This is a genomic window from Bacillus sp. ME78 (genome assembly GCF_903970865.1).
Classification (GTDB): Bacteria; Bacillota; Bacilli; order Bacillales; family Bacillaceae_G; genus Bacillus_A; species Bacillus_A cereus.
The window spans coordinates 57,672-114,397 of record NZ_CAJCKK010000003.1 but is presented as its reverse complement, the minus strand read 5'-3'; the positions used below and the strand labels follow the sequence as shown (position 1 = coordinate 114,397).

The following is a 56,726-nucleotide window of genomic DNA, read 5'->3' as shown; positions in this document are numbered from 1 at the left end:
TGAAGTATATATTAAGTGCTTTAGATCATGAGAATATTTTATGGGTTCCTATCTCATTAGAAGAAATATTGCGTGTTGCTGGAGCGGTAAAATTAACGAAAAGTGAAGGGGTATTCTCTGCAAAAAATCTAGGCGGAAAAGGTGCACATAGTGACGATTTACTGTTAATCGGAGTAGAAATGCAAGATGATAAATTATCAGTGCATTACTATCCAGTGGAAGTGAAAATCGGCTTAAATCAAGACAGTGCTATTGCAAAAGCAAAAGAGCAAATTAATGCTACTAAGCAACTATTTGATACGCAACTTTCTAAAACAAGTGAAGATGGTTTACATGTATTTAAACATAAATTTTTCCGAAACTTCTTTGTGCAGTTACTGCTAGCGAATGCAGAGAAATTTATTGCAAATAACATTTGGCCAGAAAAATCTTATGAGAAAATTGAAGAACTAAAGAAAAGATTATTAAATGATGAGTATGAAATGAGCGGACATTTGGATGATAAAATCGGAAAAGGAGCAATTTTATCATTCAAAAAGGAACAAGCATGGAGATCTGTTAAAATTGAAGAAGATATTTTATTAGTGGAATTAACCGAAGAGGATGGATATGAAGGAGTAGTCGAAGAAATTGAGGCACTCAAAATGAAAATCCATTCTGGTGGAACTGATATTAATCCAGATAGATTATTGAATAAGAATCATGACCCCAATCAAGAGTTAAAAGGTTCTAGCAATAAAGTAGTTTCAACTGTACCTCCTTCTCAAGAAGTAGTAGAAGAAAAAGAAACAAAAGAATTAAAGGACATCCGCGTTTTGTTAGGGACAGTAGAGGGATCGACTCAAGAAATATATTGGGAATTCGGAAACCCAGAGTTAGCAAATAGACATATTTTAATCTCGGGTAAATCAGGGCAAGGTAAGAGTTATTTCATTCAATGTCTGCTTCTTGAACTGGCGCAAAATGGAATTTCTAGTATGATATTTGACTATACAGATGGATTTAAGAATTCTAAGTTAGAACCGGAATTTAAAGAGAAACTGCAAGATAATGTTGAACAATTCCTAGTAGCAAAAGACAAATTCCCAATAAATCCATTTAGAAGAAATCAAAAAGAATTGGATGAAGGAATTTATATCGATGAAGATAATACAGATGTTGCTGAAAGAATTAAAAGTGTATTTTCTGCTGTATATAAAGATTTAGGTATCCAGCAACAAAACGCTATATATGAAGCGGTAATGCGTGGTTTAGATAAATATGGCGAGGATATGAATTTAAATTACTTATTAGCAGAGTTGGAAGAAGATACTTCAGGACCGGCTAAAACAGCAAGGTCACAAATTAAGCCATTTATTGATAAGAATCCATTTAATCATAATGCTGTATATAATTGGGGAGATATACTGAACCAAAAAGGTAAAGTGTTTATTGTACAATTAACAGGCTTTAATAGAGATGTACAGCTTATGATTACAGAGTTTATCTTGTGGGATATTTGGAACTACCAATTGCATCACGGAGATAAAAATAAACCATTCCCAGTTATATTAGATGAAGCGCAAAATCTGGATCATAGAGAAAAATCACCGAGTGCCAAAATTTTAACTGAAGGAAGAAAATTTGGTTGGTCAGGTTGGTATGCAACACAATCATTAAAAGGGCAATTTACAACAGATGAAATTTCACGACTACAGAATTCAAGTCAAAAAGTGTATTTCATGCCACCAGAAAATGAGATTAGTGCCATTGCATCAAACCTTGCTCAAGATTCAGCTATGCGAAAAGAATGGGAAAAGCGACTTGCAACATTGAAGAAAGGCCAATGTATCACTTCGGGACCAATGTTACAGAAGGATGGTACGTTGAAGTCGGGGAGTCCTGTGATTATTAATATTAGTGCGTTGCAGGATAGATTGAAGTAATAATTTAATAGTGATATGTAAGTTTTAGAAAACCACCTTGAACGGTATATTTGTTTGAGGTGGTTTTTGTATTGTTAATCATGTTGAAAGCTAGAAATAATAGGAGGTCCTCCTTGCCAAGGCTTTTAAAATTTTTAAGTGACTTTCATAGAGAGTAAGGTGAGGGGAATTCGTGACTAGATAAATTCTTAGTATTTAAAGAGTCTGTATACGGTTGATCTTTTAATTTAGCGGAGATACAATAGGTGAATCATAAAAATGAAAGGGGGAAGAGGGGGGGATTTTATGATTCTTTTGAATAGTATCTCAATCTTATTTCTCTTCTATTGGTGTGTTGTGAATCAACATATTGTTGTTAAATGGAACGCTATTTTTAAGAAATTTAATGAAAATGTAGTGTTTGGGATATTTATTACATGTATGTTATTTTGGTTGGAGTATTTATTTCAAATGTTTTTTGATAGATAATCAGTTTTTTATCAGGTAAATAGACACAATGGAGTATGTAAGATATTTCATTGTGTCTATCTTTTCAGAACTAATTATAGTTTCTTTCTTGCACCTCCCCCAACGTCACCCCCTAACCTAAAGAAGATAAATCAAAAAGGGGGGACAAAACCAACCATGAAAACCACCACAAAAGAAAAAAGAAACACCATCATCATGCTACTACTCTCAGCCATAATAGGAATCTTTTCACCACTTCTCATGTACATCACGCTGGCATGGAAAAACGAAGTGTACAAATATCATTGCCGAAAGGCGTTCAACTTTCATTTGTTAATCTTTCTTCTATTTAATATTAGTACGCGTATTAGTGATGTTTTGTTTTGGATTTATCTTTGAGGTAGTTCAAGTGATCATTGTTGCGTGGAAAGTAATACGTGATGAACCGTATCGTTATTTCATTCGAATTCCGTTATTTAAAGAAGATAAGTACGCGTTGGAAGGAGAATAGGTGATGAAACAAGAAGTGGAGGTAAAGGGAAAGCAATTTTTTGTTATGGTTGCAGTGTTGTTTATTGCGATTTATATTGTTTTACGAAAAAGAATGTATGAGTACTTTTATGATGGTATTAGTGAGTATGAAAATCGTTATAGAAGGAATATTCCTTTTTTATTGCTTGTTATAGGTTTATTTCAATATTGTCGGCAGAATGAGATGAGTTTTTCTCGTATGCTTCAGTATGTGAGAGAGAAGTTAGCGGAGTAGGTGATGTTATGGCGTGGATGATTAGTGAGTTTGCAAGTATTGGGGATGTTACGGTGCGGACGCTTCGTTATTATGACAAGATTAATTTATTAAAGCCAAGCGATTATACTGAGGGAGGTCATCGGTTATATACAAAAGATGATTTGTATGTGCTACAGCAAATTCAATCGTTTAAGCATCTCGGTTTTTCGCTTGGGGAAATTCAAAATATTATATTACAGCGGAATGTAGAGACTGAAGATTTTTTAAGACAAATGCATTTTCAAAGGGAATTGCTTTTGGCAGAGCAAGAAAGAATTGCGAAGGTGCTTTCGCATATGGATGAGATGACGAAGAAGTTTCAAAAGGAAGAACGAGTGGATGTCGCTTTGTTTTCTTCGTTTTTGCAAACCTTCATATGGGAGAAAGAAAATAAAGAATGGTTAGAGGAACACTTTTCAACGGAGAGTATTCAAGCGTTTTATAATAATAAGGAATTAAAAGAAAAGTTTGATCGGCGTTTTATGGATGTGATAGGGAAGTTGAAAAAGTATAAGGAAGAAGAGAAGGATCCGAGTCATCATGACGTTCAAGTTACTTTGAAGGAATTTTTCAATTTAATAGAAGGAGTAACGAACTATCTTGATATAACTCAAAGTGATATAGAGGATATAATCCAAAAATCAGACCTTCCACTATCCGAATTCCCGGCTCTCTTCACAACCAAAGAAGAAAACTATATAAAAGAAGCAATCCAGCAGTTTAACAACTAGTTAAACTGCTTTTCCATTATAATAGAAGAAAAACCAAACGGAGGAAAAATCCCATGCCAACCTACAACAAACTAATTAGAAATAAAATCCCACAAATAATAAAATCCAACGGAAAAACATCCACAACAAGAATCCTAAACGAAGATGAATACATAGAGGAACTCTGCAAGAAAACACAAGAGGAACTAACCGAATACCTAGAAGCAGACACAAAAGAACATAAACTCGAAGAACTATCCGACCTACTAGAACTAATAAACGCTCTAGCCGAACACGAAGGGACAACACTAGAAGAAATCAACAACATCCGTAAAAAGAAAGCAGAAGAACGAGGCGGCTTTTCGGATCGAGTCTTCCTAATCGAAGTAACTGATAACTAGCCCCTCCTAAGCCCTTTACAAGCCCCTACCAAGTAATAAATAACTAAGAAAAAACATAACAAAACAAAAACAACAACAAACACCGTAGTAGTAGTCAAAAAAAATTTAAAATAACACGCCAAAAACCCGGCCCTCCTTCCTATATATAGTACAAAGAGGAAATTTTCATTTTTGAATTAGGACGGGAGGAATTAGGATGGCGGTGTATCGTAATGTGCAGGTGAATTTTTGGCAGGATGATTTTGTTTTGGATTTGACGCCGGAGGAGCGGTACTTTTATGTGTATTTGTTAACTTGTTCGAAGACGACGCAGTGTGGGATTTTTCCTTTTCCGAAGCGGTTAGCTGAGATGGAGACAGGTTATAATCGGGAGACTGTTGATAAGCTTGTGCAGCGCTTTGTTGATTATGGGAAGATTCTGTATGATGCGGATACGCGAGAGTTATTCGTTTTAAATTGGCTTCGTTATAATCCTGTGACGAATATGAATGTGGAGAAGTGTGTACTTCGTGAGCTGAAGGGTGTGAAGAATAAGGAGTTTGTACATATGTTTCTTCAGAAGTGCGTTGAGGAAGAGATGAATGTTCCGATGCTTTTAGCGCATTTCGGTATGCCGAGTGATTTGGCTGTGGATGATGTTGAGCCAGTTTGTGAGGAGACAGAGGAAGAAGAGGTTATAGAGGAGGAAACGGGGAGTCGTGTGTTTTCTTTTTATGAGCAACATTTCGGTAGTTTGTCTCCGCATACTGTAGAGGAACTGAGTGCGTGGATGGAAGATTTGTCAGAGGAGCTTGTGCTGAAGGCTCTTCAAATTGCGTTTGAGAATAATAAGCGGACGGTTGCTTATGTGAAAGGGATTTTGAGAGGTTGGCATGGGAAAGGATTTACGAAAGTGTGTGAAGTTGAGGCGGATACAGCTAAGTTTCGGAAAAAGGAGTCGTCTGTTAGTACGGGGGAGACGGAGGAGTTTTTGGCGAGGTGTGAGGAGTGGGAGAAAAATGCGCCGTCTGAGGAAGAGTTGCAGCGCTTTTTAGCGGAGCGCGGGTGGCGTCCATGAGTATTCAAAATGTGGAGGCGGAAAAGACGGTGTTAGGTTCTCTATTACTTGATGGAGAGCTTATTAAGGAGTGCCGTTTGACAGAGCAGTATTTTTCGATGCCAGTACATAAGTCTATATTTCAGTTAATGCGAAAGATGGAAGGAGAGGGGCAACCGATTGATCTTGTGACGTTCATTTCTAGGGTAGATCCGAAGTTTTTAGAGGGGATCGGGGGAATGGAGTATTTTATAGGGTTAATGGATGGTGTGCCTACTACTAGAAACTTCTCATATTATGAGGGGCTTGTTCGAGGTGCCTGGAAAATGTATCAGGCTGGTGTTCTCGGGCACAAGATGGGAGAGCGTCTTATTGCGGAGAAGAGTGAGAAAGTTATCGGTGAGACGATTACGGCACTTTGTGAGTTAGAGGAAAAAGACTCTGTATGTGAGTTTGATTTGAAGGATGCGTTAGTTGATTTGTATGAGGAGCTTCATCAAGATGTGAAAGAGATTACTGGTATTGAGACTGGTTATACATCGTTAAATAAGATGACGTGCGGATTGCAGGAAGGTGATTTTGTCGTTCTTGGTGCGCGTCCTTCTATGGGAAAGACTGCGTTTGCGCTTAATGTTGGACTGCATGCGGCGAAGTCTGGAGCGGCGGTTGGATTGTTTTCATTAGAGATGAGTAGTAAGCAATTGTTGAAAAGGATGGCATCTTGCGTGGGCGAAGTGTCAGGAGGTAGGCTAAAAAATCCGAAGCATCGTTTTGCGATGGAAGATTGGGAGAAGGTAAGTAAGGCGTTTGCGGAGATTGGTGAGTTGCCATTTGAGATTTACGACAATGCAGGCGTTACGGTGCAAGATATTTGGATGCAAACTCGTAAGTTAAAGAGGAAACACGGTGATAAAAAGCTTTTAGTCATTGTAGATTATTTGCAGCTTATTACAGGCGATTCGAAGCATAAGGGCAATCGATTTCAAGAGATCAGTGAGATTTCTCGTAAGCTTAAGTTATTAGCGCGTGAATTAAATGTTTGTGTAGTAGCGTTATCACAGTTATCTCGTTCGGTAGAAGCACGGCAAGATAAGCGTCCGCTTTTATCTGATTTAAGAGAGACGGGACAAATTGAGCAAGATGCGGATGTCATTATGCTTATGTATCGTGAGGATTATTACGATAAGGAAACGAAGCAGAAGGAGATGACGGAGATTCATGTGGCGAAGCATCGAAACGGACCTGTTGGTAGTTTTAAGCTGAGGTTTTTGAAGGAGTTTGGGCGGTTTGTGGAGAGGGAGAAGTAGTGAGAGGAAGGTGTTTTGAAAATAGCATGTGCATGTGAACCAAAGTTGTAACGCTAATTTTATAAGTTATATAATGAAGAAAATGGTAACTAATAGTTAAGGGGGATTAGCTATTGGCAGGGAATGATATTTCTTATCATAATAAAGATATTCTGATGAAGTTTTTAAGTGAATGTTATAGGGATAAAGGGCTTGAAGCATATGGGTTAAAAGGTTATCCAAGAATAAAAGAATTGTTGCTAAATGAATTTTCGAGAGTTCGTACAGATCAAAGGCGCTTAGATACTTTATTTGAAATGGAAGATGGTTCAATTTTAATGTTAGAGTATGAAAGTAATACCCGTTTCCTCGAAAACCATTTGAAGTATATGGATTATGCGAATCAAATTATGTATCGTTACTATAATAAGAGGAAAGAGTTACCGGATATTCGAATCGTAGTTATTTATACAAGTGAGGTAATGAATCCTATAGAAGAAATAGATGTATGTAGTATACGTTTAAATTCTAAAGCGGTTTTACTAAATGAATACAATGGTGATGCCATTCTTCAAAAGATTATTAGAAAAATGGAAGAAGGAAAATCTTTGACGGATGAAGAAACCATGAAATTAATACTTGTACCACTTATGCATAGTAGAGAGAAAAGACAAATTTTAATTGAAAAAACGATAGAAGTAGCAAAGTGTATCTCCGATGAGCAAGAACAAATTCAAGTTATTGCTGGGATTCTTGTAGCTACAGATAAATTTATTGATGAAGACTACGCGAAAAAGGTAAAGGAGTGGTTACGGATGACAAAAGTAGGTCGTTTATATGAGCAAGAGAAGCAAGAAGAAATTGATAAAGCACTTTCGGCAGCTGGAATGCTCTTTAAAGGAATGAGTGTAGAAGAAATAGCTAAAAAATTAGATGTAACAATTGAAAAGGTAAAAGAGTGGGAGAAGCGTTTATCTCATTAATCGCCGGGGGAATGGCAGCGTTTGTATAAATTTATATAAAAATAGCCGACTGTTTACTATATAATAGTCGGCTATTTTTATATGGAGAAGTTATTAGGTTTAATACGTAAATTTTTGATTTGCTCTTGAATATGTTCCTCATTTCCCCATAAAGAAAGATCTTCTCTCTGCAGTAATCCATTGCTGCAAGTCATCTTGGCTACGTCGGACAAGTCGATTTACTAAAACATCATGCCATACATAATCCTCTAATAGGTATATATGAACGGGGTCATCTGTATAAAAAGCAATATTACGCTCTTCAAGTGATGGTCCATAAATCATCTCTTTAGAATCTATCGATACAATAAACCAATGTTCTGTAGACAAGGTTTCTGTATAAGGTGTTATGCGATGGGCTTCTAGATTTTTAATGGGATTTTCAACATGTAGGGTAATACCTTGTATTGTAACTTTATCAGCTACTTCAGATAGATCTTCTTTTAACGCTTCATACATCTCATCCCACATTGAAATGACAATACGTCGTTCTGCTTTTTTTATTAATGCCTGACAATAGCTAATGATTGTTTGATTGTCTTTTAAAGTAATCACTCGATTATCTGTTTTTTCTTCGGAAGTTTCTAGTTTCTTTAATGAATCACTAATTCCTTCATAAGTAGACTGCCATTCTGTTTGCGCCTTCTGTAAAAAGATTTCAACAGGTAGAGGTGAATAGCGAGTGGTGTCATTTATTTCTTCCTTCATGACAATGCCTTTTTCTACAAGGTTACCTAAAATCTCATAAATTCGCGCTCTTGGGACACCCGAATCCTTACTCACTTGGTAGGCTGTGACAGGCCCTTGTTTAACAAGAGATACATAAGATTTAGCTTCATATTCATTGAAACCAATTTTTTTAAGCTGTTGCACTATGTAGTCCACTTTTTTCGTCCTCCGATGTTTGCTTTTATCCCGCTTTAACGGGCAGTAAGACTCCCACCTCAAAATTCAGCGGAAGCAAAGAAGTTAGGTGGGGGTCGGGCTGCCCGTAAAAGCCCGATTGGTTCAACTAATAATCAGTGGCCCCACTGATTAAAGTTTCACTTTATATTTCAACGTTACAATAACTGTTTACATTTAGCAAATTATTAGTTACTATTCGAATAGTGACTAAAGGGGAGGTTAATAGTATGGATTTTTATTTAGACCCATCTGTATTAATGATTTTGATTGTTTTTGGATTTGTAGCTGCATTTATTGATTCAGTTGTAGGTGGTGGTGGACTCATTGCTTTACCAGCTTTATTATTTACAGGACTGAATCCAGCAAGTGCAGTAGCCACAAATAAGCTAGCATCGACAATGGGAAGTGCAACTAGTAATATTGTGTTTTATCGTTCTGGTAATCTTGATTTGAAATCGGCTTTTAAATTATTTCCAATCACTTTTATAGGCTCTATAGTAGGTGCATGGACCGTTCATTTAATGAACCCAGAAGTACTGAAGCCATTGATGTTGATCATGCTCGGGGCAGTCGCTATTTATACGATATTTAAAAAGGATTGGGGTAGTATTTCTACTCATAAGAAATTATCTAGTCGACACGTCATTATTTTTACTTTCTTTGTTTTTGCTATTGGTTTTTATGATGGATTTCTAGGTCCTGGAACAGGCTCGTTTTTAATGTTTTCTCTTTTATTTATTGGATATGATTTTTTAAAAGCAGCAGGTAATGCGAAGTTTCTTAATTTAGGAAGTAATGTTGGTGCATTGTTGATATTTATGTATGTAGGGCAAGTAAACTATGCGTATGGTTTTATAATGGGGATTGCTCAAATTGCTGGAGGGATCGTTGGCTCCAAATTTGCTATAAAAAAAGGAAGCGGGTATGTTCGTGCTCTTTTCATTACAGTAACTTGTTTATTGTTAGCGAAAAATCTGTATGACTATGTGCAGTAAGTAATGTAGAAAAGGTTAACTATGCAGGCTACATAAATATAATAATTCTCTGTAACATTTTTTAGATGCTACCTTATTCAAAGATAGCATCTAAAAAAATTAAGGTAAGAGGGTGAAAATAATACAAACGAATATTTTCGGGGTATGTTTATGTACTTTAGCGAAATAACTATTCCATATTTTTCTTATAATTAGGCCGCAATACACTTTTAAAATCCACCTCAGCAATCAAAACACTTACTAATATAAGCGTCGCGCCTAAGTATCCTTTCCCAGTAAGTGTTTCACCTGTGAAAACGAAAGCGAAGCCTGCGGAAAAGACAGGTTCTAATGAGAAGATAAGTCCGGTATGTGTAGGCGTCGTGTATTGCTGGGCGATAACTTGCACGATGAATGCCACTGCGGTGCAAAATATGCTTAAGGCTAAGATGATTAGCCATGAGTTGGTTGTGCTAGGCAGTTTTGGCGTTTCTATAATAAATGAAAAAATAAGACTAAATAGGCCGACGAAACCTAGTTGCACTACTCCAAGTGCAATGGAATTCACATGTTTCGTTACGCTTCCAGTAATGATGACGTGGATCGCATAAAACAGGGCAGACAGTATGCAAAATATATCGCCGTTACCGATTTTGAATTCGCTAGTTAATGTTAATAAGCCGATTCCTATTATCGTTAACACAATTCCTACTATAACTTTCTTTTCTGGAATGTGTTTTAAAAATATAGCTGATAATATCGGAATGAAAATGACTGTGAGACATAGTAGGAAACCGGCATTAGAAACACTCGTATACTTTGTACCGAAAGTCGCGAAAATGTAAACGATAAATAAGACAGAAGCAAGTATAAATGCATATTTTACAGTTTTAAAATCGATCTTAAATAAATGTTTGTAAAATATTAAACCTGATAAAAGAAAAGCGATAATAAATCGTAATGCGATTAAATTATATTCTTCTATGCCATCAAGTCCAAGCTTTGTAAGTAGGATGGATGCACCCCAAAAGAATGTAACTAGTAGTAGTCCTAAATCCGCTTTTAATTGTAGTTTCATTTTTATTCCCTCGTTATGTATAAAATTTATAATCCCATACCCCTATCCTCATTTTTTATTTTAATATTAATTCTGAATATTTGTAACTTAAATTTATCGACGTTTTATTCCATCAAAAAAGGCTGTTTATAAAACAGCCTTTTTTGATGGTGAAGTTATTCCTCTCCAAACTGAAAAATATCCCGATTAATGAGTTGGTGGAGATACCTATCCATTTCAGCAGCAGAAACTTTTCTTTCACTTTTAAACCACCATGCGCTTAATGAGGTGATTGCCCCTGAATAAAATTCAATGATTAAATCATTGGGCATCGTATGATTTTTGTGCAGTTGATTTAACGCTTCTATTTCTTGTTTTCTCGTTTCGTGACTTAAATGCTGTGTTCGGTTAATAAATTGTTCATCAGACATTTGCGTTTCTAATATTTTACCGATTTCTTCATGGTGTAGAAATTGTTCCATTACTTGAAATGGTTTACTTAATCGATCTGAAACCGGTATTTCAGCAATCATCTTGCCGTATCGTTTAAATCCAAATGCTAATAAAGCATCTTTATCTTGGAAGTGTTTATAAAAGGTTGTTCGGTGTACCATTGCGCGGTCACATATTTGGTTAATCGTGATCGTACTATATTTCTGTTTTGATTGCGTCATTAATTCAAATAAGGAATCCCACAGTAATTTATGTGTACGTCTAATACGTAAATCAAGTTGTTTTTCATTATCATTCATCTACAATTCTCCTTTTTTGTAGATTAAATATACAGTGGCTGAAAATTGATTCTCCCTTTTTAATCTACATATGTATATTATATTACATGTGTTCTGGTGTATTTAAAGTTTTTTAAGTAAGAAACAGGAGGAGAATCTGTAAATGAATATGACAACTAAGAGCCCTGCAAGTGGCAAAGTTGATACTTCTAATTTGAAACATACCCCCATTTTAATTGCATTACTTTTAGGTGCAATGGTTGCATTATTAAATGAAACATTACTTGGAAATGCGTTAACGGTATTAATGAAAGAATTTGACGTAACGGCTTCAACGATTCAATGGCTTTCTACAGCATACATGTTAGTAGTTGGGGTTTTAGTTCCAATTACAGCATTACTTCAGCAATGGCTCACAACGAGACAAATGTTTTTGATCGCTATGGTAACGTTTTTAGTCGGTACATTAATTGCGGGATTCGCACCGACATTTTCCGTTTTATTAATTGGCCGTATCGTCCAAGCTGTAGCGACGGGGTTAATTACACCGTTATTAATGAATACGATTTTAATCATTTGTCCACCTGAAAAACGTGGTGCGACAATGGGATTAATCGCACTCGTGATGATGGCAGCTCCGGCAATTGGCCCTACATTATCTGGAGTAATTGTGGATTCATTAAATTGGCGCTGGTTATTCTATATTGTTATTCCTATCGTGATCATTTCCATTATGATTGGGATGAAGTACATTCAAAATGTTTCAGAGTTAACAAGGCCAAAAGTAGATTACCCATCTATCCTTTTATCGACATTAGGATTTGGCGGGCTTGTGTATAGCTTTAGTGCATCGGGTGATTTAGGATGGTCCGATGCAAAAGTGTATGGCACTTTAATTGTTGGGCTTATCTCATTATGTATTTTTGCCGTTCGACAATTGAAAATTGAGAATCCAATTTTAGAATTACGAGCATTTAAAGTTCCGATGTTTACATTATCAGTTGGATTAATTGTCATTGTGATGATGTCGCTATTTTCAACGATGACTTTATTACCGATGTTCCTGCAAACCGTTTTACTCGTTACAGCTTTTAAATCAGGAATTATCATGCTTCCGGGAAGTGTTATTAGCGCCATAATGGGACCAATCGCAGGTAAACTATTTGATAAATTTAGTCCGAAAGTTATTATCGTTCCCGGCATTGTCTTAGTAGGAATTGCAATGTTCTTATTTAAAGGCATTACTCCTGATACATCAATGTTACAAATTATTGTCATGCATAGCGTATTAATGGTTGGACTCATGTTTGTCATGACAGCACAAACATACGGTTTAAATCAATTAACACCAGATTTATATCCGCACGGAACAGCACTATTTAGTACGTTGCAACAAGTAGCTGGTGCAATTGGTACAGCTATCTTTATTTCGAAAATGTCTTCAGGAACAACTAGCTATATGGAGAGCTCCGCAAATCCACTGGATCCAGTAGAGAAGTTAAACGGTTTAACGTCAGGGTTCCAAGGTGCATTTGCACTTGGGTTAATCTTTATTATTGTTGCATTTATCGTATCGTTATTCTTAAAAGAAGAGAAAGAAGGAGTAAAGGCAGCGAGGGTTTTACAGAACGAACATTAAGGTTTATATAAAAAAGACATCTTTCCCTAGAAAAGATGTCTTTTTTATATTTTTTTCGTAACACTTGTTTTGGGTGTCTTCATACATAAGAATTGGTATGTACAATAATTATCCTTTTTGAGAATAACGATGCAAAGCCGTACTAATAACTAATAGTTCACCAGATGATTTAGTGACATCGTATATAGATCCTATTATGAGAATAGGCATAGTCATGATTATGAAGTTATTATATTTTTATTAAACGATTTACACGTTTTTTATAGTAACAATTAGAGACTCTTCAATAAAAAGGAATTTAATATGGTATTCTTTAGTTAAGATATTTAAATGAAGACAGGGGAAATGAAGATGGACAAGAAGCTAACGTATTGGCTAGCATCTATTATAGGGGGAGTAGTACTTGCAACTGGTATGACTTATGGAATGTTACAGTTTGCTGAAGTCCCGCTTGAGAGTGAGGACCATGTTTTTGCAGAGGTTAATAAAGAAGACACACTATCGAATGAAGCAGAAGTGAAAGGCTCAAATGCACAACTTCACATTACAGTAACTTCTACTGAAGAAGAAGTGATTTCAGCTATGCATAGCATGACTCATCAAAAAGTAAAAGCGTGTGAAGGAAAGGGAGCAACCCCTATGTCCAAAAAGAATGCAGAGAAAGTAAGAAACATTCTAAACGGAAACAATTTCAAGAATAAAGAAGAGCTATTAGAAATTACTGAAAGATGGGCAAATAGAGATTTTAGTAAAATTTTAGAAGAACATAACTATTTTATTAAACTTCAAGGTGGCAAGATAGGTGAAGCTACAGTAATGGATAAGATAGACGAGCAAGTATTCTGTCTCAATACTTTCGGTGATGATGTAACGGCCACATTAGTTAAATCAGGAGATCTTCAGCCACGTTAAAGTGTCTTTCTCAATTATAAGAAAAGCCTCAAGTATTCATATACTTGAGGCTTTTCCAATGGAAAGATAGGAATGATCCGAATTCCTTACATTAAGAACAAAGTGGAATTACTCCTAAACCAATTAATAAAGCTGCAGCAACTGCTGGAATTGGTACAGGAATTTGAATACCTTCTACAAACAAGAAATACTGACCACTTACTATTTTAAAACAAACTAATTGCATGGCTATTCCTCCCTTCTTTTAGAATTAATACATTATATTAATTTATCTATTTATTGTTATAGTCGAATTATTCATTTTTAAAAATATAGTTAATATGTGAATAGTTTTCGAAAGGACCTGCTCAATCAATACGAAAAAACATAAGATGAAACGAATCCATTAAAATACATGAGTGAACCTTAGTTTTCCCCTCTTATCTAAAGGAGGAACTATTATGGGTTACGGTGGTAGTTGTGGCGGTTGTGGCTTTTCTGGAGGCTTTGCTTTATTAGTTGTGTTATTCATTTTATTAATCATCGTTGGAGCTTCTTGCTTCTGCTAAAAACTATTGGAAAAGACACTCATATAGAGTGTCTTTTCTTTCGTGCAAAATGATTCCTGATAATATCCAACTGTATATAGTATACGGTATATTTTTCCTCATTAGACATGTAGAATTGTAATAATTACATTAACACCAGGAGATACAAAAACTTTCTTACTTGAGGATGTTTTCAAAGTATTACTGTCTCAAATGCTACTACAGCTAACGCTTTACTGATTCCATTATTTATCCAACAAATAACATATATTTGTTGTGATAAATCAAATTCATATTACTGTGAGAATAGTGATTATGGTTATTAGTAGTTATTAAAGAGGGCCTTGGCTCTTTTTTTATTTTCTTTCGACATAATATGACAATATACGAATTAATAGTTTGGTATTATTATCTAGAAATCTTACATTTATCTACAAATTATTATTGTATTTTTAATTTTTTAAATGTAAAATATTTCAATGTAAATACATACCATTTAGGGGGATAAAGAAATTTATGAAAAAATTATTAGCTTCAGCAACAGCGGTAACACTATTAACAGTGGGGTACAGTTCTTCTGCATTTGCAGCTAAGAGTCCTAATGATACAAAAAACTGTGGCCATTTTAAAAGTCAACAAGATGCTCAAGCATTCTGGGATCAAAATGGATATGGTGTTGGAAATGATCCGCACCGTTTAGATAATGATAAAGACGGCATTCCATGTGAGGATTATAAATATCCAAAGAGCACAAATACTACAACAGAAAATAAAGAAACTACTAAACCTCAAGAACAACCTAAACAAGAAAATACTAAACAGGAAAACACTAAACAAGAACCTGTTAAACAAGAAAATACTAAGCAAGAGAATTCAAAACAAAACAACCAAACAACAAATAATAAACAAGAACAAACTAAGCCTCAAACAACTGCAAAAGAAACAAAGAAAAATACTAATACAGTTGTGAAAAAAGAAACAAAAAAACAAGGTGAAAAATTACCTAATACAGCATCAAACGGTGTTACAATGATGCTAGCAAGCTTAGGATTAGCATTAGCTGGAGCTGTATTAATGTTCCGTCGTAAAAAGACAAACGCATAAAATAGTTCCTTAAAACGGCAGGAGAAATCCTGTCGTTTTCAAATGGAGTGATAAGAGTGAATAAAAAACAATGGATAGGCTTATGTTTAACTGTTATTGGACTTACTATCTTTTCTTATTATTTTCTAGAATGGTATAGTGCTAGACAATCAGCAGAGTCGTTGACAACTAACGAGGCTAAACAATATGAGATCTCCACACCTTCTAAAGAAAATGAAAAGCAAAACATCAATCAAATAGAGACAGAGATAAAGACTGACACTTCATTACAAGAAGAACCTGTACAAATTCCTGCTTCAAAGGTAAACCATCAGTTAGGAGATAAAGTAGCATATTTAATTATCCCTAAAATACAAAAGAAATACTCTATATATTGGGGAGCCGATGATAAAGTACTAAAAAAGGGTGTAGGTATGTTTGTTAGTGACTTAACTACTACACCATCTGGAAATGGTCATACAGTTTTAAGTGGACATAGAGATACTGTTTTTACCGAGCTTGGTCAATTAAAGGAAAATGACCAACTTATCGTGGAATATGAAAATAAAACATATACATATGAAATTAACAAGCATTGGATAACAGATTCAGAAGATCGAACAGTTATTGTAGAAAAAAGTGAGCCAACATTAACATTAACAACTTGTTATCCTTTTGACTATATAGGAGACGCTCCAGATCGGTACATAATTGAAGCATCTCTACTTTCCATTCATTGATGAGGATGGAAAGTCCAATACACATTAGTAAAATTAAAGTGGTTATCGAGTCGGAGAAAGGCACCTTAGAGTGTCTTTTTTTATGTAATTTAGTTGCCCATATGGAAAGTTTGTTATAGTTTTTTGTTTAGCGTGATTTTTTTCGAAATGCTGGCGGCACCCCATCGCTATCACCCTAACAGAACAGGTTGCTCTCAAAAGTTTTTTATACAGAATAACATCAAAAAATACGTCTTGAACAAGTGTTAAAAAAGAAAGCTGAAGGGCAAGTATACCCTTTTGGAATCTTTTTAAGAGAAAATGATAAAATGAAGATAATATTAGGGAATTGTGAGGATGATTACGTTGCTTACTTTAATAAAATTTGTAGTTAGTTATGCTACAAGTCTATTTGCTTTCATTTTTGGATGGTTCTTAATTTCATATATTTTTAATCCTAGCTTTATTCACCCGGACGTTTTACAGGGATTCATAAAAACTATCGTCACTTATGGTAGTATACCAGCTCTTATAGCTTGTTTACTTGGGGAAGTTTTATATAGGAAAATTAAACGATGTCGAGAGTTTCAATTTGGAATTCCTTTATTTATAGGACTAGCAGTTATCTATACACTTATACCATTTCTTTTTCTTTTTAATTTTTCTTTTTCATATTTCTTTGACTTCGTTGCACCTGTTATTATGGGTTCCTTAGCGTTTTATTTAGTACGTAGAAAAATATAATTTTCGTTTTGATGCATTATAATAGCTATCTCTGAATCACCAGTTTCAAAAAGCCTTTATGCAATGATGATTGCATGAAGGCTTTTGATGTTTTCTTATTTTTTTGTCTCGTTAACCCATGTAATAATGTCCTGGATGACGTATTCGGGAACGTTAGCAGGGATTTCGTATTCACTAGGAAGACTTAATTCTCCGTCACCCTCCGTGAAGAAATGATTCAATTTCGGGTATTTTTTGAACTGAACATTCCCGCGGTTTGCAAGCCCTTCTTGCCATTTTGTATATTCATTTTTTACTGTTACTTGATAATCGCGTGCTCCTTGCAAAATGAGTAAAGGCTCTTTTCGTGATTTTGCCTCTTCAACTGGACGCCACCTAGAAACATCATACATAAAATGAGGTGACCCAAAATTGTAGCCAGCTGGAGGATGGTCAGGATTGAAAGTAGGATCCTGAATAAAAGCAGCCTGTCTTTTTAGTTCATCGATTTCTTGCTTTGACGCCCCAAGGTATTCATACTGATCAATGGCAATGTCAGTCAAAGGGCGTGCAGGTGGTGCGAGTAAGATACTTCCTCGGACAAGTGAGGAAGGCGCTTTGCTCAGTATACGCGGCATTGTGCCGGCTCCTAGGCTATGTCCAAGAATGAAAATATTATTTGGATCAATGCCTTCCTGCTGCGCTGCTGATTTTGCTGCATAGATAGCATCATCTGTAGTGTCACGGTCTAACGTAACGGGTTCTGCACTCATCTTTAATGCATGTTCTAAGGTGCGTTTTTCATAGCGCAACACTGCAATTCCGTTGGATGAAAGGCCCACCGCAATGTCTCGTAAGATTTTTGTTCCCATATATGTGCTATCGCGATCATGGATGCCAGCACCATGAACAAGAACAACTACGGGCAGCTTTTCACCAGGCTTATGTTTCGGAACTGTTAATGTGGCTGGTAACGGATAGGTAGAATTTCCAATGACGATTTCACGTTCTTGATAGGAGTCAGGTTGATCATAGCTAGGATGGGGGATGGTAAAAGATTCCTCGGGTGGCCTTTCTCCAATTTCATCTACTTTCCCGCCAGGTGTGAATTTAAGGAGTAGCGGTATGGTAGTTCCTTCGGTAGCTGCTGGAATTTCTACCGTCTGATGGACCAAGTTTCGTTCTTTTATCACGGGGGTTCCCATGCTTTTTATCCCGCTCCAGCCACTTTTTGTCCACCAGTTTTGTAATGTGATTGCTGTAAACTTAGATTGAAAAGCAGTAGACGTCAACTGGAGTGCCTCTGCATACTTACCTTGCTGGAGATATTCAAAAAATAATGATGTACGCTCCGTTAAAGAGACTAGTTTCTTTTCAGCAGATTGTTTCTCACGTGTATCTGCGTGAATAGTTGTTGTAAGCGGGAAAGATGAAACGCCTAAAGAAAAGAGTAGGGTAAAGGTAAGTACTGATCTTTGTATTTTCTTTTTTTTATTCATGTTTTAACCTCCAATATGTGATGGTAAAAAACAGGTAGGGTAATTAGGGTTCTGGTGCGAAAACTTAAAAATATTTGCAAGCAATCTCCAAAACTTGGACATACTCATATTATTATTCTAAAAAAACGTAGATTTCTTCTCTTGTCACATGCATATTAATCCCAGAAATAATCTTTCTTCCTTCACTTTATATTTTGATTATACGAAACAAAGTTCTCGTTTTTCTTACTTGATACTTACAAATTCCTTAAGTAGGGGATATTTTAAAATCTTAGCTTGATCAATATGTAGAAGTACTCCTATGTTAAGAGATAGCTTAAGGACCAAGGATTATATTGTTTTTATGAAGAGTTGATGTTATGTTTGTTTTGTAACATATGGTGTTTTATGTATGTAGGAGGATTTATTGAAGAAATTATTAATATTTTTTTTATTAGCTACATTTTGTCTACAGATTACAGGATGTTCTAATAATATGGGTACACTAAGGGAGAAGTCTAAAACTTCAGCACCTGTGAAGTCTAAACGCATCAATAAAGGGTGGTACAAACATATGTAATAGTTTGTATCACCCTTTGTTGATGTTAGAAGTCATAAAGAAAAGGTTGTAGATATTTTTCATAAAGAAAAGACACCCTAAGGTGCCTTCCTTCGACTTGAACCATCTTAATTTTAATAATATATTGGACTCCCATCCAAATATTATTTTACCATGTTAAGTTGTTTTATTCATTGAGAAATATAGTTTTAACCTATATTTAAAAGAATTATATCGATTTGAACCAACTAATAATTAGGGGGAAGCTGACATGCTGAGCTAATATTATACTATCCCCAGAACGGAAATTATGAGCAATATGTATATGAGTCACATATCAAAAAAAAAGACACTCTCAAGAGTGCCTCTCCTTAGCAGCCGAATCCGCCGCCCCAACAGCTAGCGCCAACGATGATTAATAAGATGAAGAGCACAACAAGTAAGGCAAATCCGCCGCCGAAACCACAGCCTCCACCACAACTACCTCCATAGCCCATATTAACTCCTCCTTCCATAAAGACCATTTATTAATGGATTTAATTTAATTTATGTTTTTAAGGGTGAATGGAGCAGGTCCTTAAAAAAATAAAAGAACTTTGGAAGTTAAAAAGAGTTGACGACCTTATTTTTGTCACCGGTATTTCGTCTGCTACATATTGTATTTTATTCTGTGTATTGGGGGGAGGAGGATCTTATGGCTAATTCTGAGATGATTTTACGTTTACTTACGGATTTAAAGATTGAACAGCAAGCCTTAAAAGAGCAGTTGGAAAAAATACAAACAGCTGTGAATACTCTTGAAGAAAAATCAGCAATTGTGAAAGAAAAACCAAAGACTATTGAAGAAAAACCAGCTGTTGCTGCTGCAAAGCAAAGAGCTCATTCTGGACACCCAACATCTTTTCGTGCTTGGAGAGCATCTGCTCAAAGAAATTCATAAAAATATAAGAAAAGAAGACATCTAGTAAGATGTCTTCTTTTGCTTGTACAATCCAAATGAGTTAAGAAGGTATATCCATATTGCTTTAAAAATAAGAAGAAAATAACGATTGTCGACTCCTATTTTAGTATAGCGTATAATAATCTATATATTTATGTAATTTTACATAAATATATAGATTATATAATATAAAGCGTATATATTTTAGTTGTCTGTTATTTGTTTTAATTCATTTATTCTTATTATTTTTTAAGAGCCCCAGTAATGGGGCCTTTTTATAATTGTGTTAAAGTGGAAACCCCTCAAGCATAAAGAGGGGTTACATAACTAGGAAAATAGTTATTTGTGTTTAATGAGATGAAGTTCAGGATGTTGTTTTTGAATTTCTTCTAAATGATTTTCGCTTTTGCCTTTTAAATTTTGATCGAAGAAGCTAGTTACAAGTTTATTAATCAGTTTGTAGTTTGTGGCTACATCTTCGTCTGGTTCATTAATAATAGGTGAAAATGCTGCTAAATCTGTAAAACTAGTATGGTTTGTTTTTGGAATTACCACTGTGTACACGCCCGGTTTTTCAATCGTTTTATTTCTTAAATAGGATATTTCCAATAGTTCATTTTGGATTCCGGTTGTCTTTTGATTCTTAGCTTCTTTCATATAATGAATCGTAGCCTCAGCATTCATCAACATGAATGGTTTCTGAGGACCGTCTTTAGGCATTGGATCGCCAAACAATCCGCCATCCATATCAATTGCAGCTTTAATACGCGTATCCTTTACTAACATTTGTGCGGAAGTTGCTCCGCCAAAAGAGTGACCGAACATTCCAATTTTGTCATAGTTAATTAAGTCTGCAATAGTTTTAAAACCTTTATCGAAATTACCTTCTATTACTTCGTTTAAAACAAAAGTAGTATCCTGTTCCCATTTTTGAACTATGGTATTTAAGGCCGTAGGTGTATTTTCAATTGGTATAGAGTCTACACGGTTTCCGTTAGGGAAAATCGTTGTTGCTGCATATCCTGTGAAGTTAAGAGCAATGATTACATAACCTTGACTAGCTAGCTCTTCTAACTGGAATGTATTTTGTTGACCATATAATCCCATCCCATGGCCGAATAAAAGGAGGGGGAATTTTTCTTTATCTTGAAGGGGCTTAGCATCTTGATAAGAGTGTGTTTTTGTTAGCCCTAAATGTGTCGTTACGATATACGGTGCACCGTTTGTTACTGCCAATTGTTCAGCCAGCTCGTTTATGTTCTCAAAATAGGCAGAAGGATTCCCTGATCCCTTTTCGGCAGGATAGTATACTTGTATCATTAACTCACGATTTCCATGATTATTTGGTACAGTTGTTTCTTTTCGATTTGTATCAATTAAATGAAAAGCTTTCGTTCCTACTGTATATTTTCCAGTAGGCTCTGGGAGTGTTATGATTGGAAAAAGTAAAGGTAATGTAAACATTGCGATAGCAGTTACGATAATTCCTAAACCTTTTAAAACTTTCATCACTAACTTTTTAGAAACGGCTGTAGTTTTTGGTTTCAAAAAAACTTGTAATGTTAAAACGAACAATAAGAAATAGGCGGGAATCATGCGCCAGTTTGCACCAATTACAATGATGGTGACAAATAATAATGCATAATTTATTAGTAAAATGACTCCATTTTTTTTCGTCAAACCCCGTTTGATAAAGATGGGAATGATACTAGATAAAAGTAATACAGCAACAAAAATGATTTCTAACATTTTTAGCTCCTTTCCTAATCAATATAGATATAGATTGATAATTTACAACCTTCCCAATTATATAACTATAATTGATGATTGTATGCATGTAAGTAAGTTTAGAATGTTTTTATATGACATTTAAAAAAGTACTCATACGAGTACTTTTTCTTAAATGAATTATTATTTATTTTTAAACCGTTCCCCATAAATGATAAACCATTCCACTTACAAAAAATGCTAATCCTAAAAATAAAACAATTAAAGCAAGCACTCCATTTTTATTATGTTCCATAAAATAAGCTCCTTTTTCATTTACTTACATACAAAAAGCCTTTAGTCGTAATTATGGCTAAAGGCTTTAATCTTCATACTTTGTAGTTTATAAAAAAGTTGCACTTCTGTATTAATCTGGAATATGATTATTTAAAGAGAAGGTGATGAGTACATGCAGGAAATAAAACAATTCCCGCTTATATCTGGAAATCCCTCATTAGATTTAGTAAATACAGAGCTAGTTAGGCGTGGACAACGTTATGATTTATTAATAACAAATGAAGATGTATTAGAATGGCTATATGTAATAAAGGTTAATCTTCCTTTTTGGAATGAAAAAACACTTATAGGAATTCAGAAGCGAATGGATCAAGTTACATCTAGCATATTAGAGGTAAGAGAAGTATTGAGAAAACAGTTTGAGGCAATTGCTGATCAGCAAGAAATTTCTAATGATTTTATTACGTATTTAGAAAAACAAATTGAGAAGGCACCATTTACATATAAAATCATTGAACAGCAGCTAGTATCTATCCCAGTTGGAGAAATCGAGGATGTACTCGCATCGTTAATTGCATTTGATGCTTTAACGTTAATAGCAGAAAATAAGCTGATTTCCCTTAAAAGATGTTCAAATCCTGACTGTGTTTTATTATTTATAGATAAGAGTGGAAAACGAAAATGGTGTTCTATGAAAATATGTGGGAACCGGAAAAAGGTAGCAAAATTTCAGGATCGAAAATTTGAAGAAGTTTAGAGAATCAACTTATAACAGTTGATTCTTTTTTTGTATTTTAAAACTAACCCCTTAAATTAATATTTACAGGTTAGTTATGTCGGGTTATAATTGTTGGTAAATAAAGGAGGAGAACGATGGATAATATAACAGCAACTAAGCAGAAAGATCCTCAACCAATAAGTGTACGATATTTTACAAAAATGAAAGGGAAAGGAAGAAGCCCATTACAAGTAAATGTAAAGGACTCTTTAACGGGACTACTAGGGGGATTTTTAACAATTCTTACCTTAACATATTTAACGAGCATAACCTCTACAGAATTATTAATGGCTCCATTTGGTGCGAGTTGTGTATTAGCGTTTGGAGTTTGGAATGCGCCATTATCTCAGCCGCGTAATATTATTGGAGGACATTTGATTTCAACTTTCATTGGTCTATCAATATATCATTTGTTTGGGTATGAATATTGGACAATTGCTTTAGCGGTGGGGATGGCAATAGCCGTTATGATGTTAACGAGAACGACGCACCCTCCGGCAGGCGCAGATCCGATTATCGTTATTTTAGGGGCAAACAGTTGGAGTTATTTAGTAACACCAGTTTTAATTGGCTCCGTTGTTATTGTAGTTATTGCTTTATTCATTAATAATATGAGTAGTAAAAGAAGTTATCCAACTTTTTGGATGTAGTTTGTGAAGTGAAAAATAATTTAAGTGAGTATTCTATTCTTACTATGTTTTATTTTTTATATAGTAAAAGCCTTAGTCGTAATTGCAGCTAATGGCTTGGGTTCTCATACTTTGTAGTTCATAAAGAAAAGACACTTTAAAGTGTCTTCTACAGATTTGAATTATTTAATTCATGTAATTAATATTCGTTAGCATAAAACTCTTTTATTAATTTTATTTCATTTGTATCTGGATTAAACTTAAATATTTTAATTTGATTCGATTCATCTTTGTATGCAAATGTATTCTAACCCACTTGGGTCATATTGCTGGTGTTTAAAATAGGATCGCTACCGTGATCAGTAATTTCCACAGTTTTCTCCCGGTCCCAGAATGCAATGACAATAATCAAAATGATAAGACATACCCGTATAAAACGTAATTCTCTTGCAACAGGATGTTCCATCTGTTTGTCTCCTTTACTGTTTGATAGAGTGTGTTTATAAAAGAGATAATTCCTAGGAATATAAATAAAAAAGACACCGTAAAGTGTCTTTTTTATTTTAGTTATGCGCATTACTTAATAAGACGCTAGTTCCTCAGTCTGGCTATGAGTAACTATGTAGGGTGATTTCATTATAACATTTTAACCAGTAATGGGTCTATATGGAATTTAATTGTTTTTCTTTTTGATTATTCAGAACGATTAATTGGGTATTTGGATGAAGGAAGCAGTGACTTAACTTGTTTTAGAAGAGTGTTTAGATGAGCTTGATATAGATGAAGATTTAGATGCTATGTTCTTATACATTGGTCTTGCAGCAATATAACTGGAGAAAGGAGAGGGGGCTAATCTTGAGCTTTGGAAAGAAGCTGATATAGAAGATTATGAAGAGAGAGAAAGTTTTACATACATTAAAAGCACAACTGATAAAGTGTAGAGTTATATTTCCCTTTACACGAACATAACGGTATAATATAGTTAAGTTAAGTGAACTTAACTATTAAGTGAAATAAAAGCATGGAGGAATAACGCTATGACTAGAACGTATAAAGAAGTAATTAATGAAATGAACCGAGCTTATAATGAATTCTACATTTTACTATTCCAGGAGTTAAAAGATGAGTTCGGTCTTACAGGACAGCAAGAGAGCATGCTATTTCATATTAATTTAAATGAAAACACGACGGCAAATCACATTGCGACTACTTTTAATGTATCAAAAAGTGCCGTTAGCCAAGTTTTATCGAAATTGGAGAAACAGAAGATGATTTCAAAACAAGTAAACCCTAATAATAAACGGGAGTATTTTCTTACACTTGGTCCAAACGGTAGTAAGTATATAGAGCGGTTGTCTGAGTTAGATGATGTATTAATTGAGAAATATTTTTCTAAAATCGATATAAACGCCCTAGAGCAAATGACAGATACGTTAACGAAAATAAATAAAGTGATATTGGAAGAAAAGCAGAAGGATCTTGATTGTAATGAGTAAGAACGTAGATGAAGCAATTAGTAGAAAGGAGGAGAAGTGCATTATGAGTTTCATACCAAATATGATTACGATAGCAAATTTTGTATGTGGGCTTTTAGCTATTTACGCTGTTTTCGTTCACGATATTTATTTGGGAGCAGTTTTTATTATTACAGGTATGCTGTTTGACTTTTTTGATGGCATGGTCGCTCGGAAACTGGATTCTGTTTCAGAAATTGGTGGAGAGTTGGACTCATTTGCGGATTTAGTTACTTTTGGTGTGGCACCGTCTATTCTTGCATATAGTGTCGCTTTAAAAGATTTGCAGTCTATCGGGATGATATGTGCACTTGCTTACAGTATTTGCGGAATGCTTCGGCTTGCAAGATTTAACACACAGCAAAGCAAACTCCCGACCTTTATCGGCATGCCAATCCCATTCGCGGCAATGTGTCTCCTCATTTTATGTTTTTTAAAGAATCCAGTTTCCGTGGCGTTTGGTACATGCGTACTCGCTTATTTAATGGTGAGCAAAATCAAATTCCCTCATTTTAAAAAAGATATAGCTGAAAGCTTGAAGCCTGGAAGATTGGATTGATGATACGGAATTACAATGAGAAAGATAAAGGAGAATAACATGATTCGTATGGCACTAAGATCATTCAACATACAAATGTATTGTTTGCTAGGTGTAATGTTATTGGGATGGTTAATGACACCTTTTTCAGCCCAGTTTGTAGGGATAAGCATTGGCCTTTTAGTGAGTATGTACTGCGCCTGGATTTTGGGAAGGCGTATTGAAAAGTTCGGAGATAGCATTGTAAAAAAAGAAAAAGCACCGATGCTCGGAATGATAAATCGATTCGCAGCAGCAATACTCGGTGCGATTATTATGTATGAAATTGAACACGATGAATTCATGTGGACATTCGCTGCTGGAATTATGGGTGGGTATTTCTTGGTTATTATTAATTTGGGGTATTATAGTATGAGGGAAGCGGAGGAATAAAGTTTCACTTTATTATAAAGAAAAGACACCCATATAAGAGTGTCTTTTCTGATAGTTTTTTAGCAGAAGCAAGAAGCTCCAACGATGATTAATAAAATAAACAGTACAACTAATAAAGCAAATCCTCCAGCAAAACCGCAGCCTTCGCCGCAACTACCACCAAAACCCATAATAGTTCCTCCTTTTAATAAGAGGGGAAAACAAGGGTACACTCATGTATTTTAACGGATTCAAATTACTTTATGTTTTTTACGCAATAATTGAGCAGGTCCTTTGGAAAATAAAAAAAGACACCCTAAGGTGCCTTCTTCCGACTTGAACCATCTTAATTGTATTGCGTCGTTATCATATAAGAAAAAAAGACATCAATTAAGATGTCTTTTTTTCTTTGTAAAATTGGTGTTAAGAAGGTATAACCTATGAATAATATAACAATCATCGAGTAAGTTTATTATAGCAGCGATAAATAGGATTTTTATATGCAATATTACATATATATAGATTTATTTATGTTTTATTTGTATATTTTAATTGTCTGTTCCTTGTTTTAATTCGTTTAGTTATATTATTTTTTGAGTGCTCCAGCAATGGAGCCTTTTTTAGTATTCTATTTTGATGATGTTCCATAAAATTAGCATCTTTTAAGGCTGTTTTTATATAAAAAGCCTTTAACTTGTATTTATAGCTAAAGGCTCTGAGTGTCATACTTTATAGTTTATAAAATCTTATAAGAAGAATAACCAGTATTTTATATAGAATTTATCCCGCTATTTGCCGGGCTGCCCATAAACACCCGATTGGTGAGAGCTGATTAAAGTTTCACTTTATAATGTTTTTTATCCAATTTGGAACTGAAATGTACTAGCTTGATAATGAAGCTAGGTTATTAGAAGTGAAAAATTTTAGTTTTATTATAATTAATAGAAATGAAAGTAGTGTAAATATAAATCCACTCCAAATAAGTTGGTGAATACCTAAGTTTGAAATGAACCAGCCTCCAATAGTTGTTCCTAGAGTAATTCCGAGATTTGAGAATGAAACGAATAGGCTATTACCAAATTCGGGTGCTTCTCTTGCTTCACTTATTAACCATGTTTGACCAACAATTAATCCACCAGCATGCACGATTCCCCAAATGAATACCATAAAAATCATTGGAACAAGATAAGAACCTAAATAATAAACCAATATGTAAACAATAGAATATAAAATAGGGAACGATATTACTGTATTTACTATGCTTCTTTGCAAGAGACTACCAAATAAATGATTGCCTAAAATCATAACTATACCAAATATGAATAGCATGATACTGATGAGCGATCCATTCATGGAAGTTACTTTTGCAAGGTATTCGGCGAAGTAGCTGTATACGGAAAACATGGCTGCAAAAAGGAATGTGACAGTTAAAATATTTAACCATAATCCTGGTTTGCCGAGTATACGGATTTGTTTGCCGAAAGACATTTTTTCTTTAACGGGCATAGAAGGAAGTGAGATTAGTATTCCAATGAATGCAAGGGCGTTAATAAACGCTCCGAATAAGAAAGCAACTTCTAATGAAAATTGATCTGCAAGGTAAGAGGTTAATGGTACACCTAGTGCAAAGCCAACCGTAATTCCCATGAAAACTTTTGTAACCGCTTGACCACTCTTTTCAGGAGGGACAAGTTTAGCAGCAGTTACAAGAGCGATTGAAAAGAAGAGTGGGTGAAGTGCTGCAGGTAAAATACGAAAAATAAGCATGATTTCAAATTGTGTTGTATAAGCGTAAATTATATTTGAAATAACAAAAACAAAGATTGCTATTAATAAAATTATTTTACGATTAATACTAGAGACGAGCAGAATTAAAAACGGACCAGAAATAGCAACGACTAGTGCGAATATACTTACTAAAAATCCTGCTTGTGCAGTTGAAATGTCAAATTTCTGAGTGATTTGTGGTAATACACCGACAATACCCATCTCGGTAGTAATAATTCCAAACACCCCTATTGCTAGTGTAAGAATAAGTAAAGGACTTACTTTTTTCATTTGTAAAACTCTCCATTCTTCTTATTATTTTGAAAGTGAAATCGATTTATTAACAAAGAAATGAGCATGATTGGATGTCAATAGTATTAGAATTATGTAATGTTAACCACAAAAACAGATATCTAAATAACTAGATATGATGTGTTGAAAAAAATGCTCCTTTCTATGTTTCTTGCTTTTATAGGTAGCGAAGTTTTAAAAAGAATGTATTAGGCGGCTATATAAAAGCAGAATGTGTGAAAGCAAATAATCAATTGGTAGGTTGATTATTTGCTTTCACTTTATAATTCATTTTGAACGTATTCAGAAAACGCTTGTATTGTTTTTTCATTTCGACGATAATATGTCCATTTTCCAATTCGGTCAGAGTCTAGTAGTCCTGCCTTTTTCATAGTTAATAAATAACTAGAAATAACCGATTGGGCTAAGCCAGTTTTAAGCTGAATATCTCCTACACACACTCCAATCTGAAAATTAATCCCTTGTTCTAAATAAGGTTTTTCGTCGAAATGGTTTTCTGGATTTTTTAACCATGATAAAATTTGACATCTTGTGTCATTTGACAATGCTTTATAAATTAATGAAGGTTCCATAAGGATATTATATCTACTTTTATAGATTTGTAAATGGGTTTGTGTGATTTTAAGGGAAGAAGGTATAGTTTATACCCTCGAATAGGAATAAGGTGCTCTTGATCTGTACCCTTTGTAAAGGACATTTTAAAAAAAGTTAGGCAACCTAAAAAGATGATTTCTGTATGCAAACAGAAGTCATCTTTTTTTAATTCTATTGATAGCAAGAGTGATTATAGTACGTCATATATTTCTTAATTTCATGTTTTAACTGAACAAACGAGTCACATGATTTTATATATGCTTTATCGGTTAAAGTACTACGAGGATTACGTGCAAAAATGATAGTATTGTTAGGTTTAAGCATGTTGTTGCCTAGCTATCAATGGCGGATTCTTAAGAAGAGTAATAATAAAACCAAACTGAAGATTTAAGAAAAATTTTATGTTTACCCCACTCTTTATTTTAAAAGTTTTTCCTATCCTATAAATGAGTTGCATCATGAAGGAGACTAAAAAAGACAAAGTCATAGATGAAAATGTAAAGTTAGGGGATTCTACATGGATACAGGAGTTTTGATTAGTTATTTGTATACTTATTTCTTTACTATTATGTTTTGTATTGTGTTTCAAATTGGAGTTTATTTTAAAGCGAAAAGAATTATATCTATTCGGCATTTTTTATGGGTGTATGTTTTTCTATTCTACCTTTCGTTAGTGTATAGGGTGACGCAGATCGCGACTGTATGGGATATAAGTAGATATGAAACGTGGATTCGTGTAAGTCAAATCAATTTGACTCTATTTGATACGGCAGGTAGTACTACGTATCTTTTGAATATTGTACTGTTTATGCCGTTAGGTTTTTTATTACCGATGATTTGGCCGCAGTTTAAAAAAATAAAAAACACCGTATGTGCAGGATTCTTTTTTTCACTGGCAATTGAGTTAAATCAATTACTAAATAATAGAATTACAGATATTGATGATTTATTTACGAATACCCTCGGGGCAGTTATTGGGTATTTATTATATAGAGCTTTTAAAATGATATTAAGAAGAGAGGGGAAAAAGCTTGATACCAACTCTTCTCTAGTTATAAAATACGAGGCTGTTTTTTGTTTAGTGTGTTCATTTGTAGGGGCGATGTTAATTTATCATCCAGCTTTATTTGGAAGACCTGTCATCATTCAGTGAGGTGATTACGAATTTCTTTTGAACGCTCGTGCGATATTTCAATTTGTAAAAAGCCTTTAACTTGTTATAGTTAAAGGCTTTTATCATCATGATTTTTATTTACCAATTACCCACTCTAACATCCGCTTTCAACCACTTCACCCAATCCAAATCCTCTACCTTAAGCAAACTGAGCGAAACACCCTTCATATCTAAAGAAGTTAACAGCGTACCAACCTTTACGAATGTAACTTGTAAGCTTTCCAATTCACATAAACGGCGAATGTCATTTGCAAAAATGTATTGTTCCATTAATGGAGTTGCGCCGAGTCCATTAATGAGGATAGCGAAGTTATCTCCTTTTCTCCAGCGATAAATGCTTTTTAGTTTGTTCATCAGTTCAATCGCTAATATTTCAGAAGAGGATAGTGCTTCTTTACGGTAACCTTTTTCTCCGTGAATGCCGACGCCATAAAACACTTCATCATCGTTTAATGTGAATGAAGCTTTTCCTTTTACTGGATCGTTGGCAGGGGAAAGGGCAACTCCTAATGTGTGTAAGTTTTTGATGACAGCTTGCCCGATTGTTGTTAGTTCTTCTAAAGAATGTCCACTCTCAGCGGCCGCACCTAATATTTTTTGGACGAAAACAGTGCCAGCTACGCCGCGTCTTCTTTTATTAAAGGAAGCATCATCTTCAATTGAAATATCGTCATTTACGATGATATGGTCAACTTTTCTCCCTTCTTCTTGAGCAATTTGCTTTGCTGCTAGAAAGTTTTCTACGTCATCTTTAAAGTTTTTGATGATGAATAGTATACTTTTATCTTTTGGTATGAGGCGAGTTGCCGCCGCAATTTGTTCCACTGTAGGCGGAGTGAAAATACTGCCGTTTACTGCCGCTGTAAGCATACCTTTTCCTACATAACCAATATCAGCAGGTTCATGTCCGCTACCACCGCCGCTTACAATAGCGACGTCTTGCTTCATTTTTTCGATATCTTTTACATAAATGATGTTATTTGTTTCATCGTAATTTACTTTGTCGTTATGTTCAAAATAAAAGCCATGCAGCATATCTTGAACGATATTTTGTACATCATTCATAATCTTTTTCATTGCTTTTGCCACCCTTTAATTACTTTGCTGATTGCTCAAGTAATAGTAGTAATTGATTGTTTATCATATTTTTCATAAGAGAAGACATAACGGATGGATCTACTTCGCACTTGCTTTCAATCCAATCTTTTATCGTTCCAACGAAGCCGTGACTATAAAAGGAGGCAATCGTATTTTTGGTCTCATCAGAAAGGCTGAATCCACAGCTCACAGATAATTCATCAATAATCTTCATATATAAGTTTTTCGTATGCTCAAATAAATAGTGATTAAACGAGTTTTGCTCAATAACTTTAAAAGCATTTCGGTAAAATTTTTGATTTTCATAAAAGTAATCAAATAATAAATCGAAAATGTTTTCCCATTTTTCATAATCGAGAAAGTCTATAATATTTTCTTTCGTTTCTTCTCTATAAATCCAGCTTAATAGTTCAAATTTATCTTTAAAATGATAATAAAAAGTTTGCCTACGCATTTGACAGTGTAACATAATATCGCTCACTGATATTTTATGAAACGACTCTGTTTCCATTAAATACTTCAATGAGTTCGCGATTATCTTTTTAGAAATTATAGAAGAGGTCATCTAAATCATCCCTAGAATGTAATTAATATAAAAATCCTACCCATAAATGAGAGCGGTGTCTTTAGACAGATTGTCCATTTTGTCCGTTTACTATAAAACGCTTTCATTTTAACATGAGTAGTAAGAAGAAGATTTCAAATATATCACAATATATTAAAGGAATTGAGGGAGAACTACAATGAAAAAGATTACAAACAAACCAGAAACATTAGTAATGGAAATGTGTAACGGAATGGTTATGGCTCACCCAGAGCTTGAGCTTTTGAAAAAATATAAAGTAATTAAGAAGAAAGAAATGAACGAAAATAAAGTAACGTTAATTAGTGGAGGCGGTAGTGGTCACGAGCCGGCACATGCAGGATTAGTCGGAAAAGGAATGTTAGATGCGGCAGTGTGCGGAGATGTGTTTGCTTCTCCTTCGCAAATTCAAGTTTACCAAGCGATTAAAGAGACAGCTAGTAAAAAAGGTACGTTATTAATTATTAAAAATTATAGCGGCGATATTATGAATTTCAAAAACGGTGCGCATTTAGCGACGGAAGATGGAATTGAAGTCGACTACGTAAAAGTGGACGATGATATTGCGGTAGAAGATAGCCTATATACAGTAGGACGCCGCGGCGTTGCGGGAGTTATTTTAGTTCATAAAATTGCCGGCGCAGCAGCGGAAGCAGGTATGGATTTAGGAGCGGTGAAAGCTGTAGCAGAAAAAGCAGCGGCTAACGTGCGCACAATCGGTTTAGCGTTAACGTCTTGTACAGTTCCAGCGAGCGGATCACCTACTTTCACACTTGCAGAAGATGAAATGGAATACGGCGTAGGTATTCACGGCGAACCAGGAATTAAGCGTGAAAAAATGCTGTCGGCTGATGAATTAGCTAACCGTATGACAAATGATTTAATGAAAGATTTAGGAGTGAAAGATGGCGAGGAAATCGCACTTCTAGTTAACGGTTTTGGCGGAACACCACTTCAAGAACTTTACTTATTTAACAACGCAGTTACGAGAGAACTAGCAGCTAGAAACATTAAAATTAATAGAGTATTCGTCGGTAATTATATGACAAGTATTGATATGGCTGGTATGTCTTTAACGGTAATGAAGTTAGATGATGAGCTAAAAACATTACTATCTAAAGAATGTAATACACCTGCGTTTAAAGTAGATGGACCAGTTGAAAGTGTAGAGTACGTGAATGTGCTTGAAGAGACAGAAGAGAAGGAAGTTTCATTTGAAATAGAAACAGCGGAAGAGCACGCTGTTATTAAAAATAATGTCATTACATTAAACAACATGATTTATCTCGTTGATAAAATGAGCGATATTATTATTAAAAATGAAGTACCGTTTTGTGAGTTAGATACACATGCAGGTGACGGCGACTTCGGAATGAGTGTTGCAAAAGGATTTAAGCAATTAAAACGTGAGTGGCATTCTATTGTAGAACAAGAAAACGTAACGATCGGATCATTCCTTGACGGTTGCTCCATGATTATTATGGAATATTGCGGCGGCGCATCTGGTCCAATTTGGGGCGGAGCATTCCGCGCAGCTAGTAAAGCAGCGGGCGAAAAACGTGAGCTAACAGTGAAAGAATTCGCTGAAATGTTGCAAGCAGCACTGCAAGGCATACAATCTATCGGAGAAAGATCGTTCGGTAGAGGAGCAGTAGTTGGTGATAAAACGCTTGTTGACGCACTTGCTCCATGTGTAGACTCTTGGTTAGATAGCGCCTCAAACGAAGTCGACGTAAAAACTGCCTTTGAAAAAGGTGCAGAAGCAGCGGTTAAAGGAGCAGAGTACACGAAAGAAATCGTAGCTCGCATGGGCCGCGCTGGTACAGTTGGTGAAAGAAGTTTAGGATATCCAGATGCAGGTGCACATGCGCTTGGAGTTATCTTTACGGAGATTGCGGGTAGTTTGAAATAGGAATTAGAAAGTCCCCTCTGCCTTAAGGTGGAGGGATTTTTATATAGTTGATATGTAGAAGACTTCTTTCGGTTCTTTCTCAGTAAAATATGAGTTTGTTACTGTTTTTGATAAAATCTTATTTCAAAAATACAACTAATATTTCTCAACATTAATATATTGAAAATAGTTAGAATATTTAAGATAATCATTTGTGAAGAAGTAAATTATAAAAAAAGGGGGAATTTATTTTGTTACGTCGTTTATCTATTTGTACAGTACTAACAGCTTTTATATTTACTTTATTTACATTTAACGGCTCTGCTTTCGCGGCTACGAATACTACTGAAAATGAAACAGTAGTAGCAGCTTGTGCAAAGGGAGGTACGGTAGGTGTATATGGTGCAAAGATGCGCAGTGGTTATACTGTCGATTCACCTGTCTTACATACATTTAATGATGGTACGAAAATTACTGGAACATGGGTAACTGGTGAATATGTTCAAGGTCATTACAGTAATTCTAAACAGTGGTTAAAAGTTACATATAAAGGGATGACAGGTTATGTATCCCATACAACACTATATAACGTTTGCTCATAAAACTATGTACCATAATAGCTTTGGATATATTGAGCTAATCTCTTCTAGAGATTAGTTCTTTTTTATCTCTTAGTTTTTAATGGGGCATTTTTTGAAAAAGACCAACGATTCATTAAATCGATGGTCTTACGTTTATATAGTATTCATTTGTATCTATATCAAATTTTTCATTGCTTTTTGCTTATTTTAGACTTAGTTTGTTTGTGATTGCAGCTTATCAATTTTCCAGTATGTTTGTAGGGGGTCTAAAGAGCTTTCAATATAAAACATATATTCATCTACGGTATGTGGTACTTCAAAAGCTATTTTCAATTCTACCGTTTCATTTGGTTTAACTTGTATATCAGAAGGGTTTTGATCAAGCACCTTTCCTTTATAGATTTTTCCGTCTTTTTCATCTTTTAAGTTATATTTTAATTCTGATAGTCCAATCGTTTGACCTCGTACATTTTTTACAGAGACATTAACAATGACGGAATCGTTGCTAGCATTTAAATATGCACTTTGAACAGCGGCCAAGTAATAGCCTCCCTTAACACTCTCGCCAACTAATAAAATGCCTTGTTCCAAGCGGCTCATCTCTTCTTTTTCTTCAAAATTTATTAATTCTTCATTTTCATTTTTTGCGGTTGGTTCTTCTATTGGACCATTTTCAACGGCACTATCTGTTTTATCTTGTGTGCAAGCAGCCGTAACACTGACTAATACTAGAATGAAAGTAAGTAATATAGATAATTTTCTCATAAAATTTATCTGTCTCCTTAAGTTTCTCAATTTTGTGCAGCTATACATATAAGATTAACATAATGTCTCATTATTGGCTCAAAATAGGGGGTCTTTTAGACAACTTATTCTTTTTACTTTTAATATACATTCGATTGGTTCTCGCGATATTTGTTAATCTTTTAAAACATTGGCTTAGTAATACCGAGGGTTATTATAGATATATTAATCATGTAATTTGTCCATATCAAAATGAACGTTTTTTGCATCTAATATATTGTAAATATATTTTATTTTGAAAGGATGTGATTATATGGCCCATAAATCTACTGGAGTGTTTCGAGTTCCAGTCTCTGAAAATGGGATTATTCCAACTGCTCTCAACATTATGTTAAACAATGATTCACGTTGCCATACTAGTAATGTAACGGTAACTGTTAAGAGAAGTCGAAACACTTTTTTCCCAACTCAAAATGAATTAGTTGAAATCTCTCGTACTTTTGTTTCTTTAGAACCAAACAGAACAACTAAGATTGTGTTATTTACTCCAGAATTCCAAATAGAAGATTTTCTTGATGTCATCATTAGTGGAAATAAAGAGGATGTTAAGGATGTTCTTGTATATTCTTTCTTAGCAGATTCAGTAGGTCATAATCTGCCATCTACTGTTTTCAGAAATGCAGAATACACTTTTGCTTGCTGACACAGTGATGATGTATTCTTTACTGTCGTATATCTGAATTGAAATGTTGCAAACAGCACTTCAAGGCATATAATCTATCGTTGAAAGATCATTCGGCAGAGGAGCGGTAGTTGGTGAAAGAAGTTTAGGATATCCAGATGCAGGTGCACATACGCTTGGGGTTATCGTTACAGAAATTTTAGGTAGTTTGAAATAGAAATTAAAAGATCCCTTCTACCTTAAGGTGGAGGGGGTTTCTTAATATTGTTTTTTGATATATATTGCTAAATATGTTCCCATAATTCATTCTATTGTATTGAGAATAATGTCATCTACATCAAAAAACGGTTTATAAAAGGAACTAGTATTTGAAGAAGTTCCACCTCAAACATACTCCTATGCATATAAGTATGTTTGAGGTGGATTTATTAACGAATTTTATATATAGCATGAATGAAAATGGGATAAATAAAACAATGTTTCCTATTATGTTTTTAAGAATTAATTGAGCAGGTCCTTGTAAAAATAAAGAAAAGACACCAAAAGGTGCCTTCTGCCGACTTAAATTATTTTAATATTAGCGTTTTAAGTTTAAAAGCTATAGGGATTTTTTCTGTGGGATTTGTAAGTAGTTTTTACGAAATTATGAGTGTTTTTTATTTTGTAATTCAATAAGTTCATCTGGTAGCATTTTTGTATAATATTCTTTTTCTGTTAGTTCAAATATAAATAATGCTTTTTTCCAGTTATAAATAACATCTTCTACATTATGTTGTTTAATTTTTAATAATAACTGACCTTTTAAATAGAATAGTTCACCTAATAGGTATAACGTATTTAGATTAATTGCTAATTTGATGCCCTTATCAATGTATTTTATTGCCTCTTCATGTTGATATGTGAAGTCCAAAGATTTTGCTAAATTTAACATGATTTTCAACTTAATTTCTTTATCTCTAGGAAAATCTAACTTATTAAAATTACTTAAACATCTTTTTAATATATTAATACTTTTTTCATATTCTTTATTTTCCGCATAAAATATAGCCATTGTTTGCATAATATCTATTTCTCTTTCTGATAAAAAATCAGAATTAGTTAAAGTCAGTTTTAATGCATTATTTAGAAAATCTAAAGCAGTTTTTAATGATTTATCCACCATAAATATAGCAATTGCTTCATGCCATATTAGAAATTGTTTCTCTTCTTTTGTTTGAAAATTATTTAAGTTTTTCTCTTTTTTCACTATTTCATAAAGTTCTTTATATTGTTTTTGCTTTAAGCAATCTTTTATTACGTATTTTACATTTTCTACATATTTTAATCTTTTATTTTGAGTTAGTGCAAATATGTTATTCGGATCAATACCAAGTCTTTCTGATAATTGATATAACAATATACTAGATGGATAAATCATACCTTTTTCGATCTTACTAATTTGACTTTGTGAACATATTCCATGACATAATTCGGATTGTGATATATTTTTTTTAATTCTAAGTTCTTTAATGGTAATACCCAAATCGTTAAATTCCATTTTTCCACCTACTATTTAGCACTTTATTAATATAAGAACATTCTCTAACCTTAATGTAAAATTAATATAGTTGCAATTATTGTTTTAAAGGGCTTATCGTTTCTATAAGATGGTGAGATTTTTTTATGTACAAAAAAGACACCAAAAGGTGCCTTTCGCCGACTTGGACCACGTTCATTTAATATAAACCTATCTGTATTTTCACATGCTTCTCTAATCCCTCTATTTTACATTTGATAAAATAAAATCCTAATATTACCAATAATTAAATAAATATTTCTACATATTCAAGATATTTACATAAATTACAAAAGTGATACATTTAAGTTGTAAGCTATAAAAACTATTAAAGGGGGATTTATTATGTTCAGGAAATTAGTAGTAGGAGCAGTAGCAACAGGTATTGCATTAACAGGGGGAATTGGTGCAGCTTCAGCTGATACGCAAAAAGCTGTGAGCTCTCCGAAGCAAGCAACATGCTCAATTCCTTATGAGTATTCTAATGGTAAATTCAAAAGAACTCTTTATTACTCAAATGGAGTATATGCTAATAGTTTTAATGAAAATGTTTGTGGCGGGACGATTACGTGGTACTTAAAACATGTTCAAAATGGAGTTGCTTTTTACGAAGGTAATTTAAAATAGTAGATTTTTTGAACCTCATTTATTGAGGTTCTTTTATTTTTAGTTTTTAAACTGATTCTCTATAAAAAAGACACCCTAAGGTGCTTTTTGCGATTTGATCCATTGTAATATGGTGTTAAATTCCAGTCTGATTATTATTTTACCACGTTAAGTAGTTTCGGTTATTGAGAAAAAATACAACTCATTGTTTGAATGCGAAAAAGCCCTAGGGGGACTAGGACTTTTTGCTAGAATGAATAAGATTTAAAAAAGGACTTATATAACGTAACATATGAATGTTTCGTAAATGTGTCAAAAAAGTGAACAAAAGCGTTAATTTTAATAAAAAAAGCTCCGCGATAAAAGCTACGGAGCTTCATAAGGTCGAGTTATGTCGTACTCACAAGGGATTTTAACATGAATGTTGTGGTAAAAATACTGGTAAATTTATCCCATAAAACGCCCGCTGATTAGAGTTTCACTTCATTCGAAGGAATTTATGTTTTATAAATTAGATTATAATAGTTGATATTCTCCATATTGACCAGAAAAGAACTAAAAATTCTAGTGAAATTCCAAGTGTTCGTTTCCTAGTTTTTTGAAATTCTTTTATTAAATAGCCAACAGCACTAATTGCTATAAGAATGAAAAGAATAAGTTCGAGTGTAACTGGCATTTTATCTACTCCTAATACATTAATTTGTTATATAGAGATTATAAGATATTTTTGCGGCTAGTGGTGAAAAATTTAATAAAACTATCTCTAATGGAGTTTTGTTTGAACTTCTAAAAGTATTTGTGAAAACCATTGTACGTAAAATTTCTGCGTATGTTTTTAGGAAACAAATTTTAGAAAAAGATAACAAAAACCCCACTCCTCGTCGTCGGCGGAAGCAAAAGGGTGGGTTTCGTAAAAAATAAATGAGTCCTAATGGATATAATGTACAAAAGAAAAGAGGCTTTCTTATGAAAGGATAGACTTTCATGTGTCATCACTATTAATAATGATGTGTTATTTTTATATAGAAACGAATAAGGAACAGAACAAGTTATAGTTTAAAGGGATAAAATGGTGGGATTGTATTGAGAAATTTTTTTGAAACAACAATATTCAGAAAATTAAAAGTTTTACTGGAAGATTTTTGTTATTATGTTAGTAATCTATAGACAAAGGAGAAGGGGCTATATGAGTGTACATGTAATAAAAAAGGAAGAAATCAATTTACTTTTACATGAGTGGTATAGAGAAATTCGTTCACAGAATTTCTCTAAGGCAAAGGAATTAAAACAAAGTATTGATACAAAAGTTAATAGTATGGAAGAAGATCGAAAGAATACAGAGTTTTATTCACTTGTAGATTTTAGATTTAAAATGTTAAGTGCAGAGTTTTATCCCCATCAATCTGACATATCTAAGAATGATCTAAGAAAAATGAAGTTAGATGAAGCTCCATCAGATGAATCTTTATTATATTATTACCATTTCTTTAAGGCTTCTCATGCTACAGTAAACGGTGATTTTAAAGTGGCTGAAAAGCATTATGGAATAGCAGAATCTTTGTTGGGAAATATTCAAGATCCAATCGAAAAAGCAGAATTTAACTTTAAGCTATCAAGCTATTATTATCACGTTTGCCAGCCTATTTTAGTAATTCAATATGCAACTAGAGCAAGGAATACATTTGAAGGGCTGTACGGGTATAGCAGGAAGGTGGCAGCATGTGACAATGTTCTGGGTTTAGCATGTGTAAAGCTAAATGAATTTGAACAAGCAGAAGTTTATTTCATGTCGTCTCTGGATATTTTGAAAAAGCAGAATGAAGAGGAGCTAATGTTACGAGTTCGACATAGTTTAGGGGTTATGTATGCAGAGCAAAACCTATCTGATTTAGCACTTCGTTACTTATCAGAAGTATCACAAAAAATTCCGAATCACTTTAGAGCGATTTTTTTGGAAGCTAGAGAGAATTTAAAGTTAGGAAAGACAAAGCTTGCAGCGTCCTTAATTGAAAAAGGATTAATAATTTGTAATGAACTGGAACAAAAAGAATATGAACATCATTTTACAATTCTAAAAGAAATGAATGAGAATGTTTCTGCTGAAGAATTAGAGTTAGCCATTTCTAAAGGAATTTCTTTCTTTAATGAAGTAGGTTTATGGCAATATGTCCAGGAATATGCTGAAAAATTAGCGGTTAAATATCATGAAGAAGGAAATTCAATAAAATCTAGTGAATACTTCTATTTAGGATATAAAGAAAAAGAAAAAGGTTTTCAGAAAGGGGCTTTAAAATGAAAAGGATCATCAGCAGTTCAATTGGATTAATAATTACGGTCATACTATTAAATGGAGTAAATGTTTCAACGGACCAATCAAAGGTCAATACAACAAGTGTTATACAATATACGCATGGAGAGCCGTGGGGCTGAAGAAATATTGAAGTATAAAGAGTTGTTAGATCGAAGGATGATTACCGAAGAAGAGTTCTAAGTGAAGAAAAAGTAATTAATAAGTATATAAATAAAAAAACGCTCAGATGAGCGTTTTTTATTTATATATTCGCAAGTAAAATAACATAATATCACTATGAATCCTTATAACAATATGAATTTTTGCATATTTTAAAATTCAATATATCCCTTAAAAACTTTTAATTGTATAATATATTTTGTCATATTTTTAGATTTTTCGACATAAACCAACAAAAATAGAGAACGTATTGGGAGAAGACATTATGTATACAAAACTATTAAAATCAATTACATCATTATCACTTATTGGTGGTGCGTTGTTATATACAAATGGTAGCGATGTAAAAGCTGCTGAAGTGGGTGTTTTTTCTGATGTGCCGACATCACATTGGTCATATCCTGCGATTAAAGATTTAGCGAGTAAGAATATTATTTCCGGTTATGGAAATGGGATATTTGGTTTTGGAGATGTTGCGACAAGGGAGCAAGTTGCGGCTTTAATTTATCGAGTGTTAGTACCGAATAAACAAGGCGGTTCGTTTAGTAATGATGGAACTCGTTACGTATTAAAGGATGGGTCTACGTTTAAAAATCCTTACGGTGATATTAATCAAAGTTCTACAATGTTTCCAGAAGAGGTATTAACTTTAACGAATTTAGGAGTTTTTAAAGGTGATGAAAATGGCCAATTTAGACCGAAAGCTTCTGTGAGTCGTGCGGAAATGGCACAAATTCTTACAAATGCTTTCCATCTTGCGGCAAAACAAAAACATACCTTTAAGGATGTTCCAAATCCATTTTGGGCAGAAAACGCAATTAGTGCAGTGCAGTCAAATGGAATCGCAGATGGCACAGGGAACGGGAATTTTGAACCGTATGGCACAGTAACACGTGAACAGTATGCGCAGTTTTTATATAAAACTTTGAAGTATAAAAATGCTGATGTGAAAGACACAGGAGATGCGGCATTATTAACAGCTTTTAAAGAGGAAGTACAAAAGCGTATTAATACATACGAGACAAATATTACACTTCCATATAAAACGAAAAACAATAATACAAACGAAGTGATGAATACACTTTTTAACGCATATAAAGAAGTTGCAAGTAAAAATGAGTATACAAATAATAATAGATCGAATGTTTCATATGGACTTTCTGGATCACCTGGAAATTATACATTTACGCTTAAGATTACATATCGTGAAACGAAAGAACAGACGGAATATGTCATGAAACAAGCGAAAGCAATCGTTTCTTCTATTACTCAAGTTGGAATGGATGATCACGAAAAAGTGAAGGCGATTCATGATTACGTAGTAAAACATGTTTCTTATGATACGTCTTATAAAGCTTACACAGCATATGAAGCACTAGTAAATCGTTCTGCGGTTTGCCAAGGTTACGCACTATTAACGTATCAATTATTAAAAGAAGCAGGAATTGAAAATCATTTCGTGACAGGAACTGGGGACGGACAACCTCATGCTTGGAATTTAGTGAAAATCGAAAATAAATGGTATCACCTTGATACAACATTCGATGATCCGGTTCCAGATGAACAGGGCCGCGTAACGTATTCGTATTTCAATTTATCAGATGAACAAATCGCAAGAAATCATGAGTGGAACCGCGGAGACTATCCGCAAGCTACAACAAATTATTATAGTACACTGACAAACAAAATTGCGGCAGGTAGTACGAAAACGCCTGCATATCAGCAAATATTAAAAGATACAAAGTTAAACTATTTAGGAACTGAATATATCGCAAACAACTATACCGAATTAAAAAATAAAATGCAGCAGCGCTATAGTGCGAAACCAGAGAAAATTGAAGTGCTGTACAAGCAATCAATGAATGGTGCACTGCAAGATGTGAAAAAGGCAATTGGCGAAATCGATTATCCGCAAGGGGCAAATCGAGTTTCTTATAAAGCGGAGCCTTACAATGCGAAAGAAGGGTATTCTTTAGTGACGATTACGTTTACGTATTAAAAGCAACCTAGATCCTATAGGATCTAGGTTGTTTTTTTATTATTCTTCGACAAAACATGACAATATATAGATAAATTCTTTGCTACTATGAGATGAGAAATCTTACATTAAAAAAACTGTTTAAAATAACTAATGCAGATAGGCGGAAAAAAATGAACCGAAAGTTACTAATGGCATTAACATGCGGTACATTGCTTATGAGAATGGCTGCTTGTAGCTCAAATGAGAAGACTACAACTGAATCAAAACCTAAACAAGAAGAAAAGGTTCAGGAAAAACCGAAAGTTCAAACCATTCAAAAGCAGCAAAAAGATAGTGATGTAGTAAGTGAAGATGAACTCTCTAAAGCGGCACAGTCGATTGGTGAAATCCAAAACGAGCAAACTATAAATGATATGATGATACATATGTCTTTACAAAAACTCACATTCAATGGGAATAATCTTCATGTTTCCGGTACCCGTGATGTAGGGCGATTTCAAATGACGAAAGAAAACATTCAATACTTAAAAAACAACTTAAATGTTATTAATAATAATGAAAGACCAAAATATGAATCTATACTGAACAAATGGTATGGTGGAGATTTCGAATCTGTAGTTAAAGACTTTGAAGAAATTCATTATTTACGTTCAGGAAAAAAGCAAAGTATGGAGGGATCTAAACTAGCTAAAAAAACTGATAGTGATGAAAAAGAATTTATTCTCCATTTCTTTGGTCAAGAAGGATTGGATATCCATAATAAAGAGTGGAAACAGGGTGAGTTATAGAAGTAAAACTGAATTTCTCTTCATTAGGAAGTACAATGTTTTACGGAACAAAAAAATGATGAAATTCCCTTAAATATAGTCCCATTGGGAGGTTGTCTATACTGAGATTCAATAGATACACAGTAATGCTTATCTTTCTAGCCATTGGCACAAATGCTGCATTATCTATGTGGATTAAGCAGGGACTTTTAGGTGTCATCAATGCTATTATTTTCTTGTTAACCGCTGCACGGACTACAAAATGAACTAATACAGAAGATTAGCACAAATAAAACATTGTATTTCTCAATAAACAAAACAACTTAATGTGGTAAAATAATAGTTGGACTGGAGTCTAATACATATTATTAAAATTAAGATGGTTCAAGTCGGAGGAAGGCACCTTAAGGTGTCTATTCTTTTTTATAAAAAAGAAAATTGTACTTTTAAACGCATTTTAAATACAAAATAACCGATTCCTTATACGTTAAGAAACCGGTTATTTATTTCCCTACTTTTTAGAGGGCTTTTTCTTGTAATGGTTTTAAATGATTGATTTAAGGTTATACACTTAAATCATAAATAAAAGATAGAGTAAAAACTATATAAGAAATAAATGTAACGAAAACAAGAAAACATATAAACTGAGAATTAGATACATACTGTTCTATTCTTTTTTTTATGTTAATTCGTATTATTTTTCAAATGTGAAGTATCAATTGGAATTTGAGCTTTCCAAGATCCAATTACTTTTCCAATTCTAGTTATATTTACGTCTAAAGTAAGAGGCTGTTTAAAAACGTCTTTTTCTTCAGTAGTTATAACAAATGTAGCAACACCTTCAGGTTTATCATTATCACGAATGCCGACATCATTTAATTTTTTACCTGCTGCCATAAGTTCAAAAGGAAGACGATCATCTGAATCATGGATAAATGATAGTCTCCCATCATGTTTAATCTCAGGGTTTTCCTCTTGTTGCCCATTAATTTTACCATCACTTTCAAGATCTAATCCTGATGTATCAAATTCAAAGGGTACTAAACTTCCGTCAGCTTTTTCTATTCTATAATGAACTGATATACGTGAATCTGCGATAAATAATTCTTTGAGATGTACAGTAATACCTTGATCTGTAATTTTTTCATCAATAGTAATATATTTACCATTCTTCATCATATCTTGTGTGACGCCATTTTTATCTGTTATTCCTTCATTTACAACTTTATCATTTGTAATTGCATCAGAAAAATATGAAGCAACATTTGTAGCCGCTACTTGTACTTGTGGAATCATTGCTGTTGTGAAAAGTGCTGCTGCAGCTACTGCTGTATAAATGAAACGTTTTGATTTTTTACTCATGTTTGTAAAGATTCCCTTCTTTTGTTGCTTTTTGTGATTTATATTAGAAACATTGTCTAACTTGGAACGACTTTCAAATGTTTTCCATGCTTGTTCTATATCAATTTTGATTTCTTGTGGTGAATTTGCAGATTCTTCATCTAGCATTACGTTTTCCCATTGATTTAATTTACTAATTTCTATTAATAAATCTTGGCATGCTTCACATGTATCTAGGTGCTTTGTGAATTCCTTTCTTATATCATGAGAAAGTTCTCCGTCAATATATGTTTGAATAAACCCGATATCATAACATTTCATTTGTTATGCCTCCTCCATTTGTTTATAAATCTTGCGAAATTTCATTTTGGCTCGGACTAATAATGTTCCAATAGAAGATATTTCAATTTGAAGTACTTCTGCAATTTCTTTATATTGAAAACCAGAGAATTTCATTAGTAAAAGGGTTCGTTCTCGATCATTCATTTTATTTAGTATCGTTTGGACCTTTGTAATTTCTTCTTTTCTTATCCAATCATCGTCTAATGATGAAACATTTTGTACTTCATGGTATTGTATTTCTTTATCAATCTTCGCTTGCTGCCTTTTTTTAAATCGAAAATGGTTATAAGCTACATAAGTAGAAGATTTAATTAACCATCCAGGTATGTTTTCAATTCCTTTCCAATCGCTACGATATAATTGTAAAAATACTTCTTGTACTAACTCTTCAGCGATAGATTGATCTTTAACAATCCAGATGATCTGTTTCACAGCGTAAGCATAGTACTGCTTAAATAAATCTTCAAAGGTCATATCAGAAGCATGACTTTCTTCATTTTCTATGGTTAACATGTTCGTTTAAACCTCACTTTCAATTTGATACCTGTATTATAGAGAAACCAGAAAAACAGATTTTGTGACAGTTTTTCTGGATATTTTTTTATATTTTTTATTATGTACTAAAAAAAGCATTCAGCTGATTAAAAGATAAATGAAAACATAAAAACTATAATTCTTACAGTAGTTGTTTATTAATGTACAAGAAAACAGTTAGTTTGTTGCCAAATTGCATCTAAACGTACGATTTTCTTTTTTCTAAATGAGAGTCTTGCCTTAAAGAAGATGAAAAGTTAATGGATGATTACCATGAATATATAGATAAAGTTCATCCATATATTTGTAGAAAGGAGGAATTCAAATGAAGAGAGATGATAATAAGATTGGTCACTTTATATCGGAAAAAGGGAAGGAAGATTTTCAAATTGCTTACGATGAATCAATGGCACTCCTTCCAAAACCTAACGATACGAAAGATATAAAAACGAAATATGGCACAATTCGTGCTTATTATTTTACTAAAGAGGAAAACAAACATAAGGAACCAATACTCTTACTCCCTGGACGTGGTGCATCTACTCCAATGTGGGTACCTAATTTAGAAGGTCTAAGAGAAAAAAGGCCTGTTTACACGATAGATTTACTAGGTGAACCTGGAATGAGTGTGCAAACGAAGGTGATTGAAAACCAAAAACAACAAGCAGAATGGTTAAATGAAGTAATTGGAGGATTAGGTTTAGAAAGAGTGCATATCGTAGGTGTCTCCATTGGAGGTTGGACAACAATGAACTTGGCCAGATATAATCCTGAGCATATTGCTACGGCTAGTTTATTAGATCCAGTCTTTGTATTTGCGCAAATATCCATAAAAATGATTCTGGCATCTATTCCAGCTTCCGTTCCTATTGTACCTAAGTTTTTAAGAGAAAAGATGTTAAGCTATGTTTCTGGAGGAGCAGAAGCAAGTGACGATGAGCCTATCGCTAAGTTAATCGAGTCGGGTATGCGTAACTATAAACTGAAAACACCAGCGCCTGATTTATTTAGTAAAGAAGACTTAAAAAGTATTGATATTCCAGTGCTTGCACTTATGGCTGAAAAAAGTACAATGCACAATTCGGTAAAAGCAGTTGAAACTGGAAAAAAATACGTTAAAGATATTGATATAGTTAATTGGAAAAATGCATCTCACGCAATCAATGGTGAGTTCTCTAACGAGGTTAATGCTAGGATCCTTGATTTTGTAGAAAAGCATTCTAAGAATAACTAAGTTGAAGGTGGAAAATATGTTGTCATAACAACTTCATCTCTATATAGCTATTTAAGGGATTTAGCTCATTTTTTATTTTGGCATATTTTAATTCTTCTATTTTCATGAATATGTATAATTACATAAAATTTCAGTGGAAAAGAGAGTATACTTTCATATTGTGTAATAAAGATAAAGCCCGCCTACGGAAATAGGCGGGCTTTTTTTACTTATAAAGAAAAGACAACCTTTAAGGTGTCTTTCTTCGATTTGAAACATTTTACTAGGTTAAGTTTTTGTGATAATGAACTCTTTTAATTGGAATGAACCTACGCAGTACATCACTTTATTCTTAAGCATCATTCTCAACAAAAGTGAAGATTTTCATTATCTTTTTAACTACAAAGGGTAATAATTTAGAAGCTAAAAATGCAAGTACGAAAGCAATTCCCCATGTTTTCATCCATGATTTGAGAAATAAAGCTGTATATCCAACATTCATTGAAACCATGACGAAAGAGATAATACTAGATATACCTAAAATCATTAAGATATTAAAAATTAATGGTTCAAATTTTTTATTGATTTTCAAAATTAACACCTATTTTCTATATATGCTTTGCTGCCCGATTTCACCAACATCTAATCTTACAGTTTGAAATCTAGGTTGTCCAGTTTGTTTTACTTTTCTGCAATAGCAATATTATATGGAATAGAGTTTCACCATATTGCTATTAAACTAAAATTTTAAGATTGCACCTAAACGAAATTTATAGTATCGAAGTTCATTTTGGAGGGGGGATGTAATACTACATCTTACACTTAAACTGCACATTGCGTATTTTTTATGAAGAAAAGACACTCATATAAAAGTGTCTTTTCCGATAGTTTTTTAGCAGAAGCAAGCAGCTCCAACGATGATTAATAAAATGAACAATACAACTAATAAAGCAAATCCTCCAGCGAAGCCACAGCCACCACAACTACCACCAAAGCCCATAACAGTTCCTCCTTTTAATAGGAAGGGAAAACCAAAAGGGGTCACTCATGTGTTTTAACGGATTCCATTTACTTTATGCTTTTACGAATGAATGGAGCAGGTCCTTTTCAAAATAGATTTATCCCGCTATTTGTCGGGGAGTAAGACCTCGATTGATGAGGGCAGAATATATTCTTAGAAGGAATTCAAAGGCAAAATAGGAGAGTCTATATCATTCTTTAAAAGCGAATAAATGAAAAATAAAATATCCAAAAATATAGATAGAAATCCGCTTTTATACCTTTCAATAAAAGAATACTAGCATTATATATTATAAGGAATACTTGTCCTTAATTGTAAATGAAAGGGGGGAATTGGTATGAGTTATGGCTATGGTCACCCTCCAAAAAAATGCTGTGAACATCATAATGAAACTTTATCAACGGGTATATTACGTAGACATTCCGCTACGTTATTTCTTACTGTGGATGCTATGAATGTTGATCCTGACGATACTCGTAGAGTAACTGTTGAAATGTTTGATTGGTCATCTGGTTCTCCGGTATTGTTACCATTAATAGACCCTTCAACGCAAACATTGCCACCTAATCGATATGTTACTTTTCGTTCAGCAGCTCTTCCTCCAGCACTTTTTGCTTATGAAGTAAGAATCATTCGTCCGAAAGATAGAGATGTTGTTACGAATGTTTTTGGTCTTAGTGCAATCGTATTTAACCCACAAGAAGGAAATAATGTTTTACAACATGATTTAGCAAAATTAGACCTTAAATAGCTTTTATAAAAGTCTATTTATTGGGCATGAGTAAAAAAAGAGTAGGATGTAATCCTACTCTTTTTTTACGTTAACTAGAATTTTAAAAGAAATCCTTCATCATTTTAGCATCTTTAATATTCACGATCACACTTTCTACCTTATCTTTCTTCTCATCTTTAGCAATTGTAATTTGTTCCTTATTATCAATCCAAACAAGAAATTCTTCTTTTGAGTCATCTTTATATGTAACGGTCATAGTAGAATGCGCAGATTGTTTCTTTTTTTGATCTAAAGTGATAGTTTTAGGTGTTCCATTTTGAACTGTCGAAACGATAGATTTTATCATTTCTTCATTGTCTGTTTGAGATTTGGAAGTAGTATTATTTGTTGTTTTGAGTATTTCAATGTCTGTAATATTAGCGGAATTTAATTGAAATGTATTTTGTGTATGTTCTTGCTTAGCCTGCGAAGTTTTATCTGTAGCCGAGGTGTTTGTACAGCCTATTAAAGTAAAAGATAGAGCGGCTAGAGCGCATATAGATATGATTTTTTTCATAGTATCCCTCCTCAAGTTTAATTATAACAATATTCTGTTAATTTAGGTGGTTATTGTAAGGAGAAGATGTTTTAAAGTGGTAAATGATGTTGTTCATTTTCTATTAAAATCAAAATTCACATAACTTTTTTCATATTTTATGTTTAACATTTTGAAAATGGGTGTACTACATATAATATAACAAATAATTCATTTTAAAGGAGGAAGTTAAAGATGGAAACGAAGTATAGTAAACCTTTTGTATATGAATTTATTACGGAGAAAGAGGTCATGAATGCGGCAAATGATCTAGTGAAGAAAGGAATAGAACAAAAAGATATTTATGTGTTAACACATGAGAAAGAGAGGACAGATAGAATTGCAGATAATGCAGACGTGAATACAATTGGGATAAAAGAGGAAGGACTTGGGACAAGCATTATTAACGTCTTTCAAAAAACAGGAGATCAGTTAAGAAATAAAATGCAAGAGTTAGGGCTTAATGAGGAAGAAGCGAACTTTTATGAAGAAAAGCTGGATGAAGGAAAAATCTTGTTATTCGTTAAGGATTTAGAAAGAGTCGGTGAATGGTTACAAGAAAGAAGATGCACGTATTCTATTTAATTTGTATCCTTTACATCTATAAATCTATTATGAAAAGGAGATGGGAAATATGAGTGAGAGCGGGCTAAAAGAACAAATTACAGGTAAAGTTGAAAAGAAAAAAGGACAAGTAAAAGAAGGGATTGGTGAAATTACTGAAGATAGAGAGTTGAAAAATGAAGGAAAGTGGGAGAAGACGAAGGGAACTATAAAAGAAAAAGTCGGAAAAGTGAAACAAAAGATAAGTGATGGGTTGGATAATAAAGAATAATACATGTTTATCAAGCTTTGGTTACATACCAAAGCTTGATAAATCAAATATAAAAACAATATAGGAGGTTTAATTGTGGGACTTATTATTACGTGTATTGTAGGTGGACTTATTGGTGCGTTAGCCGGAATGATTACGGGAAAAGACTTTCCTTTAGGTATAGTTGGTAATGTGATTGCTGGTTTAATTGGATCTTGGGTAGGTAGTGCATTATTTGGTCATTGGGGTCCTGAATGGGGAGGCATTTTTGTTCTTCCAGCGTTATTAGGTGCAATCGTCTTTATTTTAATCGTTACATTCTTCTCTAGAATGCTGCGGAAAGCGTAAGTATGATAATGAATGGTAATCTTAAGTTTATTATATATAACTATAAAGTGAATGAACTGATAAATATACATAAAAAAGCATCCAATTAAACTAATTTGGATGCTTTTTTAATGTAATCTACATAGGAATGAGCGGGGGATGAAGGCCCCCGTTCATTGAAATTACACTTTTTATTATGTATTAAACCATCGTTATTTTTTCACAATTATTTATTTTTACGACTTGCCTTGGCTCTATATGAGATAAGTTCTCGTTATTACCTATATCAACTACAATTGTATTCGTTAGTATGTTAATAATGGAACCAACTAATTTTGTAGCATGATCGTGTCGATAAGAAAATTGAACGAAATCTCCCTTTTTAAAGCTGTGCTCTTCCATAGATAGATCCCCCTAAAAATAATGTTTATACATTATACATACACAAATTTATAAGTTTTAAACATTTGATAGTATTTTTTAAGTGTTAAGCCGAGAAAGGTGTAGAAAATTTATTTATAATGAAAATAAAAAAATATGTTTAAACCTAATTTTTATGGGTAATTAAATAGTAAAAGTTTGAGATAAGGGGGCGGAAATGATGAATTTGGAAATAAATATTTTGCAAAATGATGTAGGTTATACGGTACAACTTAATGGTGAGATTGATGCGTATACGGCATCAGATTTAAAAAATAAGGTAATACCTATTACAAGCGAAAAAGAGGTTCATATCGTAGTAGATTTTCATAACGTAGATTATATGGATAGTACTGGTTTAGGTGTTTTTATAGCGCTATTAAAAGCAGTTAAGAAAAATGATGGAAAACTAGAGTTTATCGGTGTATCTAAAAGATTAAAAAGATTATTCGATATTACAGGGTTAACAGAAATATTAAATTTGAATTCCGATTTTGAAAAAGTAGAAAGAAGGTGACTAGGGATGATGGAGAGATTTGAAAAGATAGAAATGAAAATTCCTGCAAAGGCAGAATATGTGGCTATTATTCGTTTAACAATGGCTGGTGTTGCGAATCGAATGGGCTTTGCTTATGACGATATAGAAGATATGAAAATTGCTATTAGTGAGGCCTGTACAAACATTGTACAACATGCATACAAAGAAGACGTTGGAGAAATTACAATTGTCTTTGGGCTATATGAAGATCGATTAGAAATTATGGTTGCGGATAATGGGGTTAGCTTTGATTTTAATAACTTAAAAAGAAAAGTTGGTCCGTATGATATTAGTAAACCAGTAGAACATTTGCCGGAAAATGGTTTAGGTTTATATTTAATCAATACATTAATGGATGATATACAAATTATGCATGATGAGGGCATGACAGTTTTAATGACAAAATATATACAAAGAGAGCAGGTGGAGAATGATGGAAATCCAATCTCAACCTACAACTCTTACTAAAGAAGACGTTATTAAGCTAATTGCAGAATTCCAACAAAACCAATGTAATGAAGCGCAGGAAAGGTTAGTTGATCATTATAAAAATCTCGTATATTCCATTGCATATCGCTATTCAAAAGGCGGGCCGATGCATGAGGATATTATACAAGTAGGGATGTTAGGGCTCTTAGGTGCAATAAGAAGGTATGATTATTCGATAGGGAATGCTTTTGAGCCTTTTGCAATACCTACGATAGTAGGGGAAATAAAGAAGTATTTACGTGATAAAACTTGGGGCATTCACGTTCCAAGACGAATTAAAGATTTGGGCGGGAAAATTAAACTTGCGATAGAGGAGTTAACAGATCACCTGCAACGTTCACCGAAGATAATAGAAATTGCAAATCATTTAGGACTATCGGAAGAGGAAGTTCTAGAGATTATGGATGCGAAAAATAATTATCGAGTATCTTCCTTAGATGATGTAGTTGAAAATTCATCTGATGGAAGTTCGGTAGCGAGAATTGAATCTGTAGGTGAAGTAGAGCAAGGATATGAAGAGACAGAAAGGCGTCTCGTTTTAAAGGATATTTTTAACGTATTAAATGATACGGAAAAGAGTGTTATTCATTATATATTTGGAGAAAATTTAAATCAAAAAGATACAGGGGAACGGTTAGGTATTTCACAAATGCACGTTTCTCGTATTAAAAGACAAGCGATAAGTAAATTGAAGCAAGCCGCGTTTTTAGATACATAAAAATTTAAAATAATTATGTTTAAAACATGAGAAAAGGGGTACTTATTAAGTATAGGAGGAGATATGAAAATGTCACACGATGTGAAAAAACTAATCGAAGGATTGAATGAAGATTTAGCAGGAGAATACTCAGCAATTATTATGTATAACCATAATGCAGCTACAGTTTCTGGTATATATAGACAAGTGTTAAAACCTTTCTTTGAATCTGAAATTAGTGATGAACAAGGACATGCCCTATATTTAGCGGAGAAAATTAAGACGCTAGGTGGTACACCTACTACGATCCCTTTACCAGTGAAACAAGTAGAAGATGTTAGAGAAATGTTAGAATCCGCTAGACAATCAGAATATGAAACAATTAAGCGTTATGAAACGAGAAAAGAACAGGCAGCGAAATTAAATATGACAGAGTTAGTTGTAAAACTAGAAGATATGATTGCAGATGAAACTAATCATATGGAAGAATTAGATCGTCTTTTAAATGATAAAGCAATGGTTTTAAATTAAAAGTAGAAATTTATAGAGTGAAAGAACAAATTCCTATTTCTAGGGGTTTGTTCTTTTGTTGTATAAATATGTTTGAGTAAGAAATTTTCATTTTGTAACTGAGTATGTAATACTAGAAAAATAGAAAATGATAATAGATTTACATTTTAAATAAGAAAAGGGGAAATAACTTGTGTCCATTTTAATTGTCGATGATAATCCGGTTAACATCTTTGTAATTGAGAAGATTTTAAAACAAGCCGGATATCATGATCTTGTATCGCTCAATTCTGCACAAGAGCTCTTCGAATACATACAGTTTGGAAAAGATTCTTCCAGGCATAATGAAATTGATTTAATACTATTAGATATTATGATGCCTGAAATTGATGGACTTGAAGTTTGTAGGCGATTACAAAAAGAGGAGAAGTTTAAAGATATTCCTATTATTTTTGTTACAGCTTTAGAGGATGCAAATAAATTGGCCGAAGCTCTTGATATGGGGGCAATGGATTATATTACGAAACCTATAAATAAAGTTGAACTATTAGCACGTATGCGTGTAGCGTTACGCTTGAAATCAGAATTAAATTGGCATAAAGAACAAGAAGAAAATCTTCGGAATGAACTAGATTTAGCTACGCAAGTACAAAGAAACTTATTAAGTAGCCCATTAAGAGAAGATTATATAAAAATTGAAGCAAGTTACTTACCTTCATTTAAATTAGCTGGAGATATGTATTATTGGTATAAAATCGATGAAAACCGCTACGGTATTATATTATTAGACGTGATGGGACATGGTATATCTGCTTCATTAGTTTGTATGTTTATTTCGTCTGTATTACGTGAAACGATTAAATCTTTAATCGATCCAGAACTTGTCATTAAAGACTTAAATAAATATATGACTCTTTTACATAATGAGAATGACGATATTCCATATTATTTTACAGCGATATATTTAGTAGTAGATACAGAAAAGAGAACGATTGAATATGTAAACGCAGGGCATCCTTCTGGATACGTTTTAGTTGATGAAACAAATATGGTTGAACTAAATCGCGGGAGTTGTGCCGTAGGATTTTTTGATGAAATAAAAGTTAAAAAGACAGTTATACCTTTTGAGAAGAACGCTCAAATATTATTGTTTACAGATGGTGTTCTTGAAGCAATTGCAAATGATGAATTTGAGTCTGAAGAGAAATTACGTACTTTTACAGAAAGAAAATGGGGAGATTTAGAAGGCGAGATAGAAGGGTTTTACAAGGAAGAACAAAAGAAAGTGCAATCAGATGATATGTGTCTAATTATGATACAAACGAATGCGAAATAAAAAGCGTATGAAATCCAAACAGAGGATTTCATACGCTTTTTATCCCGCATTAACGGGCAGTAAGACTCCTACCAAAAAAATTAGTCTGAAGCAAAGAAGGTAGGTGGGAGATCAACTGCCCGTAAATGCCCGATTGGTTCAACTAATAATCAGTGGGGGATACCCCCACTGATTAAAGTTTCACTTTATTGTATTTTTTGATAAATTTGTTCACTAGGATTAAATTGGGTATAATGCGGCATTATATTTGAAAAACGAAGAGTTTCTTTATTTCCTAAACATAGAAATCCATTGTGACTTAAGCTTTCATAAAATAGTTGCTGCACTTGATTTTGAAGTTTACTTGTAAAGTAAATTAAAACGTTACGACAAAGTATAATATGAAACTCGTTAAAAGATTGATCGGTTACTAAATTATGCTGTGCAAAAATAATGTTTTGTAACAGTGAAGGATTAAAATAAGCAAAACGATTATCTGTTGAATAATAGTTAGAAAATGCTTGTGTACCGCCAGCTTGTAAATAGTTTTTCGTATAAGTTTGCATTTTATTTAACGGGAGGATAGCTTGTTTTGCTTTTTCTAACACATTTGTATTCATATCTGTTGCGTAAATAACCGACTTTTCACTTAATCCTTCTTCGTGAAGTAAGATGGACATCGATAATACTTCTTCACCAGTTGCGCATCCAGCATGCCAAATTCTAATTTCAGGTTGCTTTTTCAATTCAGGAATAACATGCTCTCTTAGCGCTTTAAAAAAGGCAGGGTTACGGAACATCTCAGTTACATTAATCGAGAAATCATTTAATAACTGTTCTAAAACCCCTTCCTCGTGAATTACTTTTTCAATTAATTTTGAAATGGTTGGGATATTAGAGAGCTGCATTCGATTACAAATCCTTCTATAAATAGATGTGCGAGCATATTGGCGAAAATCAAATCCTGATAGTTTAAATACCGCTTCCAATAGTAATTCAATTTCTAAGTTTGTGCGCTCATCCGTATCTACTGATGGATCAAAATTATAATACTTATTTTCCACTCCAACTAAACCTCACTTATTTTATTAACCATACACTCATTACCGAATAGAGTTGATGTAGGTTTAATGGTTTACTTATATAATCTGAAGCGCCAGCAGATAAACATTTTTCCTTATCATTTGGCATTGCTTTAGCAGTTAATGCGATAATAGGTATTTCATGTAACCCTAAGTTCATTCGGATATTTTCCATCGTTTCATAACCGTCCATATTAGGCATCATAATATCCATTAAAATAAGGTCAATATTTGTATTGCTTTTTAGTATTTCTAAACACTCTATGCCGTTTTGGGCAGTAATAATGTTGGCGTTTTGTTTTTTTAATGCATTTTGTAACGCAAATATATTTCGATGATCATCATCGACAATTAAAATGGTTTTCTCTTGGAAGACGTTATTTGTTTCGGTAGTAACGATAGTTTCTTCAACAACTTCAGCAGGAATAACATCTTCTATCGTTGCTGCGACTTCTAAATTGGGTAACTGTATATCATGTAATCCATTTGGAAGGTTAGGAATATATACCGTGAAAGTACTACCTTCTCCTACATTACTCTCTAACGTAATCCAACCACCTAACAATCTAGCAAACTCTTTACAAATAGATAAACCTAATCCTGTACCACCATACTTTCGAATCGTTGCTCCATCTGCCTGTTGAAAGGCTTCGAAAATAAGTTGATGCTGTTCTTTAGCGATACCAATACCAGTATCTTTTACTGAAATTGTAATCCAATCTTTACTTATAGACTGCATATCATGACTTAAATTACTTGTTTCTATCGAATCGAAATGTAAAGAAACGGATCCTTTTGCTGTAAATTTAAATGCATTGGATAATAAGTTTTTAATAATTTGCTCAATCCGTTTTGCATCTGTATAAAACAAATCAGGAATCGTATCACTGTCTTCAATAGTAAATTCGACATTTTTTTGTGCAGCTATATGTAAAAAGTTTTGATGCATATTGGCTGCCATGTCACTTATGTTCGTTGCTTCAAAAATGATGTCTAGTTTGCCTGCTTCTACTTTAGATAAATCTAGTATGTCATTAATTAAAGTAAGTAAGTCTTTCCCTGATGAATGAATGACAGTTGCTAGTTCAATTTCATCATCCGATAAATGATTATCATGATTTTCTCTTAACATTTCAGATAATAGTAAAATACTATTTAACGGTGTGCGTAATTCATGTGACATATTTGCTAGGAACTCAGATTTGTATTTTGAGCTGCGTAACAACTCGCTTGCTTTTTCTTCTAATTCTGATTTGGTAATTTGTAAGTCAGCTGTCTTTTGTTCAGCTTCTTCAGTTCTAGACTCTAATTGTTCATTCGTTGTTCGTAATTCTTCCGCTTGCATTTGTAGTTCTTCCGCTTGCGTTTGTAATTCTTCTGATTGAACTTGTAACTCTTCTGTCATTGCTTGTGATTCATGTAAAAGAGTTTGAATTCGCATACGTCCTATAATGCTATGGATTGTTAAACCTAGATTATCAATAGTTTGTTGAATTAAATCTTGATGTAAGTCTGAAATCTCAGTTACACTTACTAACTCCATTACTGCAATCACCTCATCCTCAAATAAGATAGGGATGACTAGTAGATTTTTAGGACGTATTTCTAATACTCCGCTAGTGACATAACGAAACTCTTCGGGTATATCCCTGAGAATAAAACTTTTCTTTTCTAAGGCAGACTGTCCAATGAAACCTTCACCCATTTTAATGGATTGTTTTCCAATATCAGCACCTTGATCGGCGAAAGAAGCTTTTTTCACATAGTAGACAGTTTCTTCATATTCTTCACGTACATAAAATGCACCGCAAGAAGTTTGCGTTTTTTGTATAATTCCACTAAGAATTTTTTTACCTAACATCTCAATAGAAGATACACCTTGATACATTAAAATTAATTCTGCAAGCTCAGTTTGTAACCACTCTCTTTTCGATATTTCGTCTAGTAAGTGGTTCGTTGTATGAGCAAGATCTTTTATTTCATCATGTGTATTTACATGAATTCTTTCCGTAATTTTTTCTTTAGAAGAAATTGATTTAATAGCTTGAATTACATTTTTAATCGTTTTTGTAATGGAATTCGAAATATAGAGTGAAACGATAATGGAAATAAAAGAAAGTAAGAACAATAAACTGTATAACCAAATCTCTAATTTATTATTTTCAATATCTAATTGTGCAGCTCTTTTTTTCGTTAGTTGCTCCTCAGTGCTCCGGAAGTTAGTTAGCTGCGACT

The 56,726-nt window shown here is 33.6% G+C and carries 62 protein-coding genes and 5 pseudogenes (2 of these 67 cut by a window edge); 43 read left to right on the top strand and 24 right to left on the bottom strand.

All coding sequences use genetic code 11. From position 1 onward, the window contains the following. The 8 genes and pseudogenes from dptH to H6481_RS06080 form a co-directional block, all read left to right on the top strand. Positions 1–1,925 carry the final stretch of a DNA phosphorothioation-dependent restriction protein DptH gene (dptH, locus tag H6481_RS06110; RefSeq protein ID WP_097984552.1) on the top strand. It extends 3,160 nt beyond the left edge of the window, so 1,925 of the gene's 5,085 nt are visible here — the last part of the coding sequence; its start codon lies beyond the left edge, outside the window; its stop codon occupies positions 1,923–1,925. Positions 1,926–2,549: 624 nt separating this feature from the next. Further along, positions 2,550–2,883: pseudogene (locus tag H6481_RS28710) on the top strand (DUF4870 domain-containing protein). A gap of 3 nt (positions 2,884–2,886) precedes the next feature. After that, a complete protein-coding gene (locus H6481_RS06105; protein ID WP_023521293.1) occupies positions 2,887–3,138 on the top strand; it encodes a hypothetical protein in 252 nt (83 codons plus the stop codon). Between the two features lie 8 nt (positions 3,139–3,146). Further along, entirely contained in the window at positions 3,147–3,890 is a 744-nt protein-coding gene (locus H6481_RS06100) for a MerR family transcriptional regulator (protein WP_023521294.1), read from the top strand. Between the two features lie 53 nt (positions 3,891–3,943). Further along, on the top strand, positions 3,944–4,270 hold the full coding sequence (locus tag H6481_RS06095) for a nucleoside triphosphate pyrophosphohydrolase (RefSeq protein ID WP_182811204.1): 327 nt from the start codon (positions 3,944–3,946) through the stop codon (positions 4,268–4,270). A 196-nt stretch (positions 4,271–4,466) separates the two neighbouring features. Then, positions 4,467–5,327 carry a DnaD domain protein gene (locus H6481_RS06090; protein WP_182811201.1) on the top strand — a complete coding sequence of 287 codons (861 nt, stop codon included), beginning with the start codon at positions 4,467–4,469 and terminating at the stop codon, positions 5,325–5,327. Next, positions 5,324–6,613: a replicative DNA helicase gene (gene dnaB, locus H6481_RS06085; protein ID WP_182811198.1), complete on the top strand. Its 1,290-nt coding sequence runs from the start codon at positions 5,324–5,326 to the stop codon at positions 6,611–6,613. The genes H6481_RS06090 and dnaB overlap by 4 nt, the downstream gene beginning before the upstream one ends. A 113-nt stretch (positions 6,614–6,726) precedes the next feature. Then, on the top strand, positions 6,727–7,575 hold the full coding sequence (locus H6481_RS06080) for an Rpn family recombination-promoting nuclease/putative transposase (RefSeq protein ID WP_182811195.1): 849 nt from the start codon (positions 6,727–6,729) through the stop codon (positions 7,573–7,575). A gap of 138 nt (positions 7,576–7,713) precedes the next feature. Here H6481_RS06080 and H6481_RS06075 read toward each other — a convergent pair whose 3' ends face one another. Continuing rightward, a complete protein-coding gene (locus H6481_RS06075; RefSeq protein ID WP_000384620.1) occupies positions 7,714–8,499 on the bottom strand; it encodes a TrmB family transcriptional regulator in 786 nt (261 codons plus the stop codon). A gap of 248 nt (positions 8,500–8,747) precedes the next feature. Here H6481_RS06075 and H6481_RS06070 point away from each other — a divergent pair, with 248 nt between their 5' ends. Further along, entirely contained in the window at positions 8,748–9,515 is a 768-nt protein-coding gene (locus H6481_RS06070) for a TSUP family transporter (RefSeq protein ID WP_023521297.1), read from the top strand. A gap of 169 nt (positions 9,516–9,684) precedes the next feature. Here H6481_RS06070 and H6481_RS06065 read toward each other — a convergent pair whose 3' ends face one another. Together H6481_RS06065 and H6481_RS06060 are read right to left on the bottom strand one after the other, a co-directional pair. Beyond that, positions 9,685–10,572 (bottom strand): DMT family transporter, encoded by an 888-nt coding sequence (locus tag H6481_RS06065; RefSeq protein WP_097961398.1) that lies wholly within the window; start codon positions 10,570–10,572, stop codon positions 9,685–9,687. A gap of 155 nt (positions 10,573–10,727) precedes the next feature. Then, positions 10,728–11,303 (bottom strand): TetR/AcrR family transcriptional regulator, encoded by a 576-nt coding sequence (locus tag H6481_RS06060; RefSeq protein WP_182811192.1) that lies wholly within the window; start codon positions 11,301–11,303, stop codon positions 10,728–10,730. Between the two features lie 142 nt (positions 11,304–11,445). Here H6481_RS06060 and H6481_RS06055 point away from each other — a divergent pair, with 142 nt between their 5' ends. Then, complete coding sequence (locus H6481_RS06055) at positions 11,446–12,921, top strand: MDR family MFS transporter (RefSeq protein ID WP_029441759.1); 1,476 nt, start codon at positions 11,446–11,448, stop codon at positions 12,919–12,921. A gap of 351 nt (positions 12,922–13,272) precedes the next feature. Further along, positions 13,273–13,833, top strand: coding sequence for a PRK06770 family protein (locus H6481_RS06050; RefSeq protein WP_182811189.1), 561 nt, complete (start codon positions 13,273–13,275; stop codon positions 13,831–13,833). A gap of 91 nt (positions 13,834–13,924) precedes the next feature. Here the strand turns inward: H6481_RS06050 and H6481_RS28765 are convergent, their stop codons facing one another. Then, complete coding sequence (locus H6481_RS28765) at positions 13,925–14,059, bottom strand: hypothetical protein (protein WP_001177693.1); 135 nt, start codon at positions 14,057–14,059, stop codon at positions 13,925–13,927. A gap of 214 nt (positions 14,060–14,273) precedes the next feature. Here H6481_RS28765 and H6481_RS06045 point away from each other — a divergent pair, with 214 nt between their 5' ends. The 5 genes and pseudogenes from H6481_RS06045 (at position 14,274) to H6481_RS06030 (ending at position 16,906) form a co-directional block, all read left to right on the top strand. After that, entirely contained in the window at positions 14,274–14,381 is a 108-nt protein-coding gene (locus H6481_RS06045; RefSeq protein ID WP_000540375.1) for a YjcZ family sporulation protein, read from the top strand. Positions 14,382–14,876: 495 nt separating this feature from the next. After that, positions 14,877–15,464, top strand: a complete 588-nt coding sequence (locus H6481_RS06040) for an excalibur calcium-binding domain-containing protein (protein ID WP_000734535.1) — start codon at positions 14,877–14,879, stop codon at positions 15,462–15,464. A 56-nt stretch (positions 15,465–15,520) separates the two neighbouring features. After that, positions 15,521–16,183 (top strand): class D sortase, encoded by a 663-nt coding sequence (locus H6481_RS06035; protein WP_065228392.1) that lies wholly within the window; start codon positions 15,521–15,523, stop codon positions 16,181–16,183. Between the two features lie 188 nt (positions 16,184–16,371). After that, positions 16,372–16,494, top strand: a pseudogene (locus tag H6481_RS28705) (N-acetyltransferase); the annotation flags it as partial. Positions 16,495–16,519: 25 nt separating this feature from the next. Beyond that, complete coding sequence (locus H6481_RS06030; RefSeq protein ID WP_182811186.1) at positions 16,520–16,906, top strand: hypothetical protein; 387 nt, start codon at positions 16,520–16,522, stop codon at positions 16,904–16,906. A 95-nt stretch (positions 16,907–17,001) separates the two neighbouring features. Here the strand turns inward: H6481_RS06030 and H6481_RS06025 are convergent, their stop codons facing one another. Both H6481_RS06025 and H6481_RS06020 read right to left on the bottom strand, forming a co-directional pair. Beyond that, the gene (locus H6481_RS06025) at positions 17,002–18,384 is read right to left on the bottom strand and encodes an alpha/beta fold hydrolase (protein WP_182811184.1); all 1,383 of its coding nucleotides are present in this window, start codon (positions 18,382–18,384) and stop codon (positions 17,002–17,004) included. A 909-nt stretch (positions 18,385–19,293) separates the two neighbouring features. After that, positions 19,294–19,419: a YjcZ family sporulation protein gene (locus H6481_RS06020; RefSeq protein WP_000540377.1), complete on the bottom strand. Its 126-nt coding sequence runs from the start codon at positions 19,417–19,419 to the stop codon at positions 19,294–19,296. Positions 19,420–19,616: 197 nt separating this feature from the next. Here H6481_RS06020 and H6481_RS06015 point away from each other — a divergent pair, with 197 nt between their 5' ends. Continuing rightward, entirely contained in the window at positions 19,617–19,862 is a 246-nt protein-coding gene (locus tag H6481_RS06015) for a hypothetical protein (protein WP_000013671.1), read from the top strand. 339 nt (positions 19,863–20,201) lie between these two features. Here the strand turns inward: H6481_RS06015 and H6481_RS06010 are convergent, their stop codons facing one another. Then, the gene (locus H6481_RS06010; RefSeq protein WP_182811182.1) at positions 20,202–21,611 is read right to left on the bottom strand and encodes an alpha/beta fold hydrolase; all 1,410 of its coding nucleotides are present in this window, start codon (positions 21,609–21,611) and stop codon (positions 20,202–20,204) included. Between the two features lie 427 nt (positions 21,612–22,038). Between H6481_RS06010 and H6481_RS06005 the strand changes: the two genes are divergently transcribed. After that, positions 22,039–22,623: a CGNR zinc finger domain-containing protein gene (locus tag H6481_RS06005; RefSeq protein WP_182811180.1), complete on the top strand. Its 585-nt coding sequence runs from the start codon at positions 22,039–22,041 to the stop codon at positions 22,621–22,623. Positions 22,624–22,739: 116 nt separating this feature from the next. After that, on the top strand, positions 22,740–23,294 hold the full coding sequence (locus H6481_RS06000) for an HPP family protein (protein WP_182811178.1): 555 nt from the start codon (positions 22,740–22,742) through the stop codon (positions 23,292–23,294). Positions 23,295–23,472: 178 nt separating this feature from the next. Here the strand turns inward: H6481_RS06000 and H6481_RS05995 are convergent. Then, positions 23,473–23,739: pseudogene (locus H6481_RS05995) on the bottom strand (YmzC family protein). A gap of 198 nt (positions 23,740–23,937) precedes the next feature. On the opposite strand from H6481_RS05995, the pseudogene H6481_RS29095 reads away from it, so the two are divergent. The 4 genes and pseudogenes from H6481_RS29095 (at position 23,938) to H6481_RS05980 (ending at position 25,757) form a co-directional block, all read left to right on the top strand. Next, positions 23,938–24,242: pseudogene (locus H6481_RS29095) on the top strand (MarR family transcriptional regulator). A 68-nt stretch (positions 24,243–24,310) separates the two neighbouring features. Continuing rightward, complete coding sequence (locus H6481_RS05990; protein ID WP_000198941.1) at positions 24,311–24,769, top strand: MarR family winged helix-turn-helix transcriptional regulator; 459 nt, start codon at positions 24,311–24,313, stop codon at positions 24,767–24,769. Beyond that, complete coding sequence (gene pssA / locus H6481_RS05985; protein ID WP_182811176.1) at positions 24,762–25,346, top strand: CDP-diacylglycerol--serine O-phosphatidyltransferase; 585 nt, start codon at positions 24,762–24,764, stop codon at positions 25,344–25,346. The genes H6481_RS05990 and pssA overlap by 8 nt, the downstream gene beginning before the upstream one ends. A 39-nt stretch (positions 25,347–25,385) precedes the next feature. Beyond that, positions 25,386–25,757 carry an ATP synthase subunit I gene (locus tag H6481_RS05980; RefSeq protein WP_023521313.1) on the top strand — a complete coding sequence of 124 codons (372 nt, stop codon included), beginning with the start codon at positions 25,386–25,388 and terminating at the stop codon, positions 25,755–25,757. A gap of 59 nt (positions 25,758–25,816) precedes the next feature. Here the strand turns inward: H6481_RS05980 and H6481_RS05975 are convergent, their stop codons facing one another. From H6481_RS05975 to H6481_RS28760, 4 genes and pseudogenes are all read right to left on the bottom strand, one after another. Then, complete coding sequence (locus tag H6481_RS05975; protein WP_000505669.1) at positions 25,817–25,927, bottom strand: YjcZ family sporulation protein; 111 nt, start codon at positions 25,925–25,927, stop codon at positions 25,817–25,819. Between the two features lie 691 nt (positions 25,928–26,618). Continuing rightward, positions 26,619–27,794, bottom strand: a complete 1,176-nt coding sequence (locus tag H6481_RS05970) for an MFS transporter (protein ID WP_000757907.1) — start codon at positions 27,792–27,794, stop codon at positions 26,619–26,621. Positions 27,795–28,075: 281 nt separating this feature from the next. After that, on the bottom strand, positions 28,076–28,387 hold the full coding sequence (locus H6481_RS05965) for a helix-turn-helix transcriptional regulator (RefSeq protein ID WP_000433731.1): 312 nt from the start codon (positions 28,385–28,387) through the stop codon (positions 28,076–28,078). Between the two features lie 193 nt (positions 28,388–28,580). Next, positions 28,581–28,682: pseudogene (locus tag H6481_RS28760) on the bottom strand (TetR family transcriptional regulator); the annotation flags it as partial. 244 nt (positions 28,683–28,926) lie between these two features. Between H6481_RS28760 and H6481_RS05960 the strand changes: the two are divergent. Then, positions 28,927–29,562, top strand: a complete 636-nt coding sequence (locus tag H6481_RS05960; RefSeq protein ID WP_182811174.1) for a VanZ family protein — start codon at positions 28,927–28,929, stop codon at positions 29,560–29,562. A gap of 99 nt (positions 29,563–29,661) precedes the next feature. On the opposite strand, the gene dhaQ is transcribed toward H6481_RS05960, so the two are convergent. Further along, a complete protein-coding gene (gene dhaQ / locus H6481_RS05955; RefSeq protein ID WP_098377475.1) occupies positions 29,662–30,660 on the bottom strand; it encodes a DhaKLM operon coactivator DhaQ in 999 nt (332 codons plus the stop codon). A gap of 19 nt (positions 30,661–30,679) precedes the next feature. Continuing rightward, on the bottom strand, positions 30,680–31,246 hold the full coding sequence (gene dhaS, locus H6481_RS05950; protein ID WP_000204213.1) for a dihydroxyacetone kinase transcriptional activator DhaS: 567 nt from the start codon (positions 31,244–31,246) through the stop codon (positions 30,680–30,682). 178 nt (positions 31,247–31,424) lie between these two features. On the opposite strand from dhaS, the gene dhaK reads away from it, so the two are divergent. Further along, on the top strand, positions 31,425–33,176 hold the full coding sequence (gene dhaK / locus H6481_RS05945; RefSeq protein ID WP_182811172.1) for a dihydroxyacetone kinase subunit DhaK: 1,752 nt from the start codon (positions 31,425–31,427) through the stop codon (positions 33,174–33,176). Positions 33,177–33,406: 230 nt separating this feature from the next. After that, positions 33,407–33,757: an SH3 domain-containing protein gene (locus H6481_RS05940; protein ID WP_000946195.1), complete on the top strand. Its 351-nt coding sequence runs from the start codon at positions 33,407–33,409 to the stop codon at positions 33,755–33,757. 192 nt (positions 33,758–33,949) lie between these two features. Here the strand turns inward: H6481_RS05940 and H6481_RS05935 are convergent, their stop codons facing one another. Beyond that, positions 33,950–34,501, bottom strand: a complete 552-nt coding sequence (locus H6481_RS05935; RefSeq protein ID WP_001228903.1) for a DUF4352 domain-containing protein — start codon at positions 34,499–34,501, stop codon at positions 33,950–33,952. Positions 34,502–34,793: 292 nt separating this feature from the next. On the opposite strand from H6481_RS05935, the gene H6481_RS05930 reads away from it, so the two are divergent. After that, on the top strand, positions 34,794–35,183 hold the full coding sequence (locus H6481_RS05930; protein WP_000940659.1) for a hypothetical protein: 390 nt from the start codon (positions 34,794–34,796) through the stop codon (positions 35,181–35,183). Between the two features lie 76 nt (positions 35,184–35,259). Then, entirely contained in the window at positions 35,260–35,379 is a 120-nt protein-coding gene (locus H6481_RS28755) for a DAK2 domain-containing protein (RefSeq protein ID WP_071731883.1), read from the top strand. A 426-nt stretch (positions 35,380–35,805) separates the two neighbouring features. Here the strand turns inward: H6481_RS28755 and H6481_RS05920 are convergent, their stop codons facing one another. Next, a complete protein-coding gene (locus tag H6481_RS05920) occupies positions 35,806–36,699 on the bottom strand; it encodes a helix-turn-helix domain-containing protein (RefSeq protein ID WP_016082633.1) in 894 nt (297 codons plus the stop codon). 363 nt (positions 36,700–37,062) lie between these two features. On the opposite strand from H6481_RS05920, the gene H6481_RS05915 reads away from it, so the two are divergent. From H6481_RS05915 to H6481_RS05895, 5 genes are all read left to right on the top strand, one after another. Beyond that, positions 37,063–37,344 carry an LCI fold-containing protein gene (locus H6481_RS05915; protein WP_000488870.1) on the top strand — a complete coding sequence of 94 codons (282 nt, stop codon included), beginning with the start codon at positions 37,063–37,065 and terminating at the stop codon, positions 37,342–37,344. Positions 37,345–38,509: 1,165 nt separating this feature from the next. Next, on the top strand, positions 38,510–39,619 hold the full coding sequence (locus tag H6481_RS05910) for a RapH N-terminal domain-containing protein (protein WP_016082632.1): 1,110 nt from the start codon (positions 38,510–38,512) through the stop codon (positions 39,617–39,619). Continuing rightward, positions 39,616–39,753 carry a Phr family secreted Rap phosphatase inhibitor gene (locus H6481_RS05905; protein ID WP_071731857.1) on the top strand — a complete coding sequence of 46 codons (138 nt, stop codon included), beginning with the start codon at positions 39,616–39,618 and terminating at the stop codon, positions 39,751–39,753. Before H6481_RS05910 ends, H6481_RS05905 begins: the two co-directional genes overlap by 4 nt. Positions 39,754–40,058: 305 nt before the next feature. Continuing rightward, the gene (locus H6481_RS05900; protein WP_078400449.1) at positions 40,059–41,792 is read left to right on the top strand and encodes an S-layer homology domain-containing protein; all 1,734 of its coding nucleotides are present in this window, start codon (positions 40,059–40,061) and stop codon (positions 41,790–41,792) included. Between the two features lie 152 nt (positions 41,793–41,944). Then, positions 41,945–42,562, top strand: coding sequence for a DUF6241 domain-containing protein (locus H6481_RS05895; protein ID WP_071731859.1), 618 nt, complete (start codon positions 41,945–41,947; stop codon positions 42,560–42,562). A 663-nt stretch (positions 42,563–43,225) separates the two neighbouring features. Here the strand turns inward: H6481_RS05895 and H6481_RS05890 are convergent. Then, entirely contained in the window at positions 43,226–44,203 is a 978-nt protein-coding gene (locus H6481_RS05890) for a DUF4179 domain-containing protein (protein ID WP_182811170.1), read from the bottom strand. 3 nt (positions 44,204–44,206) lie between these two features. Further along, positions 44,207–44,737, bottom strand: a complete 531-nt coding sequence (locus H6481_RS05885; protein WP_182811168.1) for an RNA polymerase sigma factor SigX — start codon at positions 44,735–44,737, stop codon at positions 44,207–44,209. Between the two features lie 346 nt (positions 44,738–45,083). On the opposite strand from H6481_RS05885, the gene H6481_RS05880 reads away from it, so the two are divergent. Then, positions 45,084–45,992, top strand: a complete 909-nt coding sequence (locus H6481_RS05880; RefSeq protein WP_182811166.1) for an alpha/beta hydrolase — start codon at positions 45,084–45,086, stop codon at positions 45,990–45,992. Positions 45,993–46,323: 331 nt separating this feature from the next. Here the strand turns inward: H6481_RS05880 and H6481_RS05875 are convergent, their stop codons facing one another. Together H6481_RS05875 and H6481_RS05870 are read right to left on the bottom strand one after the other, a co-directional pair. Continuing rightward, positions 46,324–46,563: a DUF2798 domain-containing protein gene (locus H6481_RS05875; RefSeq protein ID WP_000700226.1), complete on the bottom strand. Its 240-nt coding sequence runs from the start codon at positions 46,561–46,563 to the stop codon at positions 46,324–46,326. A 300-nt stretch (positions 46,564–46,863) separates the two neighbouring features. Then, entirely contained in the window at positions 46,864–46,971 is a 108-nt protein-coding gene (locus tag H6481_RS05870; RefSeq protein ID WP_000505670.1) for a YjcZ family sporulation protein, read from the bottom strand. Between the two features lie 358 nt (positions 46,972–47,329). Here H6481_RS05870 and H6481_RS05865 point away from each other — a divergent pair, with 358 nt between their 5' ends. After that, the gene (locus H6481_RS05865) at positions 47,330–47,743 is read left to right on the top strand and encodes a hypothetical protein (RefSeq protein ID WP_000120208.1); all 414 of its coding nucleotides are present in this window, start codon (positions 47,330–47,332) and stop codon (positions 47,741–47,743) included. 82 nt (positions 47,744–47,825) lie between these two features. Here the strand turns inward: H6481_RS05865 and H6481_RS05860 are convergent, their stop codons facing one another. Beyond that, on the bottom strand, positions 47,826–48,281 hold the full coding sequence (locus tag H6481_RS05860; protein ID WP_182811164.1) for a hypothetical protein: 456 nt from the start codon (positions 48,279–48,281) through the stop codon (positions 47,826–47,828). A gap of 213 nt (positions 48,282–48,494) precedes the next feature. Here H6481_RS05860 and H6481_RS05855 point away from each other — a divergent pair, with 213 nt between their 5' ends. The 3 genes from H6481_RS05855 to H6481_RS05845 all read left to right on the top strand — a co-directional run bounded on the left by H6481_RS05855 (position 48,495) and on the right by H6481_RS05845 (position 49,461). Then, complete coding sequence (locus tag H6481_RS05855) at positions 48,495–48,884, top strand: general stress protein (protein ID WP_000448819.1); 390 nt, start codon at positions 48,495–48,497, stop codon at positions 48,882–48,884. 49 nt (positions 48,885–48,933) lie between these two features. Beyond that, positions 48,934–49,134: a CsbD family protein gene (locus H6481_RS05850; RefSeq protein WP_029442042.1), complete on the top strand. Its 201-nt coding sequence runs from the start codon at positions 48,934–48,936 to the stop codon at positions 49,132–49,134. Positions 49,135–49,209: 75 nt separating this feature from the next. Further along, positions 49,210–49,461 (top strand): GlsB/YeaQ/YmgE family stress response membrane protein, encoded by a 252-nt coding sequence (locus tag H6481_RS05845; protein WP_000522903.1) that lies wholly within the window; start codon positions 49,210–49,212, stop codon positions 49,459–49,461. 180 nt (positions 49,462–49,641) lie between these two features. Here H6481_RS05845 and H6481_RS05840 read toward each other — a convergent pair whose 3' ends face one another. Continuing rightward, positions 49,642–49,842 carry a methyltransferase gene (locus tag H6481_RS05840; RefSeq protein WP_182811162.1) on the bottom strand — a complete coding sequence of 67 codons (201 nt, stop codon included), beginning with the start codon at positions 49,840–49,842 and terminating at the stop codon, positions 49,642–49,644. A gap of 196 nt (positions 49,843–50,038) precedes the next feature. Between H6481_RS05840 and H6481_RS05835 the strand changes: the two genes are divergently transcribed. The 5 genes from H6481_RS05835 (at position 50,039) to H6481_RS05815 (ending at position 53,430) form a co-directional block, all read left to right on the top strand. Beyond that, positions 50,039–50,377: an STAS domain-containing protein gene (locus H6481_RS05835; protein WP_071731864.1), complete on the top strand. Its 339-nt coding sequence runs from the start codon at positions 50,039–50,041 to the stop codon at positions 50,375–50,377. Between the two features lie 6 nt (positions 50,378–50,383). After that, positions 50,384–50,866 carry an anti-sigma B factor RsbW gene (rsbW, locus tag H6481_RS05830; protein WP_003269702.1) on the top strand — a complete coding sequence of 161 codons (483 nt, stop codon included), beginning with the start codon at positions 50,384–50,386 and terminating at the stop codon, positions 50,864–50,866. Then, entirely contained in the window at positions 50,829–51,605 is a 777-nt protein-coding gene (sigB, locus tag H6481_RS05825; protein WP_015055091.1) for an RNA polymerase sigma factor SigB, read from the top strand. Before rsbW ends, sigB begins: the two co-directional genes overlap by 38 nt. A gap of 69 nt (positions 51,606–51,674) precedes the next feature. After that, positions 51,675–52,115 carry a ferritin-like domain-containing protein gene (locus H6481_RS05820; protein ID WP_182811284.1) on the top strand — a complete coding sequence of 147 codons (441 nt, stop codon included), beginning with the start codon at positions 51,675–51,677 and terminating at the stop codon, positions 52,113–52,115. A 172-nt stretch (positions 52,116–52,287) separates the two neighbouring features. Next, the gene (locus H6481_RS05815) at positions 52,288–53,430 is read left to right on the top strand and encodes a fused response regulator/phosphatase (protein WP_071731866.1); all 1,143 of its coding nucleotides are present in this window, start codon (positions 52,288–52,290) and stop codon (positions 53,428–53,430) included. Positions 53,431–53,615: 185 nt separating this feature from the next. On the opposite strand, the gene H6481_RS05810 is transcribed toward H6481_RS05815, so the two are convergent. Next, positions 53,616–54,473, bottom strand: coding sequence for a protein-glutamate O-methyltransferase CheR (locus tag H6481_RS05810; RefSeq protein WP_000429043.1), 858 nt, complete (start codon positions 54,471–54,473; stop codon positions 53,616–53,618). A 16-nt stretch (positions 54,474–54,489) separates the two neighbouring features. After that, on the bottom strand, positions 54,490–56,726 hold the 3' portion of the coding sequence (locus tag H6481_RS05805; protein ID WP_071731867.1) for an ATP-binding protein. Its footprint extends 454 nt past the window's final position; only the last 2,237 of its 2,691 coding nucleotides appear in the window; its start codon lies off the right edge, out of view; the stop codon is at positions 54,490–54,492.

What these genes read in the sequence shown, in the direction of transcription:
- H6481_RS06105 (WP_023521293.1), top strand. Translation starts at nt 2,887, where the DNA reads ATGAAACAAGAAGTGGAGGTAAAGGGAAAGCAATTTTTTGTTATGGTT.
- H6481_RS06100 (WP_023521294.1), top strand. Translation starts at nt 3,147, where the DNA reads ATGGCGTGGATGATTAGTGAGTTTGCAAGTATTGGGGATGTTACGGTG.
- H6481_RS06095 (WP_182811204.1), top strand. Translation starts at nt 3,944, where the DNA reads ATGCCAACCTACAACAAACTAATTAGAAATAAAATCCCACAAATAATA.
- H6481_RS06090 (WP_182811201.1), top strand. Translation starts at nt 4,467, where the DNA reads ATGGCGGTGTATCGTAATGTGCAGGTGAATTTTTGGCAGGATGATTTT.
- dnaB (WP_182811198.1), top strand. Translation starts at nt 5,324, where the DNA reads ATGAGTATTCAAAATGTGGAGGCGGAAAAGACGGTGTTAGGTTCTCTA.
- H6481_RS06070 (WP_023521297.1), top strand. Translation starts at nt 8,748, where the DNA reads ATGGATTTTTATTTAGACCCATCTGTATTAATGATTTTGATTGTTTTT.
- H6481_RS06065 (WP_097961398.1), bottom strand. Translation starts at nt 10,572, where the DNA reads ATGAAACTACAATTAAAAGCGGATTTAGGACTACTACTAGTTACATTC.
- H6481_RS06060 (WP_182811192.1), bottom strand. Translation starts at nt 11,303, where the DNA reads ATGAATGATAATGAAAAACAACTTGATTTACGTATTAGACGTACACAT.
- H6481_RS06055 (WP_029441759.1), top strand. Translation starts at nt 11,446, where the DNA reads ATGAATATGACAACTAAGAGCCCTGCAAGTGGCAAAGTTGATACTTCT.
- H6481_RS06050 (WP_182811189.1), top strand. Translation starts at nt 13,273, where the DNA reads ATGGACAAGAAGCTAACGTATTGGCTAGCATCTATTATAGGGGGAGTA.
- H6481_RS28765 (WP_001177693.1), bottom strand. Translation starts at nt 14,059, where the DNA reads ATGCAATTAGTTTGTTTTAAAATAGTAAGTGGTCAGTATTTCTTGTTT.
- H6481_RS06045 (WP_000540375.1), top strand. Translation starts at nt 14,274, where the DNA reads ATGGGTTACGGTGGTAGTTGTGGCGGTTGTGGCTTTTCTGGAGGCTTT.
- H6481_RS06040 (WP_000734535.1), top strand. Translation starts at nt 14,877, where the DNA reads ATGAAAAAATTATTAGCTTCAGCAACAGCGGTAACACTATTAACAGTG.
- H6481_RS06030 (WP_182811186.1), top strand. Translation starts at nt 16,520, where the DNA reads ATGATTACGTTGCTTACTTTAATAAAATTTGTAGTTAGTTATGCTACA.
- H6481_RS06025 (WP_182811184.1), bottom strand. Translation starts at nt 18,384, where the DNA reads ATGAATAAAAAAAAGAAAATACAAAGATCAGTACTTACCTTTACCCTA.
- H6481_RS06020 (WP_000540377.1), bottom strand. Translation starts at nt 19,419, where the DNA reads ATGGGCTATGGAGGTAGTTGTGGTGGAGGCTGTGGTTTCGGCGGCGGA.
- H6481_RS06015 (WP_000013671.1), top strand. Translation starts at nt 19,617, where the DNA reads ATGGCTAATTCTGAGATGATTTTACGTTTACTTACGGATTTAAAGATT.
- H6481_RS06010 (WP_182811182.1), bottom strand. Translation starts at nt 21,611, where the DNA reads ATGTTAGAAATCATTTTTGTTGCTGTATTACTTTTATCTAGTATCATT.
- H6481_RS06005 (WP_182811180.1), top strand. Translation starts at nt 22,039, where the DNA reads ATGCAGGAAATAAAACAATTCCCGCTTATATCTGGAAATCCCTCATTA.
- H6481_RS06000 (WP_182811178.1), top strand. Translation starts at nt 22,740, where the DNA reads ATGGATAATATAACAGCAACTAAGCAGAAAGATCCTCAACCAATAAGT.
- H6481_RS05990 (WP_000198941.1), top strand. Translation starts at nt 24,311, where the DNA reads ATGACTAGAACGTATAAAGAAGTAATTAATGAAATGAACCGAGCTTAT.
- pssA (WP_182811176.1), top strand. Translation starts at nt 24,762, where the DNA reads ATGAGTAAGAACGTAGATGAAGCAATTAGTAGAAAGGAGGAGAAGTGC.
- H6481_RS05980 (WP_023521313.1), top strand. Translation starts at nt 25,386, where the DNA reads ATGATTCGTATGGCACTAAGATCATTCAACATACAAATGTATTGTTTG.
- H6481_RS05975 (WP_000505669.1), bottom strand. Translation starts at nt 25,927, where the DNA reads ATGGGTTTTGGTGGTAGTTGCGGCGAAGGCTGCGGTTTTGCTGGAGGA.
- H6481_RS05970 (WP_000757907.1), bottom strand. Translation starts at nt 27,794, where the DNA reads ATGAAAAAAGTAAGTCCTTTACTTATTCTTACACTAGCAATAGGGGTG.
- H6481_RS05965 (WP_000433731.1), bottom strand. Translation starts at nt 28,387, where the DNA reads ATGGAACCTTCATTAATTTATAAAGCATTGTCAAATGACACAAGATGT.
- H6481_RS05960 (WP_182811174.1), top strand. Translation starts at nt 28,927, where the DNA reads ATGGATACAGGAGTTTTGATTAGTTATTTGTATACTTATTTCTTTACT.
- dhaQ (WP_098377475.1), bottom strand. Translation starts at nt 30,660, where the DNA reads ATGAAAAAGATTATGAATGATGTACAAAATATCGTTCAAGATATGCTG.
- dhaS (WP_000204213.1), bottom strand. Translation starts at nt 31,246, where the DNA reads ATGACCTCTTCTATAATTTCTAAAAAGATAATCGCGAACTCATTGAAG.
- dhaK (WP_182811172.1), top strand. Translation starts at nt 31,425, where the DNA reads ATGAAAAAGATTACAAACAAACCAGAAACATTAGTAATGGAAATGTGT.
- H6481_RS05935 (WP_001228903.1), bottom strand. Translation starts at nt 34,501, where the DNA reads ATGAGAAAATTATCTATATTACTTACTTTCATTCTAGTATTAGTCAGT.
- H6481_RS05930 (WP_000940659.1), top strand. Translation starts at nt 34,794, where the DNA reads ATGGCCCATAAATCTACTGGAGTGTTTCGAGTTCCAGTCTCTGAAAAT.
- H6481_RS05920 (WP_016082633.1), bottom strand. Translation starts at nt 36,699, where the DNA reads ATGGAATTTAACGATTTGGGTATTACCATTAAAGAACTTAGAATTAAA.
- H6481_RS05915 (WP_000488870.1), top strand. Translation starts at nt 37,063, where the DNA reads ATGTTCAGGAAATTAGTAGTAGGAGCAGTAGCAACAGGTATTGCATTA.
- H6481_RS05910 (WP_016082632.1), top strand. Translation starts at nt 38,510, where the DNA reads ATGAGTGTACATGTAATAAAAAAGGAAGAAATCAATTTACTTTTACAT.
- H6481_RS05905 (WP_071731857.1), top strand. Translation starts at nt 39,616, where the DNA reads ATGAAAAGGATCATCAGCAGTTCAATTGGATTAATAATTACGGTCATA.
- H6481_RS05900 (WP_078400449.1), top strand. Translation starts at nt 40,059, where the DNA reads ATGTATACAAAACTATTAAAATCAATTACATCATTATCACTTATTGGT.
- H6481_RS05895 (WP_071731859.1), top strand. Translation starts at nt 41,945, where the DNA reads ATGAACCGAAAGTTACTAATGGCATTAACATGCGGTACATTGCTTATG.
- H6481_RS05890 (WP_182811170.1), bottom strand. Translation starts at nt 44,203, where the DNA reads ATGAAATGTTATGATATCGGGTTTATTCAAACATATATTGACGGAGAA.
- H6481_RS05885 (WP_182811168.1), bottom strand. Translation starts at nt 44,737, where the DNA reads ATGTTAACCATAGAAAATGAAGAAAGTCATGCTTCTGATATGACCTTT.
- H6481_RS05880 (WP_182811166.1), top strand. Translation starts at nt 45,084, where the DNA reads ATGAAGAGAGATGATAATAAGATTGGTCACTTTATATCGGAAAAAGGG.
- H6481_RS05870 (WP_000505670.1), bottom strand. Translation starts at nt 46,971, where the DNA reads ATGGGCTTTGGTGGTAGTTGTGGTGGCTGTGGCTTCGCTGGAGGATTT.
- H6481_RS05865 (WP_000120208.1), top strand. Translation starts at nt 47,330, where the DNA reads ATGAGTTATGGCTATGGTCACCCTCCAAAAAAATGCTGTGAACATCAT.
- H6481_RS05860 (WP_182811164.1), bottom strand. Translation starts at nt 48,281, where the DNA reads ATGAAAAAAATCATATCTATATGCGCTCTAGCCGCTCTATCTTTTACT.
- H6481_RS05855 (WP_000448819.1), top strand. Translation starts at nt 48,495, where the DNA reads ATGGAAACGAAGTATAGTAAACCTTTTGTATATGAATTTATTACGGAG.
- H6481_RS05850 (WP_029442042.1), top strand. Translation starts at nt 48,934, where the DNA reads ATGAGTGAGAGCGGGCTAAAAGAACAAATTACAGGTAAAGTTGAAAAG.
- H6481_RS05840 (WP_182811162.1), bottom strand. Translation starts at nt 49,842, where the DNA reads ATGGAAGAGCACAGCTTTAAAAAGGGAGATTTCGTTCAATTTTCTTAT.
- H6481_RS05835 (WP_071731864.1), top strand. Translation starts at nt 50,039, where the DNA reads ATGATGAATTTGGAAATAAATATTTTGCAAAATGATGTAGGTTATACG.
- rsbW (WP_003269702.1), top strand. Translation starts at nt 50,384, where the DNA reads ATGATGGAGAGATTTGAAAAGATAGAAATGAAAATTCCTGCAAAGGCA.
- sigB (WP_015055091.1), top strand. Translation starts at nt 50,829, where the DNA reads ATGATGGAAATCCAATCTCAACCTACAACTCTTACTAAAGAAGACGTT.
- H6481_RS05820 (WP_182811284.1), top strand. Translation starts at nt 51,675, where the DNA reads ATGTCACACGATGTGAAAAAACTAATCGAAGGATTGAATGAAGATTTA.